The following is a 55227-nucleotide window of genomic DNA, read 5'->3' as shown; positions in this document are numbered from 1 at the left end:
CGGGCGCGCGCTTGTTGCCCGCAATGAGGCCGCCGCCATGGATGTAGATCAGCACGGGTCGTGCGGGCGCCGCCGTCTCCGGCGTGAACACGTCGAGCAGATGGCGGTCGGCGGGGCCGTATTTGAGGTCGCGCTCGACCTTGACGCCCTGATAGGGCTCCTTCTGTTGCAGCGGCGCGTAGAGTGCGGCGGTCTTGGGCGGGTCGATGACGCGGCCGAGTTCCAAGAGCTTCCAGGCCAGATCTTCCGGCATCGCGGCTTCGGGCATCGGGCTTTGCTGGGCGAGCGCAGGGTCCGTGAGCATCAGGGCCGCCGCCAAAGCCGATATCGCCAGCCTCATTCCAGGGTCCCCGTCGATTGCCGTATGCGGCCGAACATGGCCGATCTTGCATCGGATTCACACCGATTTCGCCGTGACAATTCGCGGCATTTGCGCTAGGCACAATGCAGGTCTGGAGCCGAAAAATCACCATGAGCCGCCGTATCAAGAGAACCACATCGCCGGGCGACCGCGCCAAAGGGCGCGACAAGGGCCGCGACCGGGACCGCGTCGGCGATCGTGGCAAGGATCGTGGTGAGGATCGTGGCAAGAGCGGATCGGCGCAGCGCGGCCGCAAGCCGGACGATCGCAAGCTCGGTGAGCGCAAGTCTAGTGAGCGTAAGTCCGGTGAGCGTCCGTTCGCGCATCGTGCGGCCGGAAAGCCGCCGCGCTTTGCCGAGCCGCGCCGCGACCGGCAGGAGCGGGCTGAGCCCGTCATGTCGAAGACTGCCGCGGCCGAACAGCCATTGCCGACCAAGGTTCAGACTGTTGTCGTCACCGCGGACGAGAACAACATGCGTGTCGACCGTTTCCTCGAAGCGCGCTTTCCCGGCCTGTCGTTCTCCCACATCCAGCGCGTGGTCCGCAAAGGCGAACTCAGGGTCAACGGCAAGCGCGCCGATTCCAAGGACCGGCTCGAGGAGGGCCAGAGCGTCCGGATCCCGCCGTTGCGGCTTGATACGCCGAAGACGGCCGGCACGCTCTCCGAGGCCGAGGCGAAGACACTGCAGGCGCTGAAGGAGATGACGATCTACGAGGACGACGACGTCCTCGTCCTGAACAAGCCGGCCGGCCTTGCCGTGCAGGGCGGGTCGGGCATGACGCGGCACATCGACCAGATGTTGGAGGTGATGCGCGACGCCAAGGGCCAGAAGCCGCGGCTCGTGCACCGCATCGACAGGGAGACGTCGGGCTGTCTCCTGATCGCCAAGACGCGCTTCGCCGCCTCGCACCTGACAGGCGCATTCCGCCATCGCTCCGCGCGCAAGATCTACTGGGCGCTGGTCGCCGGTGTACCGAAGCCGAAGCAGGGGCGCATCTCGACCTATCTCGCCAAGGAGGAGAGCGAGGAGGACAGCATCATGCGGATCGCCGAGCATGGTGACGAGGGCGCGAGCCACGCCGTGACATATTATGCCGTGGTCGAGACCTCGGCGACCAAGCTCGCCTGGGTGTCGCTGAAGCCGGTGACGGGCCGCACCCACCAGCTGCGCGCCCACATGGCCCATATCGGCCATCCGATCGTCGGTGATCCCAAATATTTCAACATCGAGAACTGGCAGCTGCCGGGCGGCTTGCAGAACCGGCTGCATCTCTTGGCACGCCGCATCGTCATCCCGCATCCGCGCGGCGGCGTGATCGACGCCACCGCGCCGCTGCCGCCACACATGCAGCAGTCGTGGAACCTGCTCGGGCTGGAGGCCGACCGCTTCGACCCGATCGAGAACGCGCCCGAGGAGTGACGGGCGGGGCGCGGCCTCCAATATCCGTCGCGGACAGCAACAACGATCAAGCGGCTCCGCGCCTTGCGGCTATCTTCGCGCGCCGGCCTTTGCCGGCCTGCAACGGAGACTCTCCATGGTCGGCACCTGGCTGCGCGTCACGCTTTTCCTGATTGGCTCAGCTATCGCCTCGGTGACGGCGCAGGCCGAGACCATCGTGCTCCGCGGCGGCACGCTTTACGCATCGGCCGATGCGGAAGCGCTGCCGGATGCGGTGATCGTGATGACCGACGGCGTCATCAGCGCGGTCGGCAAGTCCGGCGACATCCAGGCGCCGCCGGATGCCCGCGTGATCGATTGCAGCGGCAAGACCATCGTCGCCGGCTTCTGGAACAGCCATGTCCATTTCACGCAGAAAGTCTGGCGCAACGCCGGCGCTGCGCCGCCCGCGGCGCTGACGCAGCACATGCAGGAGATGCTGACGCGCTGGGGTTTTACCACGGTCTGGGATCTCGGCTCCGATCCGAGCGACACGTTGCCGCTGCGCAAGCGCATCGCCGCGGGCGAAGTCGCCGGCCCCAACATCTTGCTCGCAGGCAACATCTTCCCGAAGGGCGGGCACCCCGTCTACATCCCGCGCGAAGTGCAGCTTCCTGAAGTCGCGACGCCGGAGGAGGCCACGCAATGGGCGCGCGATTGGCTCGGCATGGGTGAGGACGGTATCAAGCTGTTCACCGGCGCGTTCATGGGGGACAAGCCCGTCGTCAACATGGACCCTGCAATCGCCAAGGCCGCCGTCGACGTCGCGCATGCGCAGGGCAGACCGGTGTTCGCGCATCCGCAGAACAAGGTCGGTGTCGAGACGGTGATCGAGTCCGGCGTCGATGTGCTCGCGCACACCACACCCGGCGAACCCGGCTACACCGCGGATCAGCTGGCGCGGTTCAAGGCACAGGGGACTGCGCTCGTTCCCACACTGTCGCTATTCACCACCGTGGTGCTCGATCCGAACGTCACCAATCGTCTGGTGGCTTCGACCGTCAACCAGCTCAAGCAATTTTCGGAAAATGGCGGCACGGTGCTGTTCGGCACCGATGTCGGTTTCACCACGCTGTACGACACCACGCAGGAATTTCAGTTGATGCACCGCGTGTTGTCGGGGCGGCAGGTGCTGGCCTCGTTGACGACCAATCCGGCGCGGTTCTTCAAGGCCGCGAAGAAGGGACGGGTGGAGCAGGGCTTCGACGCCGATCTCGTGGTGCTCGACGGCGATCCGCTCGGCGACGTCGGCAATCTTGCGAAGGTGAGCAGCACCATCCGTGCCGGTCACGTGATCTACCAGAAGCCGTGACGAGGGCGGGGAACTCGCATCGCGGGGGCAGTATTGACGCATGGTGCGTTCACTTGAACCGTTGCTGCGGCGTCACGACATATAGGCTATGAAGCGATCCCTGATTGCTGCCGGCATTCTGCTCTGGGCCATGGGCGCGGCGAGCGCGCAAATCCTTGCGCCCGGCCGCTCGACGTGGGATCCGCCGGTCCCCCAACCGCCGCCGCCGCCGCGGATCGAGGTGCCGGCTATCCCCAGGATGGACGCGCCGACGCAGCCGAGCCTGCGTTCGCGGCCGCGCAGCTCGTTCGGCGACCGCGTCAGCCGGTGCCTCGACGAGGCCGCCGCCGCGGGCCTGAACCAGGCCGAGCGTGCCGCCTATTCGCGATCCTGCGCCAACCACCGCGATTAGGGCGGGGCGTGGTCTGCTAGACAAGCCTTGTTGACGCACGGACGGAATTGCCGCCGCGCCGGCGAGCACGTTGTCGAACGGACAAGCGGCATCGACCGGCGGAGGCGCGGCGATCCGGTTCGAGGCCGTCGACCGTGCGAATCTGTCTGGCTATCCAAACGGACCGCTTTGATTTCGTCTCATGATCTTGAGCGTGAGCAGGGCCGCACCGAGCACAAGAAGCAGGACACCGACGACAATCGTGCTTGTCGATTCGAATGTCACACCAACCGCTGTCAGCAAGCAGCCAACAACGATAGCAATAAGCCCACCAAGCTTCTTTACCAACAGAAGCTGTCCGTCGCTTGCGCGCGCCACCATGATCAACCTCACTCTGTAAGTGATGCGGTCATTCCACCGTCGCCGCGGGCCGGTGTTGCTTGGACAAGCGGCGGGCTCACATCCGCACACGACGATCGTACTCTCGCGTGCCAATGATGGAAATCGCTCGTTGCTGCCATGATGACTTCGCTTTTGATTCAATTGCGCCGCGGGCGATTGGGCAACCTTGCTTACCTAGCCGCGCCGAAACGTCGCATGACTCAATCGAGTGTCGTATCGCACAACGGCGCTGCAATTCCGCGACACGCAATGCGTTCAGCGCATTTGTCGTAAAGTGGTCTGCACCAACGCAAGTGTTGCAAAGGCTGTGCAGGTGGATCGTTGACTCCGTGGCTTTTTGGGAGCCTACTTCTGGTTGCCGACTAGAAGACCTGAAGCCATAGGGTCCAAATCCGGAAGGACAGCCAATGTGGCCGCCTTCGATCGCGGAACAAGCGGAGCGGCCCTACATCTCGACCGGGCACTTGCCCGAACCCGAGATGGTGCAGGAGCTCGTGTCTCAAGCGCATCAGCGCTTCAAGTCGAACAGCGAAGGGACCAATTCGCAGGTTTATCCGGCCCTGGCCAGGGTGCCGAGTGAACTGTTCGGCGTCTGCGTGGCCGGTACCAGCGGACGTGTCTACGGCGCGGGCGATATCGAATACGAATTCTCGATCATGAGTGTATCGAAGCCATTCGTATTCGCATTGGTGTGCGAGGCCATCGGCCCTGAAGAGGCTCGTGCAAAACTGGGCGCGAACGCGACCGGGCTGCCGTTCAATTCACTGGCGGCGATCGAGCATGGAGCCGGGCGCACCAACCCCATGGTGAACGCAGGCGCGATCGCGACCACAAGCCTCGTGCCGGGCTCGAGCGCTGACGAGCAATGGCGGTTCATTCATGACGGCTTGTCGCGCTTCGCGGGTCGCAAACTTTCGCTCAACGAGGAAGTCTACGCATCGGCATCCAAGACCAACTTTCGCAATCGAAGCATCGCGCGGTTGCTGGAAAGCTACGACCGGATCTACTGCGACGCCAGGCAGGCGACCGATCTCTACACCCGGCAGTGTTCGCTGAATGTGAGCGCCAGGGATCTGGCCGTGATGGGCGCGACGCTCGCCGATGGTGGCGTGAATCCGGTGACCCGGCAGCGGGTGGTCGATGCGGCCGTGTGCCACTATGCATTGGCCGTCATGGTTACGGCGGGGCTGTATGAAACGTCGGGGGATTGGCTGTATGACATCGGCCTGCCCGGCAAAAGCGGCATTGGTGGAGGCATCGTCGCGGTGTCTCCGGGAAAGGGTGGTTTCGGCACTTTCGGGCCGCCACTGGATGCGGCCGGCAACAGCGTGCGAGGGCAGCTCGCCGCGAAGTTCCTGTCGCAAAGACTGGGCATGGATCTGTTCGTGTCCCAACCGGACGAGTGAACAAGAGGCACTGAAGATCGGTCGAGCTGTGGCCCGATCGATCGCAACGTCGGGCAGGTTGGAGGACGCGATGGCAACGCAAGCAATCTCGATCGGCGACATTCATCAGGAGGAGCGCGCATCATGGGTGCCCATGGTCGCAATTGCGTTCGGTCAGATGATCATGTCGTTCAACGTCGCGTCGTTGCCGGTTGCGATGGGGGGAATGGTGGCCAGCTTCGGCGTGCCGCCGACCACCGTCGCGACCGGAATCGTGGCGTACTCGATGCTTGTCGCCGGGTTCGTGATGCTTGGCGCCAAGCTCGCCCAAAGGTTCGGGGCGGTGCAGGTATTTCGTGCTGCGGTCGTGCTTTTCCTGATAGCGCAGATTGCGATGACGTTCAGCCCCACGGCCTCCGTCATGATTTCCGCTCAGGCGCTTTGCGGCGCCGCGGGCGCGGTGATCGTGCCCTCGCTCGTCGCGCTGATTGCCGAGAATTATGGCGGACGCCAGCAGGCGACGGCCCTTGGCGCGTTGGGCTCGGCGCGGGCTGCCGCCGGCGTGCTGGCATTTGTCGTCGGCGGGTTGCTTGGCACCTATATCGGCTGGCGCCCCGCGTTTGGAATTCTCATCGTTGCCTCGGCGATCGCTTTCGCTCTGAGTTTCCGCCTGCGGCCGGACCGCGGTCGCCCGGATGTCCAGATCGACCTGATCGGCGTCGCTCTTGCCGCGAGCGCGATCATCTTCATCAGCTTCGGATTCAATAATCTGAACAGTTGGGGCGTGATCCTGGCGACCCCTAACGCGCCATTCGAATTGCTGGGCGTCTCGCCGGCACCGGTCCTGATCGTGCTTGGCATTGTGCTCGGGCAGGCATTCCTGATGTGGACTCATCGCCAGCAGGCCGCGGGGAGGACGCCTTTGCTGGCGTTGGAGGTGATCGATTTACCGGAGGAGAGGTGCGCCGTCTACGCGCTGTTCGCGGTCGTGGCGCTCGAGGCAGCGCTGAACTTCACGGTCCCGCTCTACATCCAGATTGTGCAGGGACGTTCGCCAATTGCGACGGCGATCGCGATGATGCCCTTCAATCTGACCGTTTTTCTCTCGGCGATGATGATCGTCAATCTCTACGACAAACTGACGCCCCGCCGGATCGGACGCTTCGGCTTTGGCCTCTGCACTGTCGCGTTGCTGTGGCTCGCGTTCGTCGTGCGCAACGACTGGAGCGAGATTCCCGTTCTCGTTGGACTGGTGCTGTTCGGTATCGGCCAGGGCTCGCTGGTGACATTGCTGTTCAACGTTCTGGTCACGGCCTCACCCAAGGCGTTGGCCGGGGACGTCGGATCGTTGCGCGGAACCACACAGAATCTGGCGGCTGCAGTCGGTACCGCGGTCGCCGGAGCTCTTCTGGTCGGTCTTCTGAGCACGATCGCGCTCGGCAGGATTGCGGCCAGTCCGGTGCTGACCAAGGAGCTTCAGAGCCAGGTTGATCTCGGCAACATCACCTTCGTCAGCAATGACCGGCTGCGCAGCGTGCTCGAAGGCACCAGCGGTACGCCGCAGCAGGTCGAGGAAGCCGTCCGGGTCAATACCGAAGCGCGCCTGCGCGCTTTGAAGATCGGATTGCTGATCATGGCCGGCCTCGCACTGCTTGCGATCATTCCCGCAGGACGGCTGCCGAATTATCGGCCAGGCGAAATACCGGACGACGGAGCGACCGGCGAGGGCCAGCGATCGGCCTGATCGTATGTTGGCCGCCGCCGGGCAAGAAGGTCTCTGCAATAACGAGGTGCCAGATATGGATGAACTCGATCGTCGGATCGTGCTCCGGAGAATGCTCGGCGGCGTCGCAGCCGTTGGTCTCGGAACCGGCTTGCTGACGCAGGCGGCCAAGGCGCTGCCACTCGTCCCCGAAGATGCCCTCGTCACGAAGACGGATGATCCGGAGCGGCCGCTTCATATGGCCGTCGCCCGACCACCACCGCGCCCGCGTCCTCCGCCACCGCGCCGCCGCCGGCATCGCCGGCGCCGCTGGGTCTGTTGGTGGCACAGAGGTCGCCGCCGTTGTGGATGGCGCTGGTGAGAGCAGGCACAAGCTCCGGCAGTTCGAGTGGCCCGGTTGCCGCGGCCGTCCATGGCTGCCTGGGATCAAGGAGGACGACATGGCTACCTATGAGAACAGTTCCACGATGCTCCGCGGCCTGCCTGGCCCGCCTTTATGGGTCTGCGTTCTGCTGGGCCTCGTCATGATCGCCGCGGGCCTTCTGGTCCTGGGAGATGTCGTGCTTTTCACCGTGATCAGCGCCATCTTTATCGGCTGGACGGCCATCGTTGCCGGCGGGTTCGAAATCCTGCACGCCTTCTGGACCAAGGGCTGGGGCGGGTTCGTGTGGCAGCTTCTGCTGGGGGTGCTCTACCTTGCCTGCGGAATCGTTCTGCTCAGCCAACCGGTGACGAGCGCGCTGCTCCTGACCTATGCCCTCGGTCTCATGCTTTTAGTCTCCGGGATTGTGCGCATGCTGATCGGCATCGGCCATTGGCAGCAGTCCGGCTGGATCATGCTGGCATCCGGGCTGTTTGGCGTTCTGGCCGGCCTCGTCATTCTGACGGGATTTCCGGCAACCGGGCTGTGGGTGCTCGGGCTGCTGCTGGGGATCGATCTGCTGTCTCATGGCATCGGATGGCTGAGCTATGCTTTGCAGCCTGCCGCCAGAGCGGCTCAATAGGCCATCGATTGTCAGGGAGCGGCAGAACTCTCATTAATCGTCTGAAATCAAGTCGGCTCCACGCGAGATCAGTGACGGTCTCGCGCGATGCGCCATCGGGGGAGAGTGGACATGTCAGGTTTGCGGAAGGGCGTCAGAGTTTCGGCGCTGGTTGCGTCGATTGTGATGAGCCTCGTCGCCTTGCTGCCGGCGCAAGCCCAGCAGGATGGCGGCGTGCTGTTCCAGAACGTGCGAATTTTCGATGGCAGGAATGGCGCGCTGTCCGGGCCGTCCAATGTGCTGATCCGGAACAACAAGATCGAGAAGATTTCGACTGCGGCGATCGCGGCCGAGGCTCAGCTGATTGCCGGCGACGGACGGGTGCTGATGCCCGGGCTGATCGACGCGCACTGGCATGCATTGCTGGTACGCCCGACGCCGGCGGCCGTGATGGCGAGCGACGTTGGTTACACCAATCTTCTTGCGGCCGCCGAGGCAACGGCCACGCTCATGCGCGGCTTCACCACCATTCGCGACATGGGCGGGCCGGCCTTTTCCCTCAAGCGCGCGATCGACGAAGGTCTCGTCGCCGGTCCCCGCATCTACCCATCCGGTGCCATGATCACCATCACCGGCGGCCATGGCGACTTCCGGCAGCTGTCCGATCTGCCGCGAACGATCGGCGGCATGCTCAGCCGCATGGAGCAGATTGGCGGCAGCGTGGTCGCCGACAGCCCCGACGAAGTCCGCGTCCGCGTCCGCGAGCAACTCATGCAAGGTGCTACACAGGTCAAGCTCACGGCGGGCGGCGGCGTGGCGTCGCCGTTCAGTCCGCTCGATGTGTCCACGTTCACTGAACCGGAGTTGCGTGCCGCGGTAGATGCTGCCGAGAACTGGGGTACCTATGTCGCCGTACACGCCTACACGCCGGTCGCGATCCAGCGATCGATCGCAGCGGGAGTCAAATGCATCGAGCATGGTCATTTGATGGACGACGCGTCGGCCCGCCTGATGGCCGAGAAGGGGATTTGGCTGAGCACCCAGCCCTTCCTCGATCTGTCGGGCGCGAGTGCTCTTGGACCTGCGGAGCAGGACAAGATGCGGCAGGTCGTTGCCGGCACCGACAGGGTCTACGGCTTTGCCAAGAAGTACAAGTTGAAGACGGCCTTCGGTACCGACGTCTTGTTCTCGAAAGCGCTCGCTGACCGGCAAGGCGCCATGCTGACAGCCCTCACGCGATGGTACACGCCGGCTGAAGCGCTCATCATGGCGACATCGACGAATGCCGAATTGCTCGCTTTGTCCGGGCTTCGCAATCCATATTCGGGCAAGCTGGGCGTGGTGGAGGAAGGTGCGCTCGCCGACCTTCTGCTGGTCGAAGGCAATCCGATCGACAACATCAAGCTGATCGAAGATCCGGCGAAGAACTTCCTGGTCATCATGAAAGATGGGAAGGTTTACAAGAATCTTCTTGGTGGTGACCGGAACAGGTAGGCGGACATGATCACAAGGCGGGCCAAGCGGCAGCGTTAAAGCCGATATGGCTGCCGACCTTGGCCGGTGGAGCAGCGGTCGCCGGAACGGCAAGGGCAGTCTCCTACCGCCGAAACTGCGTCAGAAACATCCGCAAGGAATCGTGCGGGCTCTCGACATCCGAAATCACCCAGCCGTCGGGACCGTTGACGACGATGAAGTTGAGCGTGACGGCGCGGCCTTCATTGTCGAATGTCACCGTTACGTCGGTCCTGTCGAACTGCCGGCGCGGGATTGCGATCGAGATCGGGCCGAGCCGCCAGGTCGGGCTCTGCACCAGAAAATCGTAGGGCGCATCGTGCAGCGCGGTCCAGGCACCGCGCAGGGTGGGATCGAAGAATCGGCGAGCGGTTTCCTCGTCACGCGGCAGGCCGTTGGAATATTCGGCGCTGCCTCGCCCATAATAGGCGTAGACGTTGCGGATCAGGGATTCCGGCGAACGGAACCCGGCACAGGCCGTGGCGGCGGCGAAAACCGCCGCAACCAGCGAAAAACCCGCAAGGAATTTGCCGCGTCCCATCAGCTTTATTTGCCGTTGCCCCTGACATATCTTGCAGGGAAATCCCTTTGAACGAAAGCTACCCGGCGCGATGCGCGACCTTTTCGACGATGTCCCAGAACAATCTCCGTTCGATCCGCAGGAGGCGGTGCGGCGCCACATTCGCACGCCCCAGCGCAAGCGGTTCTACACCAGCGCCGGCGTCGCCGAGGCCGACGGCGAATTTTCGATCACGCTCGACGGCAAGCCGATCCGCTCTCCGTCCGGCAAGCCGATCGCGGTGCCCACGCGGCCCATTGCGGACGCGGTGGCGGCGGAATGGAATGCGCAGGGCGAGACCATCGATCCCATGACCATGCCGCTGACGCGCCTTGCCAACAGCGTGATCGAGGGGGTGATTGATCGCGTCGACGAGGTCGCCGACGATGCGGCCAAGTTCCTCGGCAGCGACCTCTTGTTCTACCGCGCCGGCCATCCAGAGACGCTGGTGGCGCGCGAGGCCCAGCACTGGGATCCGATCCTGTTCTGGGCCGCCGACGCGCTCGGCGCCCATTTCGTGATGGCCGAGGGGGTGATGCATGTCGGCCAGCCCGAGCCTGCGATCAAGGCGGCGCGGGCGGCGTTCCCGACTGACCCATGGTCGGTCGCCGCTCTCCATGTGGTGACGACCCTGACCGGCTCGGCGTTGCTGGCGCTGGCGCTGGCCCATGGCGCGCGGGACGCCGGCCAGGTCTGGACCGCCGCCCATGTCGACGAGGACTGGAACGCCGAGCAATGGGGCGTGGACGAGGAGGTCGCCGCCCGCCGCGCCGCCCGCCAGCTCGATTTCAAGGCCGCCGCCGGCGTGCTCAGGGAGGTGGCGCCGGCGGCCGGTTAACGAGGGGTTTACGGCGCCGGGCTAGCCTGCGGCTCGTTCCTCGCGCCTGGCCGAGACCTCCGACATGGCAATCGCCATCAATCCCGTGCTGCCAGTGCTCGCCTCGAAGGAGGCGGACAGCGTTGCGCCGGACCTCACGCTGGAGGCCGGCAGCGTCGTCAATGCGCAGGTGCTGAAGGTGCTGTCCGCCGATCTGGTGCGGATCGCCATCGCGAGCCTGTCGATCGACGTCCAGACCGAAGTGCCGCTGCAGCAGGGCCAGAACCTGCAGCTTGCGGTGTCGCAGACCAATGACGGCATCCGCCTGCAGCTGGTCGGGCCGGGCCCGGACACCGGCGACGCCGTACGGCTGTCGCCGGCAGCGGCCAACGCTGCCGCTGCCGCCCAGCCGATCGCCACGGCACCGAAGCCTGTATTGACGCCGCTGGAGCGCGTCACCATCACCGCGGCGGCGCAGACTGCGGCGGCAGTGCAGGGCAGCCAGGCGCCGCTGTTCGCCAATCTTGCCGCGGTCGCTCCCACCAATCTGCCGCCGAAGCTGCAGGCCGCGATCGCGCAGGTGCTGGCGCAGCAGACCGGCCTCGACGAGAATTTGAGCGGCGATGCGGTCAAGGCCGGCTTGCAGAAGTCCGGCCTGCTGTTCGAGGCGATGCTGGCGGCGGGCATTACGCCCGCGAGCGGCAGCGCGCCCGATCTGAAGGCCGCACTGATCGTGCTGCGCCAGGCGCTGACCTCGCTCAGCGCCGGTGATGCCGGCAGGCCGCCGTCCACCACATCGCTCCAGCAACCGGCGCTGGCCAGCGCCGCGACGGCGCCGAGCCTCGTGCCATCAGGCACGCAAGACCTCGACGTTCAGGAGATCCTGCTGCCGCAGGCCCGCCTGCCGGTCGCCGAGGATGTCAGCCGCGGCGCCACAGGGCTCGCAGGCGCGCTCGCGGATGCGCTCGATGCCGGCCCGTCCTCCGGCGGCGCGATCAATCTCATTCAGGAAGCGCTGCACGAAGTCGGCAACCCCGCGCGGCAGGGCGCCGCGCCGAGGGAGATGCTGCCAAGCGAGGTGCCGGTACGCGGCAATACGCCGCCGCCGCCATTTCACGGCGCGTTGCCGTCGGCCCAGGCCGTCGCGGAGGCGTCGATCGCCCCAAACACGCCGCTCGCGACGGCCGCGCATCGCCTGCTGGAAAACACCGACGCCGCCCTGGCGCGGCAGACGCTGCTGCAGGTCGCCTCGCTGCCGGACCGCGGCGACGCGTCGCGCCCGCAGCTCGACGCCATGGTGCCGCGCTGGAATTTCGAGATTCCGTTCCTGACCCAGCAGGGCACGGCGATGGCGCAGTTCGAGATTTCCCGCGATGGCGGCGGCAGCGCGGTCGAAGCCGCCAAGCGGGTGTGGCGCGCGCGCTTCACGCTCGATGTCGAGCCCGCCGGGCCGGTGCACGCGCTGGTCTCGCTGAACGGCGAGCGCACTTCGGTGCGGATGTGGGCCGAGCGGCCCTCGACCGCCGCGCAACTGCGCGCCGGCGCCTCCGAGCTGAGCCAGGCGCTGACCAGGGCCGAGCTCACGCCCGGCGATATCGAGATCCGCGACGGCAGCCCGCCGCAACCTGCGCCCGCGCGCGCCGGCCATTTCCTGGACCGCGCATCATGAGCGAGGCCAACAACCAGCTCGCGATCGCGCTGCATTACGACCACGCCGGCGCGCCGCGCGTGGTGGCGAGAGGCAAGGGCACGATCGGCGAAAAGATCGTCGAGATCGCCAAGGCCCACGACATCCCGATCGAGGAGAACGAGATTCTGGCCGGCGCGCTGTCCAAGGTCGAGCTCGGCGACGAGATCCCACCGGATCTCTACAAGGCCGTCGCCGAGGTGCTGGTGTTCGTGCTGCGGCTGTCGGGCCGGGCACGGTAGCGATCGCGTTTTCGAGCGAAGCGGGCACCGGTTCGCGTGAAGAAAACGCGACAAACAAGTGAGTCTTCTTGCCATCCTTTTACCACGATGGCATCCACCATCGTCGTCAACGCGAACCTGCCCAGGACTTGTCGTGATCCATCGCCGTCATGCGCTCGGTCTGCTTGCTGCCGCCGCGATCCTGCCGTCGCGCAGCTTCGCCAACGTGTCCTATCAGCGCAGCGAGTTTCGCGAGGAGCTGCAAAAGCGCTTCTTCGAGCTCGGTACCGACGGCACCTTCGTCGGCTACAAGGTCGAGGACTATCTGATCGTCGCCAGCGACAAGGAGCGCTCGGGCGAGGGCAAGCTGCCGGCCTCGACCTTCAAGATTCCGAATGCGCTGATTGCGCTGGAGACCGGAGTGGTCGCGGACCCCGACAAGGACGTCTTCAAGTGGGACGGGACGACCCGCAGCATCGAAGCCTGGAACAAGGATCACACGCTGCGCTCCGCGCTCGCGGTGTCGGCCTTTCCGGTGTTTCAGGAGATTGCACGGCGCATCGGCCAGGAGCGCATGCAGAAATATGTCGACGAGTTCGACTACGGCAATCGCGACATCGGCGGCGGCATCGACCAGTTCTGGCTCACCGGCGCCCTGCGCATCGATCCGGTCGAGCAGGTCGATTTCGTCGACCGGCTGCGCCGCCGCGTACTGCCGATCTCAAAGCGCAGCCAGCAGCTGGTGTGCGACATTCTCCCGGTGACGAAGGTCGGCGCCGCCGTCATTCGCGCCAAGACCGGCTTGACCGACAAGGAGCACGGCTCGCTCGGCTGGATGGTCGGCTGGGCCGAGAAGGGCACCGACATCACCGTGTTCGCGATGAACATGGACTGCAAGACGCAGGCGCAGATCGATGCGCGGATGAGCGTCTCGCAGCAATGCCTCACCGATATCGTCGCGCTGTGACGAGCTGACCTGCGCGCACCGCGGCTGGTCGACGCTGTGCGGCTCGACTAGCATCCTCCGATAAATCAAAGCGGAGGAATCATGCATTCAGCAACAGTCTGGCTCTCGTCGCTCACGCTGGCTGCGGCCGGCGGCTGGCTCGCAGCAACCGTGTTTTCGGTGCCGGCCACCAGCAAGGAGCCGCGCTTCCCGCAGCTCACGATGGAGCAGCTCAGCGACCTGCAAAAACCGCTCGGCGAGCAGATCATGAAGGTCTCGAGCGTCGGCATCGGCGGTCCCTACAATCCGATGATCCGGAGCCCGGTGCTCGGCCAACGCCTCTACGATCTGTTCTACTATTTGCGCTGGCAGACCTCGGTGCCGACCAGGCTGAACGAGTTCGCGATCCTGATCATCGGCCGGCAGTGGCGCTCGCAGGTCGAGTGGTTCGCGCACGCGCCGCTCGCCGCCAAGGCCGGTCTGCCGCCCGACGTCATCGCCGAGCTGAAGGCCGGCAACCGCCCATCGAAGATGGCCGACGACGAGGCGGTGGTGTACGACTTCGTCACCGAACTGACCACGACCAAGAAGGTCTCCGACGAGACCTATGCGCGTGCCAGGAAGATTTTCAACGATCAGCAGATCGTCGACCTCACCGCGGTCGCCGGCAATTACGTGATGGTGGCGATGATCCTGGCGATGGCTGAGGAGACAGTGCCGCCGGGCAAGGAGGAGCCGTTCAAGGTGGGTGAGAAGTAGGGCGCCGCTGCTGGCTAGCGCGCGATGGTTTGGACTCAATCGGTTTGGTCGCGGGTTCGGTTCGCCTCTCCCAAGGGAGCGGTGAAGTACCGCCGCCGCCCCAGTTCGATCTCATCATGCCTCAGCGCCCGATCGCCCGCTGCAAGGTCGGCATCAGTTTCGGGTCGCGGCATTGCGCGACGTTGAAGCGCATGAAGGCGGCGGCCGTCTGCGAGGCGCTGAACACATTCCCCGGCGCCAGCACGACATTGTCCGCGAGCGCCAGCCGCGCCACGTCGGCCGAGTCGCACCCGTCGGGCAGATGGCACCACAGATAGAAGCCGCCGCGCGGCATCAGCCAGGGTGTGACGCCGATGCGCTGCAGCTTGTCGCCGATGTCGCGGCGGGCGCGGGCAAGGCGCCGGCGCAGCTCCTCGACATGCTTGCGATAGAAACCGCTCGACAGCACGCCGGCGATGATCTCGGTCGCGACCGCGCTGGGACCGCCGAAACCGGTCGCGACCTGGAGGTCGACGAGATCCTCGATCCAGTCCGCCCGCGCGGCGACGAAGCCGCAGCGCACCGATGCCGACAGCGTCTTGGAGAAGCTGCCGATCCGGATCACGCGGCTCAGGCCATCGAGTGCGGCGAGCCGCGCCGAAGGCTCCGGCTCGAAGTCCGCAAAGATGTCGTCCTCGACGATGGTGAGATCATGGGCTGTCGCGGCATTCAGCACGCGGTGCGCGGTCTGCGGCGACAGCGTTGCACCGGTCGGATTATGCAGCGCCGAATTGGTGACATAAAGCCGCGGCCGCTCGGCGGCAAGCGTCGCCTCGAAGCTCGCGATATCGGGGCCCGATGCCGTGTAGGGCACGCTGACGATGCGAACCTGATGCGCGCGCAGCAGCGCGCGAAAATTGAAGTAGCAGGGATCGTCGACCAGCACGGTGTCGCCCGGCCGCAGCAGGAAGCGGCAGACGAGATCGATCGCCTGCGTGCCGGACGCGGTCAGCAAGAGCTGCTCGGGCGGCACCTCGAGGCCCTCGTCGGCAAACCGTGCCATCAGGATCCGGCGCAGCGTGAGCGAGCCGCGCGTCGCGCCATAGTCGGAGAGCACGGCATCGTCGGCCCGCGCCAGGCCGCGCAACGCGCGCCGCAGCGCTTCGGTAGGCATCCACTCGGCGGGCAGCCAGCCGCAGCCGGGTTTGAGCGCGCCGGTCTCGGCATCGAGCGATTGCCGCGACACCCAGAACGGATCCACCGCGCGGTCGCGCTGCGGCTGGTCCTTGGCGAGCGCGAGCGGCGGCAGCGCCGCGGACGAGACATAGAAGCCGGAGCCGGGCCGGGCGCGGATCAGGCCCTCGGCCGCCAGCCGGTCATAGGCCTCGACGACGGTGGAGGGCGACACGCCCATGGTCGCGGCCAGGCCGCGGATCGAGGGCAGGCGGTCGTCGGCGACCAGCGCACGGCTCGCCACCTTGGCGCGGATCGCGTTCATCACGTCCGTGGTCCGCGTGGCCTTCGCTGCGTTGGATTGCGGCGCATCGGATTGCTGTTGCAAGTGTATGCCTACCTTTGTCCATACAGTTTTGCAGTATTGTACTGATCTGTAGCTGCCTTGGCGAGCCTCCGCCGGCTATGGTCGGCGTTCGGAAGTGAGGTACGATGGACAAGGCTTCGATCGACGGCTGGGGCAACGGGCTTCTCGGCGTCATCATCTTCAGCGGCTCGCTGCCGGCGACACGGGTGGCCGTGGCCGGGTTCTCGCCGCTGTTTTTGACTTCGGCGCGGGCGGCGATCGCGGCGCTGCTCGGCGCCGCGCTGCTGGCGGTGCTGCGGCAGCCCTGGCCGCAGCGCAAGGACCTGGTGTCGCTGACGATCGTCGCTGTCGGCGTCGTGATCGGCTTTCCCCTGCTGACGGCGCTCGCGCTCCAGCACATCACCTCCGCGCATTCGATCGTCTTCATCGGCCTCTTGCCGCTGTCGACGGCGATCTTCGGCGTGCTGCGCGGCGGTGAGCGGCCGCAACCGCTGTTCTGGCTGTTCGCCTGCGTCGGCAGCGCGACGGTCGGCGCGTTCGCCCTGTCGAGCGACGGATCGGCGTCCCTGACCGGCGACCTCCTGATGGTCGCGGCGATTATCGTCTGCGGCCTCGGCTATGCCGAAGGCGCCGCGCTGTCGCGCCGCCTCGGCGGCTGGCAGGTGATCTCCTGGGCGCTGTTGCTGTCGGCGCCGGTGGTGCTCCTGATGACGATCATGACGCTGCCGCCGAGCTGGCAGGGCATCGGTGCGCCGGCCTGGCTCGGGCTCGCCTATGTCTCGATCTTCAGCATGCTGGTCGGCTTCGTGTTCTGGTATCGCGGCCTTGCGATCGGCGGCATCGCCAGCGTCGGCCAATTGCAGCTGCTGCAGCCGTTCTTCGGCCTCGCGCTGGCCGGCCTGTTGCTGCACGAGCAGGTGCCGTGGTCGATGATCGCGGCGACCCTGGCGGTCGTGGTCTGCGTGGTGTTCGCGCGCCGCTTCGCTTAACTGTTCTTCAGAGGGGCACACATTGCTCCATCCACGTCATTGCGAGCGAAGCGAAGCAATCCATGCCTCTCCAAGTGGGGAGATGGATTGCTTCGTCGCTATCGCTCCTCGCAATGACGGCAGTGTAAAGCATCACTGGAACACCCGCGTCTGTCAGCTCAGCTTGAACAGCGCCTGCAGGAAATCGCTAACTGCCTTGCGGGCCTCGAGCGCGGTGGTCGGGTTGCCGCCGACATGCGGGCCGAGCTCGACGCAGGCGTCCTTGTAGCTGAACGGCGCCTGGGTCGATGCATTCATCAGCACGCCGCCTTCGCCTTCCCTGATGGTGCAATGGCGCACGGTCTGCGATCCCGTTGCCTCCACCACCGTGTTGTTGCCGATCAGGCCGGCATCGAAGCCGTGCGCGGAGTCAGGATATTCGGTCAGCACCACGTCGCGCCTGGCCTCCTGCAAGCGGGCGGCATAGGCCTTGCAGCTCGCCACCGGGTTATAGTCGTCGGGCGTGCCGTGAAAGATCCGGATCGGCCGCGCCGCGACCTCGGTGTCGGTCAGATAGCCGGTCGAGCAGTCCGGATAGAACGGGATGTAGGCCGCGAACTGCACGCCGGACTTGTTCCAGAGCTTGTTGAAGCGGTCGAGGCTGGCATAGAGCGTGGCCTGGCCGCCGCGCGAAAATCCCATCAGCACGATGCGCTCGGGGTCGACCCGCGGATGCTTCGCGAGGATCTCCAGCGAATGGTAGATGTCGACGATCAGGTTGAGCCGGCCGAGCAGGGCCTGGTTCGGCCCGGTCGCGGTGAGGCCGCGGCCGGAGAAGCCGTCGATCACGAAGGTCGAGATGCCCATGCCGTTGAAGTGGCGCACCCAGCCGTCCATCCCGGCGCCGACGCCGCTCGAGCCGTGCATCAGGACCACGACCGGCAGCCGGCCGCTGCCTTGCGCGATACGGAATTCGCCGCCGACGGTGACCGCCTTGCCGTTGCTGTCGCCGTTCAAAAATTGCTGGTCGGAGATCGTCAGCGAGGGGATGCCGTAGATCTCGGTGCGCGCCGCGATCTCCTTCGGAATCTGCTGCGCGCTGGTCTCGATGCAGGTGAACAGCACGGCGCAGCAGAACAGGATCGCGGTCGCGGCGAGGCGCCAGTCTGTCAGCATCGATTCCCCCGATGTTGTCTTGATTGGCCGCGACTACAGCAATGGACGCGCACGCTGTCAATTTGACCGGCCGTGCGTGACGCTCAGGAAGCGGGCGCTAGGCGAGCTCCCGCGCTTTCCCGATCCGCCCGAGATGGGTGAAGCCGAAGCCCTTGGAATATTTCAGCCCGTAGCCGAGCGCGCGGTCGATCCCGATATGGGCGAGCCAGATCATCGCGATCGACAGCACCAGCGGCGCCGCGGCGGCAAAGCCGAGCGTCAGCAGCGCCACCGGCGCCATGTAGCTGTGGGCGGCGTTGTAGACCATCGCGCCGAACCGCGGTCCGGCGAGATAGGCGGCAAAGCTCAAATCCGGCACCAGGAACAGCAGGACATAGACCAGCCACGAGCCCTCCCATTGGGCATAGAGCACGGTCATGCCGAGGAACAGCACCAGGCCCTCCAGCCGGAGCAGGGTGCGCACCCCGCCGGTCGGTGCGCCGGTCTCGACCGTGGCCGTGTTCGTGTCGGTCATCGCCATCTCCCCAGATATCGGAAAATCCTACCGTTTTTTGCGCCCGAACCCGGCCACAACCGCCTTTCCGGTTCCGAAATGGCCGTGCTAAGCCATTTCCGAACCTCGGCTCGCGCCGGGACGCGGACTGTAGCTAACACGGGCGGAAACAAATGAAACACATCCTGGACGCCCTCGAAGACCGTCGCGCTGCCGCAAAGCTCGGCGGCGGGGAAAAGCGCATCGAGGCGCAGCACGCTCGCGGCAAGCTGACGGCGCGCGAGCGCATCGAGCTCTTGCTCGACAAGGGGTCGTTCGAGGAGTTCGACATGTTCGTCGAGCACCGCTCCACCGAGTTCGGGATGGAGAAGACCAAGGTGCCCGGCGACGGCGTCGTCACCGGCTGGGGCACCGTCAACGGCCGCAAGACGTTCGTCTTCGCCAAGGATTTTACCGTGTTCGGCGGCTCGCTGTCCGAGACCCACGCGCTGAAGATCACCAAGCTCCAGGACATGGCGATGAAGGCAAGGGCGCCCATCATCGGCCTCTATGACGCGGGCGGCGCCCGCATCCAGGAGGGCGTCGCCGCGCTCGCCGGCTATTCCTACGTGTTCCGCCGCAACGTGCTGGCCTCGGGCGTGATCCCGCAGATCTCCGTCATCATGGGCCCCTGCGCCGGCGGCGACGTCTATTCGCCTGCGATGACCGACTTCATCTTCATGGTGAAGAACACCAGCTACATGTTCGTCACCGGCCCCGACGTGGTGAAGACCGTGACCAACGAGGTCGTCACGGCGGAAGAGCTCGGCGGCGCCTCGGTGCACGCCACGCGCTCCTCGATCGCCGACGGCGCCTTCGAGAACGACGTCGAGACGCTGCTGCAGATGCGCCGCCTGATCGACTTCCTGCCGTCCAACAACACCGACGGCGTGCCGGAATGGCCGAGCTTCGACGACATCGGCCGGGTCGACATGTCCCTGGACACGCTGATCCCCGACAATCCGAACAAGCCCTACGACATGAAGGAGCTGATCCTGAAGGTCGTGGACGAGGGCGACTTCTTCGAGATCGCGGAAGCCTTCGCCAAGAACATCGTCACCGGCTTCGGCCGCATCGCCGGCCGCACCGTCGGCTTCGTCGCCAACCAGCCGATGGTGCTGGCCGGCGTGCTCGACAGCGACGCCTCACGCAAGGCGGCACGCTTCGTCCGCTTCTGCGATGCCTTCAACATCCCGATCGTCACCTTCGTCGACGTGCCGGGCTTCCTGCCGGGCACGAGCCAAGAATATGGCGGCCTGATCAAGCACGGCGCGAAGCTGCTGTTTGCGTACTCGCAGTGCACCGTGCCGCTGGTCACCATCATCACCCGCAAGGCCTATGGCGGCGCCTTCGACGTCATGGCCTCCAAGGAGATCGGCGCCGACATGAACTACGCCTGGCCGACCGCCCAGATCGCCGTGATGGGCGCCAAGGGCGCGGTCGAGATCATCTTCCGCTCTGACATCGGCGACCCCGACAAGATCGCCGCGCGCACCAAGGAATACGAAGACCGCTTCCTGTCCCCCTTCATCGCCGCCGAGCGCGGCTACATCGACGACGTCATCATGCCGCACTCGACAAGGAAGCGGATCGCGCGGGCGCTGGCCATGCTGAAGGACAAGAAGATGGAAATCCCGGCGAAGAAGCACGACAACATGCCGTTGTGAGGGGAGCATAGGGTGGGTTAGCACAAGCGTAACCCACCATCTTCGCTCCGCACGATCCGTGGCGGGTTGCGGCTTCCGCCTGACCCGCCCTACAGGTTCGAACTTGATGACCGAAGACGAGCCGACCGACGAGATCTCCGAGATCGAGGCGCAGATCGAGGAGCTTGCCGAGAGCGCCGAGCGCTCCCGGCGGATCATTCTCGGGTCGAAGGTCGCGATCGCAGGCGGGTTCGCGTTGCTGGCCGTCGCGCTGCTCGGGCTGCTGGGCGCCGGTCAGACTGCGGCACTCGGATCGATCGCGCTGGTGCTCGGCGGGATCGTCTCGCTGGGCTCCAACGTCAGCACGCTGCGGCAGACGGAGGCCGCGATCAGCACCGCCGAGGCGCGCCGCGCGCGCCTGATCGGCAACATCGACCTGCGCCTGGTTCACGACGCGCCGCTGAAGCTGATGTGAGGCGCGGCGGGCGCGCAAAGCGGCGCCGCAAACTCAGTGTCGTCTCGGCGAAAGCCAGGACCCATTGCCCCAAATCTGAATTGTTGCGCGACGCTGGGGCTGCGATCCCGTTCATCATCAAATGCGGTGGTTATGGGTCCTGGCTTTCGCCAGGACGACGATCGTGTGTGAGGAACCCGCACCGTCATCGCCAGGTTCGCCGCCTCCGCTCAAGCTTCGGCGTGAAAGGGATGCATGGCCTCGTCGAAGCCTTGGCGAAGACGGGACCGGGCGATCCAGTACGCCGCGGTTTCTCGGCTCAAGCACCGGCGTCTCTGGAATACTGAATCACCCGCATGCGCATACGCGGGTGATGACACCGTACAGGCTGTTTGAGTTGTGAATCGGAATCTCACCGACGTCGTCCCGGGCAAGCGGAGCGCGACCCGGACCCATAACCACAGTTGGTCGTGATTGTACCGTGCTGGGGCTACAGCTTGCCGCAACAATGCAAAACTGTGGTTATGGGTCCCTGCTTTCGCAGGGACGACGAGCGGAGAGAGCACTGCACGCTCCTACTTCGACGCTAGCGGCACGTAGTCGTACTCCCCGACGCCTTGCAGGATCAGGAACGTCAGCGACGTCGTGCCGGCGTTGGTGACGAGGTGAGGGCGGGTCGGGCGGACGGCGTAGACTTCGCCGACCTTCAGGTTCACTTCCTCCTTCGGCTCCTGCAGGAACAGCCGCATCTGGCCCTCCAGCACGTAGAAGGTGTCGGAGATGTTGCTGTGGGTGTGCCACGGCACCTTCTGGGTCGGCGAGAGTTGCAGCTCCATGATGCGGAAGCCGGGGCGGGCGGCGTGCTCGGCGCGGCGCTCGACTTCGTAGAGATGGCTGGCGTCCTTGACCGGTTGTCCTGGCTTCATGGCGGCCTCCCTGGGATGTTGTTCAGCGATGCTAGTCCTGTTCGACGATCCATGAAACGGTCGGAATGGGCATGACGGGTGCGCGCGGCGGGCGCGAAGCGCGGGATACGGTCGCGCCCAACCCGCGCTACGGTGTGCTCACTTCATTCCCATGCAGTTCGCATAGAACGTTGTTGTCGCCGGCCAGTCGGAGAACATCGCGCGGACGCCGACCTGCCTTGCCAGCACGTCGAGCACGGTCAGCGTGTCGCCGTCCCGGTCGATCGCAGCCTTCACCGACTTGTGGTAGAACGCACCGCCTCGGTTGAGCGGCCCGTCGCGCTCCAGCGACCAGCCGATCAGATCGAGGCCGGCGGCCTTCGCCGCCCTGGCGTAAGCCGACGGGACGATCTCGCCCTTGTCGTTCAGCGCCAGCATCGCGAAGATCGGCGGCCCCAAAATCGCGACGCCGGAGGCCTTCAATTCCTGCATCGACGGCTTCCAGGTCTCCGGCCGGTTCGGATCGAGCCCTGCTTTCTCGTAGCGGTCCTCGAGATAGAGCGCCTGGCTGGCAAAATCGGGTTCGGTCTTCACCCAATAGAGGATGTCCTTGAGGCTGAAGCTCTGCGGGAACACGTCGCTCGGCGGAATGCCGGCGGCCTTGTAGGCGGCGAGCATCTGGGTCGCATATGTCTCCTGGGTGTAGTCGCCGTCGAACGGCATCGCCACTTCCGGTGCCTTCAGCTCGGGCGTGAATTTTGCGCCGAGAACTCCTGATCAAGGCGATGCTCTCGTCATGGCTCATCAGCGTGCCGGAACTGGCGTAGAGCTCCGTGCGCCAGCGCGGCGTGCCGTTCTGGTACTCCTCCGGCGTCCTCGCATCTGGATTGAAGCCGTCCATTTTCGCGGTGAGCCGCTTGAATTCGGCGAGCGTGATGTCGCTGGTGCAGCACTTCGCCGAGGCCCTCCTGCCGGCGGCCGGATCGGCCGGGCTGAAGGGTTGCGTGCATTTTGCCGCGAGGTCCGGCACCGTCAGGATGTTGGTCGTGGTGTGCAGGTCGCATTGCGAGTGCCGGCACACCAGCTGGCGATCCCGCGTGAAGGTGACGTCGCATTCGATCACGCCGGCGCCCATCCGCGCGGCGGCGAGATAGGATTCGCGGCTATGCTCGGGAAATTGCAGCGCTGCGCCGCGATGGCCGATCGAAAAATCCGTCTTGTGGAACGGCCCGGTGCATTGGCTGAGTTGCTGCTTCAGGGGCCCGTCCTTCATCTTGTCGACCAGATAGAACGGGCGCGGCCCGAGCTGCGCCTCGCGCAGCAGCGCGATCTCCCCGGCGGCAGCCGGCAGCGCGGCGCCGAGGGCGAGCAGGAACGAGAGCAGGGCGGTGCGGAGACGGGCAAGCATAGGTGATCCCCCTGATCAGGCATTGTCAGCAAGCCGACATATCACGGAGCATATGCCGGCCGCCTGTGCGAAATGAAACCATGGAGGAACCAATGCCCGCAGCCTATTTCGTCGTCCGCGCCACTGTCACGGATGCCGCCAGGCGTCCCGCCTTCGACGCCTGGTATTCGCGCGAGCATCTGCCGGACGCGATGAAATCGTTCGGCGCCGAGCGCGCCTGGCGATGCTGGAGCCTGAGCGATCCCTCGCTGCACCAGGCGACCTATCAGTTCGCCGACGAGAAGGCGCTCGAGCGCGCGGTGAACAGCGCGGACATGAAGCGGCTGGTCGCCGACTTCAACCGTGACTGGCCGGAGGTGACGCGCACGCGCGATCTCCTGGTGCTGGCGGAGGAGGCGACGGCGGCATGATGGCTGCGTGACGTCACGACCTCGAGAACCCTCGAGTTCCATGAACGTGAACGCGCAGTTCAGCGAGCGTTCAGCTCGCGAGGCAAAAACTCGCCGCTGCAGTTGGTCCAACCCAGCAACAAAGGGAAACGCTCATGGAACGCCGGGATTTTCTGAAGATGGCCTTCGGTGTCGCCGCCGGAGCCGTCACCTTCGCAGCGGCGGCGCAGGCGGCGCCGCTCGCGCCGCTTCCCCTCAACCAGGATGCACGCGCACCAGCGGCTGGCGATGCGCATCCCGCCGTCACCACGGGCGAGGAGGTCGGCCGCATGAAGCCCGAGCAAGTACGCTGGCATCATCGCCACTGGGGTTGGCGTCACCGGCACTGGCACCGCAGGCATTGGGGCTGGCGCCGCCACCATTGGCGCCGTCATCACTGGCGCCGCTGGTGATATCGACTCCATGATGAAAAGAAAAACCCCGCGCCAGGCGGGGTTTTGTTAGTTCGCAATCTGCCGCGATCAGATCGGGCGGCAACGGCCGTAGCGCCAGACAAAGCCGTAGGGGCAGGCGCGGACACGCGGCGCCACCACGACGGGGCGCTCGACCACGACCGGCGGGCGCACGACAACGGCGCCCGGTGCGACGACGACGCCGCGATTCCTGACGCAGCCGCCATAGGGGCCACGGTGCCAGCCGGGGCCGCAGCCACCGGCTGCATCAGCGGCGCTGATGCCGGCGAATGCGGTCGTCACCAGAACTGCTGCAGCAAAAAGATACTTCATGTCTTCTCCTTTTTTTATTTGGGCCGCGCTGCGGCACCGCAACAAACTTTCGTCTACCGATTCGCCCGGCCGGATCATTGCAGAAGGCGTGCCCGATGTCGCCGACCATAATGTTGCGGCCTGAATGCGACATGAATGTTGCAGCTCACAGCTGCGTCAGCGCGCCGCAAGCCGGCTCAGCATCACTTCGAAATATTTCGTGGACGCGGGCAGCCGCGCGCTGATGGCGAGCGTACGAAAATACATCGGAAGGCGAGGCAAGCGAGACCGGCGGTTCACCGACGCTTGCCCGAAGGCGCGCCGCTATTGGTCCGTGCCGAACAGCGCGGCGAACTGCTTCTCGCCGGTGCGGGTGAAATTCACCACGCGGCTGCCGGGCGTGGCATCGCGCGAGGCCCATTTCAGCTCGGCGAAACGCTGCATCAAGGCCGCGCCCAGCGTGCCGGCCAGATGGTGGCGCCGCTCGCTCCAGTCGAGACAGGCCTTGCACACCGGGCGACGCGGATGCGTCAGCGCATCGGCGTCGATCTGCAGCTCCTCGGCCATGAAGCGCCTGCCTTCGCCGGTGAGCTCGATCGCCTGCTTGCTCTGGCGGACCAGCTTCTGCCGCTTCATGGTGTCGAGCATCTGCACGCCGAGATCGCCGGCGAGATGGTCGTAACAGATCCGCGCCCGCCGCAGCGCCGGATCCTTCGGTCCGGTGCGCACGCGCATGTGGCCTGTCCGCGCGGCGAGGCCCGCGAGGCCCTCGAGCACGCCGGCGACGTCGTCATCGGTGAGGCGGTAATAGCGGTGGCGGCCCTGCTTCTCCGGCTCGACGAGGCCGCCGGCCTCGAGCTTCGAAAGATGCGAGCTTGCGGTCTGCGGCGTGATGCCGGCCTCCTGCGCCAGCTCGCTCGCGGTGAGCGCGCGGCCGTTCATAAGCGCCGTGAGCATGTTGGCGCGGGCGGGGTCGCCGACCAGGGAGGCGATCCGGGAGATGTCGGGTCCTGCTTTCATAGTTCGATGATAGCCGAAGCATCGAGGTCGGACAAGCCGCTATTATTCACCGTGCCGTCGTTGCGAGGATTGCTTCGCTGACGCTCGCAATAACGGAAACATGACCGGAGGCCATCAATGCCCGTCACCGTCTTCATCCGCTACCAGCTCGATCCGTTCAAGCGCGCGCAGTTCGAGGAATATTCGAAGCGCTGGCTCACCATCATCCCGAGATGTGGCGGCGAGTTGATCGGCTACTTCATGCCGCACGAGGGCACCAACAACATCGCGTTCGCGCTGATCTCGTTCGACAGCCTTGCCGCCTATGAGGCCTATCGCGCGCGGCTTCGCCAGGACAAGGAGGGCGTGGCGAACTTCAACTTCGCGGAAGAAAACCGCTTCATCCTCGCCGAGGAACGGACATTTCTCCGCAAGGTCGAGGTATAGTAGGGCCACAACGGCAATGTGCGGGAGGCGCCCATGATCGCCGTGATCTTCGAAGTCTGGCCCAAGCCGGAACACCGCCAGGACTATTTCGACCTCGCGGCCGACCTCAAGCCGTTGCTGCAGACCATCGACGGCTTCATCTCGGTCGAGCGCTTCGAGAGCCTGACCGAGAAGGGCAAGATCCTGTCGGTGTCGTTCTGGCGGGATGAGGCAGCCGTGCTGGCCTGGCGCAACACGATGGAGCATCGCCGTACCCAGGCCAAGGGCCGCGCGCGGATTTTCGAGAACTATCGCTTGCGGGTGGCGAGCGTGATCCGTGATTACGGCCTGAACGAACGCGATCAGGCCCCGAAGGACAGCCGCGCGGCGCATGAGCCGCACTAGCGGGCGGATGCGTGGGTGCCTATCTGTGCGCGGCCAATGACTCCAGGGAGCGACCAATGCCACTGCCAACTGCTGACAAACGCGCCGCCTTCGAGAAGATGCACGAGAGCGGCTGCTTCATCCTGCCCAATCCGGTCGATGTCGGCAGCGCGAAAGCCTTGCAACATCTCGGTTTCAAGGCGATCGCGTCCTCGAGCGCAGGCTTTGCCTGGACCATCGGCAAGGCCGACAACCACGTCAGCGTCGAGGACGTCTGCGACCACCTGACTGCGCTGTGTGCGGCGGTCGATATTCCCGTCAATGCGGATTTCGAGGGCGGCTTCGCGGTTGAGCCCGACAAGGTCGCCGCCAATGTCGCGCGCGGCGTCAAGACCGGCGTCGCCGGGCTTTCGATCGAGGATTCCACCGGAGACGCCGCCAACCCGCTGTTCGAGCACAAGCTTGCGGTCGAGCGCATCAAGGCGGCGCGCAAGGCCATCGATGCCGACAACAGCGGTGTGTTGCTCACCGGCCGCTGTGAGGCATTCTTGTGGGGCAAGAAGGACCTCAATCTGGTGATCGAACGGCTGCAGGCCTATTCGGAAGCAGGAGCGGACGTCCTTTATTCGCCGGGCATCGCGACCAAGGAGGAGATTTCCGCGGTCGTGAAGGCGGTGGCGCCAAAGCCGGTCAATCTGTTGATCGGCGGTGCGTCGGAGCTGACGCTGCAAGCGGTCGCCGATCTCGGCGTGCGACGGATCAGCGTCGGCGGAGCGCTGGCGCGGATGGCCTGGACCGGTGTGATGAAGGCGGCCAAGGAGATGGCCGAGAAGGGCACCTTCACCGAATTCGCCAACGGCTATCCCGGCGGCGAGCTCAACAAGATGTTCAAGTAAACTCACACGCAAAAAAAGCAGCGGGCCGCTGGGGCCCGCTGCTTCGTCGCTCACGATAGCGAGCGGATTACTTGCTCTTGTCGCCGGTCGAGTCGGACGGCGCCGCCGAGCGGTCGATTTCCTGTCCGGTCGGCTTGTTGGCCGACGGCGAGGCCGGCTGTGCCGGTGCCGCGCCCGTGGTCGTGCCGGGCTGGCTGTTCGGCTTCGGCGTCACGTCGCGCATGCCCGGAGGCGGCGCGGCCGGATTGGCCGGCTGCTGCTGTGCGGTCTGCGCTGACGGCGTGGTGCCCGCCTCATGCACCGACGTATTGTTCAAGCCGTAGAACAACGCACCGAGCACCACGGCCACCGCGACGGCGAACATCGCGATCTTGGTGGTGCTGGCCGGTCCCTCCTGGAGTTCCGGATCCGGCTGCAGCTCGTTGTCCAGGCTGTTGAAGCGCGCCTGACGGCGCATTTCGTCCTCGGTCAGGTTGGCGCGATACGGATCGTCAGGTTGATGGGCCATTGCAAAGTTCCTCCGTTAGCACCTCAAAGCTAAACGCAGGGGACAATGGCTGGCGCGCGAGGATGTTCCGCGCCAATGTTGCAACCTGTTCATGCAGGAACCGCCGATTCCTCGGGTTCCAACCTGTTTCTTGAGGCCTTTTCAATGTGGACCATGCCGCCCACCGATTCGGTGCTGCACGTGCTCTCCTTCATTGCGGTTGCGGCGCAGTCGATGACGGCGGCGCTGGCGGCCGGCAGGCGCAGCATGGATTGGGCCGGCGTCTGCATGCTCGGCGCGATCACCGCGCTCGGCGGCGGCACCATCCGCGACGTGCTGCTGGGGCATTATCCGCTGCTCTGGGTCGCGCATCCGATCTATCTTGCGGTCGCGGCGGCCGGCGCCTTCGCCACCATTCTGCTGGCGCGGCTGGTGCACCGGCTCAACCTCGCATTCCTGGTGCTCGATGCGATCGGACTCGTGGTGTTCACCATGGCCGGCTGCGATGTGGCCTCGCAAGTCGACGTCCCGCTGCCGATCGTGATCGTCTCCGGCATGGTGACGGGTTGCGCCGGCGGCGTGTTGCGCGACGTGCTCTGCAACGACGTGCCGCTGCTGTTTCGATCCGAGCTCTATGCCAGCGTCTCGGTGGTGACCGGACTGTTCTATGTGACCGGCTCCGGGCTGCAGGTGAACGCCCAGCTCTGGACCGCGCTGACCTTCGCACTCGGGCTGACGTTCCGCATGCTTGCGATCCGCTACCGATGGGAGATGCCGAAATTCGTGTTCAGCGACGAGGAACGCTGAACGATTATTTCGCCGTCCGCGCCTTAGCGACCTCGTCCGCGGTGACGGCCGGCGCCGCGTTGCCCCAGGCGTTGCGGATGTAGGTCGCAACGTCCGCGACCTCCTGGTCGGTGAGCTTGGGATAGGCCGGCATCGAGCCGCCGTTCGGGGCGCGCGGCGTGGTCACGGTCTGTGCGCCGTCGAGGATGATGCGCAGCGTGCTTGTCGGATTGGCCGATTGCAGATTGGCGTTGCCGGGCAGCGGCGGATAGATCCGCGGCGCGCCGGAGCCGTCGAGTTCATGGCAGGCGATGCAGGCCGCGCGGTAGATCCGTTCGCCATCGCTCATCTGCGCCGGCGAGGGCGGGGTGACCTCCGGCTCCGGCGCGCCGGCAGGCAGGCTCTTCAGATAGACCGCGATCGCGCGCACGTCGGCGTCGCGCATCTTCGAGGTCGAATTGAGCACCACCTCGGACATCAGGGGGCCGGCATGGCTGTGCCCGTTGCGGCCGCTCTGCAGATATTCGGTGATGTCAGCCACGCTCCATGATTTCAGCCCGCTGCGTGCGGCGCCGTCGAGCCTTGGCGCGAACATGCCTTGCACCCTGCCGCCACTGAGCGCCTGGTCGCGCCGGTCGGCGCCGAAGGCGTTCTTGGGCGTGTGGCAGGCGCCGCAATGGGCGAGGGCCTCGACGAGATAGCGTCCGCGATTCCATTCCGCACCCTTGCCCTGATCCGGCTGGATGATGCCCGGCGTGAGGAACAGTGCGTTCCACGCCCGCATCAGCACGCGGTAGTTCAACGGCCAAGGCAGCTCCGGCGGCGGCGCCTTGTTGCTGACCGGCGCCAGCGTCGCGAGATAGGCACGGATCGCCAGGATGTCGTCGCGGATCAGCTTCGTGAAATTGGGGTAGGGGAAGGCGGGATAATAATGCGCGCCGCTCGGCGCGACGCCGGTCCGCAGCGCGCGCAGGAAATCGTCGTCCCTCCAGGCGCCGATTCCGGTGTCGCGGTCAGGCGTCAGGTTCGGCGCAAAGATCGCGCCGAACGGCGTGTCGATCCGCTTGCCGCCTGCGAACGGCTTGGCCGGATCGGCAGTGTGGCAGCCCGCACAGTCGCCGGCCTCGACCAGCGCCTTGCCGTGGGCGATGACGTCGTCGGTCGGCGCGGCGGCACATTCTCGGGTCGCGAGCGCACCGCACAACAGCGCGGCGACCAGAATCGCACCCGTCGTTCGAAATCGTCGCCGCATCCGATCACCTTCCGGTCCACAAGACGCGTTACGCCATTTCGCCGCGGGCCTGTCCTGCGACAGAAACCGAAACGGCCCCGCAATATTCCCGGCACGAAATTGCGATTTTTGAGCGACGGGCCGGGTCGCCCAGAATTGTGCTGCGCGGGCCGGAAAATCCGACATAGACTGGTTCTAACAAGCTCGGATGACTAGCTAAAAAGCAGTCGTCGCGACCAGCGAAAAGAGGGCTAAATGGGAATCAACCAAGGGCCTATCAGCCTCGACCAGAAATACACCCAGGGCACCGGCCACGTCTTCATGACCGGCATCCAGGCCCTGGTTCGCCTGCCGATGGCCCAGATCCGGCGCGACCGCGCCAACGGCCTCAACACCGCGGGCTTCATCTCCGGCTATCGCGGCTCGCCGCTCGGCGGCTACGACCAGCAGCTTTTCGCAGCCCGCAAGCATCTCGAGCAGTACAACATCAAGTTCCAGCCCGGCGTGAACGAGGACCTGGCGGCCACCGCCGTCTGGGGCTCGCAGCAGCTCAACCTCTCGCCCGGTGCCAAATACGACGGCGTGGTCGGCATCTGGTACGGCAAGGGCCCGGGCGTCGACCGCTGCGGCGATGTGTTCCGCCACGGCAATGCCGCCGGCTCGGCCAAGAACGGCGGCGTGCTGTGCCTTGCCGGCGATGACCACGGCGCAAAATCCTCCACCGTTCCTCATCAGTCGGACCACGCCTTCATCTCGGCGCTGATGCCCTATCTCTATCCCTCCAGCATCCACGAGATGATCGAGATGGGCCTGCTCGGCATCGCGATGTCGCGCTATTCCGGCTGCTGGGTCGGCATGAAGGTGATCACCGAGACGGTGGAGACCACTGCCGAGATCGACCTCACCGACGAGATGAAGCCTTTCATCATTCCCACCGATTTCGAGCTGCCGCCCGGCGGCCTCAACATCCGCTGGCCCGACGACCGCTTCGAGCAGGATCGCCGCCTGCAGGACTACAAGGGCTTTGCCGCGATCGCCTTCGCGCGTGCCAACAAGGTCAACCGCGTCACCATGGATTCGCCGAACGCCCGCTTCGGCATTATGGCGTCGGGCAAGAGCTATGAGGACGTGCGCCAGGCGCTGCGCGAACTGGGGATCACCGAGGAGGTCGCCGCCAAGATCGGCCTTCGCCTCTACAAGATCGGCATGCCCTGGCCGCTGGAGCCCGAAGGCGTGCGGCAGTTCGCGGTCGGGCTCGAAGAGATATTCATCATCGAGGAGCGCCGCGAGATCGTCGAGAACCAGGTCAAGCAGGAGCTGTTCAACTGGCGCGACGACGTCCGCCCGCGCATCGTCGGCAAGATGGATGAGCACGACAAGCGCTTCCTGACCTTCGCCGCCGAGCTCAGCGTCGCCTCGCTTGCGACCTCGCTCACGGAACGCCTGCTTCGACTTGATCTCAACCCCGAAATCGCGGAGATGCTCCGCGTCAAGGCCGACTGGTTCAACGGCCGCCAGGCCACCCAGATGCAGGCGGTCGCGCCTGTCTCCCGCACGCCGTATTTCTGCTCGGGCTGCCCGCACAACACCTCGACCAAGGTCCCCGAAGGCAGCCGCGCGCTTGCCGGCATCGGCTGTCACTTCATGGCGCTGTGGATGGACCGCTCGACCGAGACCTTTACGCATATGGGCGGCGAGGGCGTGCCGTGGGTGGGCATCGCGCCCTTCACCAACGAGAACCACATCTTCGCCAATCTCGGCGACGGCACCTATTTCCACTCCGGCTTGCTCGCCATTCGCCAGGCGGTCGCCTCCAAGACCAACATCACCTACAAGATCCTCTACAACGACGCCGTCGCCATGACCGGCGGCCAGCGCCATGACGGCGATCTCTCGCCGCAGCAGATCACCTTCCAGCTCCACGCCGAGGGCATCCGCGAGATCTATCTGGTCTCGGAGGCGCCCGACGCCTATCCGGCCGACACCATCGCGCCCGGCGTGAAGAAGTATCACCGCGACGAGCTCGACAGCGTCATGAAGATGTGCCGCGAGTACAAGGGCACGTCGGCGATCGTCTTCGTGCAGACCTGCGCGGCCGAAAAGCGCCGGCGCCGCAAGCGCGGCCTGATGGAGGATCCGGCGCGCCGCGTCATGATCAACCCCGCCGTTTGCGAGGGCTGCGGCGACTGCTCGGTGCAGTCGAACTGCATCTCGGTCGAGCCGCTGGAGACCGAGTTCGGCCGCAAGCGCGCCATCAACCAGTCGTCCTGCAACAAGGACTATTCCTGCCTGAAGGGCTTCTGCCCGTCCTTCGTCACCGTCGACGGCGGCAAGCTCAGGCGGCGCGCGCCGCCCGAGCTCGGCAGCATCGATAATCTGCCGGAGCCGGCCTCCAAGCCCGCGCTCGACAAGCCCTACAACATCGCGGTCGGCGGCGTCGGCGGCACCGGCGTGCTCACGATCGGCGCGCTGCTCGGCATGGCCGCCCATATCGAGGGCAAGGCCTCGATGATCCTCGACATGTCGGGCCTTGCGCAGAAGGGCGGGGCGGTGCTCAGCCACGTTCGCCTGTCGGATCATCCGGCGGAGGTGACCTGCTCGCGCATCGTCACCGGCACGGCCGATCTCGTGCTCGCGGCCGACGAGGTGGTTGCGGTCGCCAAGGACACGATCTCGCTCTGCGATACCAGCCGCACCCGCGGCATCATCAACAGCCACGTGATCCCGACCGCCGACTTCGTCCTCAACCGCGACTTCAACTTCCAGACCCGCAAGCTGAATGCGGTGCTGGAGACGGCGCTGCACAAGGACTCCGTCTTCTTCGATTTCACCAGGCCGGCCGAGCAGCTCCTCGGCGATGCCATCGCCACCAACATGATGATGATGGGTTTTGCCTATCAGCGCGGGCTGCTGCCGCTGTCGGCGGAGGCGATCCTGCAGGCGATCGAGGTCAACGGCGTCTCGATCAAGATGAACACCCAGGCGTTCCAGCTCGGGCGCCTGGCCGCCGCCGATCCGGCGCGGCTGAGCGGGATGATGAAGGGCGACGACGAGATCGCGCCACCGAAATCGCTGGATGCGACGTCGCTGGACGAGATCATCACCCATCGCATGGCGTTCCTGACCGACTACCAGAATGCGCGTCTGGCAAGACGTTATCGCAAGCTGGTCGACCAGGTTCGCGATGCCGCGGCGAAGGGCGGCTATGGCGAGGCGCTGCCGCGCGCGGTCGCCGTGAACTACGCCAAGCTCCTCGCCTACAAGGACGAGTACGAGGTGGCGAGGCTGTTCACCGATGGCCGCTTCGAGAAGCAGCTGCGCGATCAGTTCGAGGGCGAGTTCAAGTTCAATTTCAATCTGGCGCCGCCGATCCTCGGCGGAGGGCTCGACGCACAGGGCCGTCCGAAGAAGCGCGCGTTCGGCTCGTGGATGATGTCGGCCTTCAGGGTGCTGGCGAGATTCCGCTTCCTGCGCGGCACGCCGCTCGACATCTTCGGCTACAACGCCGACCGCAAGCTGGAGCGCGATCTGATCGCGGGCTACGAGAAGGATGTCGCGACGGTGCTGAACCTGCTGTCGCCGCTCAATCACGACGTCGCGGTCGAACTGCTGGCGTTGCCTGACCGTATCCGCGGCTACGGCCCGGTGAAGGACAAGGCGATCAAGGAAGCGAAGGTTCGCTACGCGCAACTCGCCGCCGACCTCGCCAACCCGCCGCCCGCGCCGCGGCAGATGGCGGCGGAGTAGTGTAGCCACAAATTCGGTGTCGTCCCGGCGAAAGCCGGCAACTGTTATGTCGGCTTGGTCTGCAGGTAGGGCTTTCTGTCGCGCATCATGGCGTTGAGGACCGTTAGGAGCTTCCTGGCAACGGCAATGAGAGCGAGCTTGGCTGGTTTGCCGACCTGTCGCAGCCGCGCGTAGAAGGCCTTGAATGGATCGGCCCGACGAACCGCGTTCAGAGCCGCCATATAGAGGGCGTCACGAACGCGCTTTCGGCCGCCGGCGATCTTGCGTTTTCCACGGAAGGCGCCGCTGTCGACGTTGAAGGGGGCAAGGCCCGCGAGCGCGGCGATCTGCTTCGCTCCAACATGTCCAAGTTCCGGCATCTTCGCGATCAGCTGCATGCAAGCCACGGGACCCACGCCCGGCAGTGAGCGCATCAACCGCGCATCGTCCGCGATCTCCGGCTCGGCCTTGGTCAATGCGTTGATATCGGCCTCGATCTCGGCGATCTCGCCATCGAGAACCTCAATGAGCCGACTGATCCGTTCGGCCATGGCGCGGTCGTCGGCCTCGCTGCGCCGGTTCTTCTCCTGCGCGCGCATGAGAACCAGTTGGTCCCGCCGTTTTGCAAGCCCTGCCAAAGCGTTGCGGGCGGGATTGGCGGCCCGCTCGGTTGCCGGCTGCATGACCCGGCCAAAGGCCGCCAGCATCCGTGCATCGATCGGATCGGTTTTGGCAAGTTGGCCGCTGGCCCGCGCAAAATCGCGAACTCGAGCTGGATTGATCCGAGCGAAGCGGACACCGGCCTGGCTTAGGGCCTCGCGAAGCGCGAGGTCATAGGCGCCCGTGGCCTCGAAGACGACCAGCGCATCGCATCGCCAACGCGCCACCTGCTGTGTGATGGCCTGTGCCGCGTTGGCGATGCGCCTGGACACGCCGTCAGCTTCATCAAAGATATCGAGATGCTTCTTGGAGACGTCGATTCCGACATAACGAGGGGGTATGATCACGGTGCCTGTCCCTGTGATGCGAGGTCTGTTGGCGCAGCCTCGTGCAACTGTTCAGGTTGGTAATGGAACGGGCGGGAGGCCGAGCCGGCTCACGGCGTCAAGCGCCAAGGACCCAACGGCTTCCCGCCCAACCCATCCTGACAGACTTCCAAGACACAGGGACCCATAACCACCGCACTTCGTTGTAGCGCGACGCTGGGGCCACAGCTCACTCTCACCACACAACCGCGTGGTTATGGGTCCCGGCTTTCGCCGGACGACGATTGAGTTGCGGATGCAGTCTCGCCTGACGGAATATTTCCGCGCTTGCCAAGGTCGCGTCGTCGGTTCAGAAAAACGCTCGAGCGAAGAAACGCCAGCGGAGAGCGATTTGACCATCAAGGGCAAGGCCTACATTGCCGGGATCTACGAACACCCGACCCGGCATGCGCCGGACAAATCCACCGCCCAGCTCCACGCCGAGGTCGCCAAGGGCGCGATCGAGGATGCCGGGATCAGCAAGGACGACATCGACGCCTATTTCTGCGCGGGCGACGCGCCCGGCGGCGCCTGGCCGATGGTCGATTATCTCGGCCTGAACACCAGGAAGCTGCGTCACGTCGATTCCACCGAGACCGGCGGCTGTTCCTACATCATCCATCTCGGTCACGCCGCCGAGGCGATCGCGGCGGGCAAATGCTCGATCGCGCTGATCACGCTCGCCGGCAAGCCGCGCACCGGGGCGATGCCGCCGCGCGCGGCGGGCGCCGAGGTCGATTTCGAGACGGCCTACGGCGCGACCACCCACAATGCCTACGGCATGTGTGCCATGCGCCATATGCACGACTATGGCACCACTTCGGAGCAACTCGCCTGGATCAAGGTCGCGGCCTCGCACCACGCGCAGTACAATCCGCATGCGATGCTCAAGGACGTCGTCACCGTCGAGGACGTCCTGAACTCGCCGATGATCTCCGATCCCCTGCATCGCATGGATTGCTGCGTCGTCTCCGACGGCGGCGGCGCGATGATCGTGACGACACCCGAGATCGCCAAGAGCCTGAAGAAGCCGCTGGTGCGCCTGATCGGCCATGGCGAGGCGATGAAGGGCCCGCGCGGCGGCAAGGACCTCGATCTCACATACTCCGCCGGAATCTGGTCCGGCCCGCGCGCGTTCGAGGAAGCCGGCATCACGCCGAAGGACATCAAATACGCCTCGATCTATGACAGTTTCACCATCACTGTGTTGATGCAGCTGGAAGACCTCGGCTTCTGCAAGAAGGGCGAGGGCGGCAAGTTCGTCGCCGACGGCAACCTCATCTCGGGCGTCGGCAAGCTGCCGTTCAACACCGATGGCGGCGGCCTCTGCAGCAACCATCCGGTCAACCGCGGCGGCATGACCAAGATCCTCGAGGCGGTACGCCAGCTGCGCGGCGAGGCGCATCCGAAGGTGCAGGTTCCGAATTGCGATCTCGCCATCGCCCACGGCACTGGCGGCCTTTTGGGCGTGCGCCATGCCGCCTCGACCGCCATTCTGGAGCGCGTGTGATGTCTGAAGCGAAGAAGTACAATGCCCCGGTGACGAACCCGGAAACCGCAGCGTTCTGGGACGCGGCGAAGCAGGGCAAGTTCATGATCAAGCGCTGCACCGCCTGTGGTGAGGCGCACTACTTCCCGCGCTCGATCTGCCCGTTCTGCTACTCCGACAAGACGGTGTGGGAGGAGGCGTCGGGCGAGGGCACGATCTACACCTGGAGCCTGATGCGGAAGTCGCCGACCGGTCCTTACGCGATCGGCTATGTCACGCTGAAGGAAGGGCCGTCGGTGCAGACCAACTTCGTCGACTGCGATCTGGAGAAGCTGAAGATCGGCCAGAAGGTGAAAGTGGTGTTCAAGCCGACCGACGGCGCGCCGCTGCCGTTCTTCACGGTGGCCTAGCATCTTCCCTTCTCCCCTTGTGGGAGAAGGTGGCGCGAAGCGCCGGATGAGGGGTTCTATCCGCGATAGAGATGCATCTGCGGAAGCAACCCCTCACCCAAGCGAGTTTGCGGCTGACGCCCGCGTAGCCCTCTCCCACAAGGGGAGAGGGCGCAGTAATGGGCACCGTGCCGTTAAGAATACATTCGGGGAGAAAACAACAATGCCGATCGTGTACGAACAGCTGATGGCCCTGAAGAACATCGGCCAGAAATACGCCTACACCGATCGCGAAGTGATGCTTTACGCCTACGGCATCGGCCTCGGCGCCGATCCCATGGACGAGAAGGAACTCGCCTTCGTCAACGAGGGCACGCTGACGCCGCGGCCACTGAAGGTGGTGCCGAGCTTCGCCTCCGTCGCGGCCTGGGGTTCGGGTCCGGGCGAGATGAATCTCAACCGCGTGATGGTGGTGGATGGCGAGCGCGACATCACCTTCCACCAGCCGTTCGCGACCGCGGCCCACATCACGGCCGACTTAACGGTGCTCGAGGTCTACGACAAGGGCAAGGACAAGGGCGTCGTCATCGTTCACCAGACCGTGCTGAAGAACGAGAAGGGCGAGAAGCTGGCGACGCTGGTTGCCTCGCGCTTTGCGCGTGGCGATGGCGGCTTTGGCGGGCCGTCCGACGGCCAGCCCGAGCCGCACAAGGTGCCGGAGCGCGCGCCCGACAAGACCATCGACATCACGACGCGTCCGGACCAGGCGCTGGTCTACCGCCTTTGCGGCGACCGAAACCCGCTGCACTCAGATCCGGAATTCGCGAAGAAGGCCGGCTTCCCGCGCCCGATCCTGCACGGCATGTGCACCTACGGCATCACCTGCCGCGGCGTGCTCCAGACCTATGCCGACTACGACGCGAGCGCCTTCCGCCAGCACGTCGCGCGGTTCTCCTCGCCGGTCTATCCCGGCGAGACCGTGACCATGGACCTCTGGAGGGACGGCAACGTGATCTCGTTCGAAGCCAAGGTGAAGTCGCGCGGCGTCACCGTGATCAAGAACGGCAAGACGGTGCTGGCGTAGCTTTCCGTCATTCCGGGGCGATGCGAAGCATCGAACCCGGAATCTCGCGCCACATCTCCGGATTCCGGGTTCGGCCCTGCAGGCTGCCCCGGAATGACAGGACAACGACAAGGGAGAAAACAACCATGGGATTACTCGACGGCAAGGTGGCGCTGATCACGGGCGCCGGCGGCGGGCTTGGTGAAGCCTATGCGAAGCTGTTTGCGCGCGAGGGCGCGGCCGTGGTGGTCAACGATCTCGGCGGGCCACGCGACGGCTCCGGCGCCGACAAGTCGATGGCGCAGCAGGTGGTGGACGCGATCAAGGCCGAGGGCGGCAAGGCGGTCGCCAACGGCGCCGACATCTCCACCATGGGGGGCGGCCAGTCGGTATTCGACGACGCCATCAAGCATTTCGGCCGTGCCGACATCCTCGTCAACAATGCCGGCATTTTGCGCGACCAGACCTTCGCCAAGGCCTCCGAGGCCGACTGGGACAAGGTCATCAAGGTGCACCTGAAGGGCACCTTTTGTTGCACCCTGCCGGTGTTTCGCTGGATGCGGGAAAACGGCGGCGGCGTGATCGTCAACACCTCCTCGACATCAGGGCTGATCGGCAATTTCGGCCAAAGCAACTACGGTGCGGCCAAGGGCGGCATCTGGGGCCTGTCCAACGTGCTCGCGATCGAGGGCCGCAAGTACAACATCCGGGTCTGGACGCTGGCCCCGGGCGCCCTGACCCGCATGACCGCAGACCTGCCCCGCTATAAGGAGAACCCCGGCGCCGCGCTGGGGCCGGACGGCATCGCGCCGGCCGTGCTATACATGGTCAGCGATTTGTCGGGCGACCAGACCGGCAAGGTGCTGGGCGTGTCCGGGCCCCGCGGCGTGCGCGAAATGCGGATGATGGAAATGGAAGGCTGGAAACCGCAGCACACGGGCTGGAAAGCCCAGGACATCGTCGATCACGCCAAGGAGATCTTCTTCTCCGAGGAGCAGATCAAGATGGGGGCGCGGCGGTTTTGATGCTACCTGTCGTTCCGGGGCGCCCGAAGGGCGAACCCGGAACCTCGAGATTCCGGGTTCGATGCTGACGCATCGCCCCGGAATGACGGATAAGAGGATAGCCATGACCAAACTCACCGCTCAGGCCGCAGGAACCTTTGCGATCGCGCCGACGCCGTTCCATGACGATGGCCGGATTGATGAGCGCTCGATCGACCGCCTGACCGACTTCTACGAGGAGGTCGGCTGCGATGGCGTCACGGTGCTCGGCATCATGGGCGAGGCCCCCAAGCTCGACGCCGCCGAGGCCGAGCAGGTGGCGGTGCGCTTCGTCAAGCGCGCCAGGAAGATGCAGGTGATCGTCGGCGTCTCCGCGCCGGGCTTTGCCACCATGCGCTCGCTGGCGAAGGCCTCGATGGATGCGGGCGCGGCCGGCGTGATGATCGCGCCGCCGCCGCATCTGCGTACCGACGACCAGATCATCAGCTATTTCAAGCAGGCGGCCGAGGCGATCGGCCCCGACGTGCCCTGGGTGCTCCAGGATTATCCGCTGACGTTGTCGGTGGTGTTCACGCCTGCGGTGATCCGCAAGATCGTCATGGACAATCCGAACTGCGTGATGCTCAAGCACGAGGACTGGCCGGGGCTGGAGAAGATCTCGGCGCTGCGCAATTTCCAGAAGGACGGTTCGCTGCGGCCGCTCTCGATCCTCTGCGGCAATGGCGGGCTCTTCCTGGATTTCGAGATGGAGCGCGGCGCCGATGGCGCCATGACCGGTTACGCCTTCCCCGAGCTTCTGATCGATGTCGTGCGCCTGTCGAAGCAAGGCAAGCGCGACGCCGCGCACGATCTGTTCGACGCGCATCTGCCGCTGATCCGCTACGAGCAGCAACCGGGCGCCGGCCTTGCCGTGCGCAAATACGTGCTGCAGAAGCGTGGCGTCATCGCTTCCAGCGCCCAGCGCAAGCCCGGTGCGGTCATCACGCCACAGGCGAGGGCGGAGGTCGACTATCTCTTGTCCCGTGTGGCGCGCGTCGATCGCCGCGCCAATCTGCAACCGCAATCCAGTGCAGCAGGCTAATCATGACCGAGATCGTTGCCCCCCGTCTTGCCTCGACCGTGCTGCTGCTGCGGGATGGAGCGTCGTCTGAAGTCGAGGTCTTCATGATGGTCCGCCATCATCAGATCGAGTTCAACTCGGGCGCGCTGGTGTTTCCCGGCGGCAGCGTCGACAAGAACGACAAGGAGATCGCCGCCGATCCTGCGCTCTTTTCCGGCGGGGAAGGGCTCGACGGCGACGCGCTCGGCTTCCGCATCGCGGCGATCCGCGAGACCTTCGAGGAGAGCGGCATCCTGCTGGCGCGGCCGGTAGGCTCGAAGGATCTGGTCGATGCCAAGCGTGCGAACGAGATCGCGACCGCGCATCGCGCGGCGCTGAACGAAGGCAAGATCAGCTTCCTCAAGGTGCTGACCGACAACGGCATGGTGCTCGCGCTCGATGAGCTCGTGCCTTACGCGCACTGGATCACGCCGGAGGGCATGCCCAAGCGCTTCGACACCTGGTTCTTCCTCGCGGCAGCTCCGCCCGACCAGCTCGGCGCCCACGACGGCCGCGAGTCCACGGATTCGATCTGGGTCTCGCCGCGCGAAGCGGTGGAGGGTGGTGAGAGCGGCCGCTTCAAGCTGCCGTTCCCGACCACGCGCAACCTGATCCGGCTCGCCAGGCAGCCAAACGTCAGCGCGGCGCTCGCCGACAGCGAGGGCAAGTCGATTGTCGCCGTAATGCCCGTGATGACCAAGACCGCCACCGGTCGCCAGCTCCGCATTCCCAAGGAAGCGGGGTACGACGGCGAGGTGTTCGACGTCGGAGCGCTGGGGTAGGTCCGTCGTCCTGAGAGATGGCGTGTGCGTGACTCACGGGCGGCGCAACACATTCAATGTCGTCCCGGCCTAAAGCGCGATACGATTAGGATGAATCGTCATCGCGCCTTAGGTTGTTGTTTAAGCATGATCTTTTCGGAAAACCGCTGCACACTTTTCCGGATCATGCTTTAGTGCGCAATTGCGCACGGGAGCCGGGACCCATAACCACCGACGTTCATTGTTGAGCGACGCTGGGGCCGCACCTTTTTCTTACAGCACAACCCTGTGGTAATGGGTCCTGGCTTTCGCCGGGACGACGATGGGAAAGCGAGGCGCTTTCTAACCACACTTCGGTCTGTAGCGAAGGATCACACACTCACATCGATGTAGCTTCCGTCTCAACCATCGAGACGGAATCCCGCCAATGACCACCACTCCACGACAGCCGAGCATTGCCATCGAGCTGGCCCTGCTGGTTGCGCTCGCAACCCTCTGGGGCGGCTCCTACACCTTCATCAAGCTCGGCGTTGCCACCATCCCGCCGATCACACTGATCGCGGCGCGCACCGCGATTGCCGGGCTGTTACTGCTCGTCATCATGCGGATGCGCGGCGTGACGATGCCGACCGATCGCGCGACCTGGCGCCGCTTCATCTTCCAGGCCTGCCTCAACAGCGTTATCCCATGGACGCTGATCGCCTGGGGCGAGCGCCATGTCGATGCCGCGCTCGCCACCATCCTCAACTCGGCCGGGACGATCTTCACCTTCCTGCTCACCACCGCGATCACCCGCCACGAGGCCGCGAGCCCGCGCAAGCTGTTCGGGGTGATATCAGGCATGGCCGGCATCTGCCTGATCGTCGGCGTCGATGCGTTCCGCGATCTCGGGCAGGGGATCGTAGCCGAGGTCACCATCGTCGCCGCCACCATCTGCTACGCCTGCGCCGCGATCTTCGGCCGCAGCTTCAAGGGCCTCGATCCCATGGCGCCGGCGGCGGGTTCGCTGATCGCGGGCGCTGCGATCCTCGTTCCGCTCAGCGTTGCCGTCGAGCGGCCCTGGACGCTGTCGCCGTCGACGACGTCGCTCGCCGCATTGCTCGCGCTCGCGGTGTTCTCGACCGCGGCAGCGTTCGCGATCTATTTCCGCCTGATCCAGACTCTCGGATCGGTCGGCACCACCGCGCAAGCTTACTTGCGGGTGCCGATCGGGGTTGCGCTCAGCGTCATGTTGCTGGGCGAACGGCTGAGCCCGACGGCATGGATCGGGCTCGCCTGCGTCGTGATCGGTGTCGCCGCGATGACGATTCCCGCACGAAGAGTCGCCACGGCCTGAGGTCATCGCCGCGATGACAATTCCGGCGCGAAGGGCCGCCACCGCCTGAAGTTTCGCCCGCTGAAACCGGCGCCTTGCTGCCGCCGGCCAATGCCTGCATGCTGCCCGCAACGAGATCACTGGGCGGGAAACGAGACGATGTTGCAGCGGGTCAGCCTCATTGCCGGTGCGTGCCTGGCGTTGCTGGCGATGGCGGGCACGGTGCGCGCGCAGGACTTCCCGAACCGGCCGATCCGCATCGTCATTCCCTACGCACCGGGCAGCGTCGCCGACGTGTTCGCGCGCATCATGGCGCAGGACATGCAGGAGCAGTGGAAGGGGACGATCGTCGTCGAGGCTAAATCCGGCGCCAATGGCTCGATCGCGGCCGAGGAGGTCGCACGCGCCGCTCCCGACGGCTACACATGGCTATTGGTGACGACCTTCTTTACCGCAAGCCCGGCGCTGAACACGCAGCTGCGCTGGGATCCGGTCAGGGATTTCGTGCCGGTCGGGCAGATCTGTCTCGCCCCGAACTTCTTCATCGTGCCGACCTCGTTGCCGGTGAAGACCGTCGCCGACTATGTCGCGCTGGCCAAGGCCAAGCCGGGGACGCTGAACTACAGCCATCCCGGCAAGGGCTCGACCGGCCATCTCGGCTTCGAGCTGTTCAAGCGGCTCGCCGGCATCGACGTCACCGCGATCGGCTATCGCGGCTATCCGCAGATGGTGCCCGATATCGCGAGCGGCCTGATCAACTCGAGCTTCCTGTCGGCCAACCAGGCGCTGGCCCAGGTGCAGTCCGGCGGCATCCGGATCATCGGCGCGATCAGCGACGGCCGTTCGAAATACTTTCCCGACGTGCCGACCATGGCCGAACAGGGGTTTGCCGAGGCCCAGGTGACGCCGTGGTTCGGCTTCGTGGTGCCGGCGGGCACGCCGCAGCCGGTGGTCGAACGCATCAGCGCGGCGCTGGAAACTGCGCTGGCCTCCGCCGAGGTGCGGAAGAAGCTGGATGTTGCCGGTTGCGACGCCCGGAGCGCGCCACTGAAGCGCTTTGCGGACGTCATCGCGGCGGACGTCGCCCTCTGGGCACGGGTGGTCAAGGAGGCTGGCATCCCGCCGGACTAGGCCGACGCTGCCTGTGCCGGAATTGACCACCGGCACCCGCCCGGGGTGACGCCGGTCACACCGCCGGCGGGTTGGGCCGTGCAGCATGTTTCCCCAAAGCCCGTAATTTCCCGTATATTAGGGCGCATTGGACCCCGGCCTTGATGACATGACCGCTGAATTGCCGCCGAATTCGCAAGCGCCGCGTGCGTTCTCCCTCTCCATTGGCCAGCTCACGTTCGGCAGCTTCCTGCTGGTCCTGGCGGTGATCATCGTCACCTCGACCGCGAGCGTGATCGCGATCCGGCACATCGACACGACATTCGCCGAGTTGCAGCGGCTCCAGAGCGTCGGAGATCTCGCCGAGGACATCGATCGCCGCATGAACGAGCTGCGCGTCGCGGCGCGGGACTTCGTCACCGAGCCGGGCAGCCAGTCGGTCCAGGTCGCGGAGGCGGCCCAGTCGCTGAGCGAGATTCTGAAGAAGACCCGCATCGAGCTTGCGCCCGAACAGCAGGACATGATCGACGGGGTCACCGAGCGGCTTGCGACCTATCGCAACGGTCTGGAGCGGATATCGACCCTGATCGACCGCCGCGCCCAGCTGCTCGCCGGCCTGCCGCCGCTGCGCGATGCCTTCGACAAGGCGGTCGCCGCGAGCAACGATGCGGCGCTGGCCAATGCGCTGTCGCAATCCCAGAGCCGGATTGCCACCGCGCTGCTGGCGCACAACACGTCGGCCGCCGAGCAGGCCGCGCAGAGCATGCGGGCTATGACCATCTCCGATCCCGCGCTGCGCGGCGCCGTCGACAATTATGCCGAGGCGATCATCGCGGTCTCGGTGCGTGAGGGCCAGATCGCCGACATTGACAAGGAGGTGCTCGGCGCCGAAGGACGGCTGATCCAGAAGGTCACCGAGCTGCTGCGCGAGCTCAGCTCTCGCCGCGGCCATGTGCTGTCGCGCGATTTTGCCCGGACGCTGGCTGAAGCGAAATGGCAGAGCATCGTGCTCGGCACGGCGGGCGTGCTGATCGGCCTGTTCGCGTCGGTGCTGGTGGTTCGCCGCACCGTCCGCCCGCTTGCCAGGATCGCGGGCTCGATCCGCAAGGTCGCCGGCGGCGAGAAGAGCGCGTTCATTCCCGGCGCCGAGCTCGACAATGAGATCGGCGACATCGCGCGGGCGGCCGAAGTGTTCCGCCAGACCCTGGTCGACGCCGACAGCGCGCGCGAAGCGGCGCTGCGCGCGCTCGCCGAGCAGCGGCTTGCCGAAGAGAGCTACCACAAGCTGTTCGAGGCGTCGGTGGAGGGTATCTACGTCACGACGCCGGGCGGCGCGCTGCTCAACGCCAATCCGGCGCTGGCACGGATGATGGGCTATGCCACGCCGCAGGACCTGATCAAGGGCATCGACGACATCGCCACCACCGTCTACCTCGATCCGGCGGCGCGCGAGCAGTACCAGCAGCTGATGCAGCGCGACGGCACGGTGCGTGACTACGAGTACCAGGTGCGCGCGAGCGACGGCACCGTGCTGTGGCTGTCCGATTCGGCGACCGTCGTCCGCAACGACGCGGGCGAAGTGATCCGCTACGAGGGTACGCTGCGCGACATCACCGACCAGAAGCGCGCGGAGGACGCCATCGCCGAAGGCCGGCGCCTGCTCCAGCAGGTTATCGATACCGTGCCCGCGGTGATCAACGTCAAGGACCGCGAGCTGCGCTACGTGCTGATGAACCGCTACATGGCGGGCATCTTCGGCATCGAGCCCGGCGATGCGCTCGGCCGCACCACGGCCGATCTGATGTCGCGCTATGGCGCGGCCAAGTCCGACGAGAGCGACAAGCGCGTCCTGTCGGCGCGGCGCGAGCTCGGCTTCTACGAGGAGGAGTACAAGGACGCGGCAGGCAACATGCGGCAATGGCTGGTCAACAAGCTGCCGCTGCTCGATGCCGAGGGCGAGATCGAGCGGATCGTGACCGTCGCGCTCGACATCGGCGAGCGCAAGCGCGGCGAGCAGGAAATGCGCAAGGCCAAGGAAGCCGCCGAAACCGCGCTGCGCAATCTGCGCGAAACCCAGGCCTCGTTGATCGAGGCGGAGAAGCTCGCCGCGCTCGGGCGCCTGGTCGCCGGTGTCGCCCACGAGGTCAACAATCCCGTCGGCATCAGCCTTACGGTCGCCTCCGCGCTGGAGCGCAAGACCGCGATGTTCACCGCCGAAGTCGAGCGCGGCGAGCTGCGCCGCTCCACCCTCAACGACTTCCTCAACACCAGCCGCGATGCGTCCTCGCAGCTCGTCTCCAATCTCAACCGTGCCGCCGAGCTGATCCAGTCGTTCAAGCAGGTCGCAGCGGACCGCAACTATTCGGACCAGCGTACTTTCGATCTCGGCGACCTCACCGAGCAGGTGGTGATGAGCCTGCGGCCGGGTCTGCGCAAGCACAACCTGACGCTCAACGTCGAGTGCCAGCCGGACCTGACCATGAACAGCTATCCCGGCCCGTACGGGCAGGTGCTGACCAACCTGTTTCTCAACGCGGTCGCGCATGCGTTCCCGGACGGCAAGGCCGGCGAGGTCGAGATCCAGGTCCACGCCGCAGGCGGGGACAATGTCGAGATCATCTTCTCCGACAATGGCTGCGGCATGTCACTCGACGTCCGCCGCCGTGCCTTCGATCCGTTCTTCACGACGCGGCGCGACCAGGGCGGCACCGGCCTTGGGCTGCACATCGTCTACAGCATCGTTACGAACCGGCTCGGCGGACGGCTCGATCTCGATTCGGAGCCGGGCGGCGGCACGCGTATCCAGATCATCCTGCCGCGCGTGGCGCCGCTCGAGCAGGCTGCGGAATAGGCACGAAGCGAAATGGCCAGCCGCGCGCTCGCTCTCGTTCCGTCATCCCCGCGCAAAGCCTTTGCGCGGGGATGACGGATCTCGCAGCGAGTTTCAAACCGCTAATTGATATCCGCGAGCTTGTGCAGCGTGGCGCCGAAGATCAGGCTCGCCTTGCCGACCAGCGCGGTCCCACTCATGGTGCCGCGGGTGTCGGTGAAGGTGCCGGAGACGCCGATGCCGACGGGCGCGGGCCCGCCGAACAGCGGGTTGTCGGTGTCGCGCGGCGTCGTGTGGCGTTGCACAAGGACTTCGCCCTTGAAGGCATCGCTCTTCACCGTGTAGCTGCCGGTGTAATAGAGGTAGGCATCGCCGCCAAGAATCTTGCCGTCGCGGAAAAGAATCACGCCGCTGCCCTTGCCGACTCGACCATCGAGCAGGGTCACGTGAATTGAATAGAGGCCGTTCTTCATAACGTCCCGATTGCTGGCCGCCGCGCCCACGGCAAGCCAGTTGGTTTTTTATGCCAAAGCGAGCAACCTCGTGCAATGCGGCAGGTTGATTCCCGGGTGTTCCGCGTTCGGGTGACACCCTCGGTTCCTGCCAGGCAGTGTGACGGCGCGATGACAGCGGACCGTACGCGCGAATCAAAGTGGCCCGCGAAATGCATAGCTCTGGTTGCACTGGCCGGTGAGTGCTGGAGCAAACACATGTCTGACTGGATTGAATCCGGCGGCCATTGGGCACGCCCTCGCAGGCTCAATGGAACTCCGGCCCGCTATGCGGGCCACATGATCGTATCCCTCGTGCTGATAACGCTGGTGTTGGTCGCGGCCATGCGAATCGCGCAGGCGCGCGATCCCGACGGCCGCTACGCCAATTCGCCGCTGAAGGAATGGTTCGACGGCCTGCGCAGCGGCAAAGGGCCGTGCTGTTCGGATGCCGACGGTACAGCGGTCAGCGATGTCGACTGGGAATCCAAGGACGGGCACTATCGTGTGCGCCTCGACGGGGCGTGGATCGATGTCCCCGACGAGGCCGTGGTCACCGAGCCCAACCGGGTCGGCCGCGCCATGGTCTGGCCGATTCCCAGCTACATGGGCGTGACGATCCGCTGCTTCATGCCCGGCAGCATGACTTAGCGCCGCACGCGTGGCTCAGACGTATTTCTGGTCGCGCTCAAGCAGCTCGATGGAGATGCCTTCGGGGCCGCGGATGAAGCAGATGCGCACGCCGGGCCGAATGGTCGTCGGCTCGCGCGTGAAGGTGACGCCCTTGGCCTTGATCTCGGCGGCAACGGCGTCAATGTCCTTCACCGTCAGGCCAAAATGGTCGAGTCCCTGATAGGGCGTCACCGGCGCGGCGTTGACGCCGTCGCCCTGGGTCACCTCCGCAATGAACACCTTGGCACCGCCGAGTTGGACGTCGATGCGGCCGGGGCCGCGGATGATCTCGCCGCCGAGAATGTCGCGCAGCCAGGTCGCAGTGGCCTCGGGATCGGGACTGCGCAGGTGGACGTGGTCCCAGGTGACGACAGGCATTGCGATCTCCTTGCTGTTCTCGCGCCGCTTCGGCGCGCGGCACTCGCTCTCGGGCGGCGCGAACTTAGCGAGCGGCCGGCCGTGAGGCCATCCCTCCGTGCTGCCGGCCGCAAGATTGTCGTCCCGGAATGAAACCATTGCGGCCGTCAGCGATTGTCTTCGCGTGGCCGCTCGACCTGCGGCCGTCCCGGAAGCCGCGCGGTGCGGCTTCCTCTCTGTGTGGGGGGCGGCCCGATCAGGCTGCCAGGGTGAGGGCACGACGATGCGGATCGGCTTGGCGTCGTTTCGGAGGTTGGCCGCCGGACGTCTCGGTGAAGGGGGCTTCTACGCCAGCCTGCTGCTGCCGCTGATTGCGCTCGCCGGGATCGCCGCATGGTTCATGCTCCCCGAGCCGAGCGACGCCGGAGACCAGGATATCTGGCCGGTGTCCTCCATGATCCGTACCGCCCAGAATGCCCCGACCGCTGTGCAACCCGCCCAAATCACAAATCAGACCGCGAGGGATGCGCTGGCCGCACCGGCGGACGAGCCGACTACTGTCGGCGTTGCCGCCGCCCCACAGGGAGCAGAGGAGGCCAAGCCGTCCGGGCCTGGCGCTGAAAGGTCGCCGCTGGACAAGCTGCGGATCGCCTCGCAATCGTGGCGGCGCGGCGGGCTGGGTTCGAAGGCGCTGGTCACCCTGACGCTGCGCAATGCCAATGATTTCGCCGTCAAGGATATCGAGATCGCCTGCGCCTTCATCCGCCGGGACGGTCGGCCGCTGACCGAGCGCAAGCGGCTGATCTCCGACACCATCGCCATGAAAAGCCGCAAGACCTACTCGCAGATGTTGGTCGGGTTCGTCAACGTTAACGCAAACAAGGCGAAATGCTCGGTCGTGACGGCCAGCCGCCTTTAATTCCCGGCATCTCGAAAAAGTGACCGCAAATTGACCTGCCGGGTGAACCGTAACGGCCGGGCCGGAACTAACTAATAAACCAGCCGTTAGTGACCGACCCGGGAGCGCGGATAGCGTCCGGGTGATCATGCGCAGACGATGAAATCGCCCGCGCGATGACTGATGTCGTCGCGCCGAGATGAACCGCGCCCTGCTGCGCGGGGGGAGCTACCAAAATGCCTGTGGCGCGTTATTTCCTGTTCGTTGGTGGAGTGCTGCTCGCGCTGCTCTTCGTCGTCAATGCCATCGTGCCGCAGGAGGCCGTGGTCGCCGGCCAGGCCCAGGGACTGTCGTCGTCGGGTGTCGACAAGACCATGGTGCGCATCAAGTCGACCCAGAAATTGCCCGAGCGGGTGGTCTACGACACCAATTTGCCGACCATTGTTCCAGCGCAGGTCAACGCGGTCGCCGCGGCCGTCCCGTCGGCTACGGGCGATGCGTCGGCGCAAGCCCGCGTCCGCAATACGTTCGCCCAGTTCATTCCGCCGGAGAAGGCTGATGCGCAGAAGGTCGCGGCTGAGGCAAAATCGGCTGAACAACCGGCGCAGGCCCAGCCTCAGGCGCCGAAGAAGCGCAAGGTCGCGCGCTACCATGCCCATCCCCAGCAGCCGATGCGGCTGGCGCAGCCCGGCATGTATCAGCCTTACCGCGTCGCGCAGCAGCAGCAGCGCATGGGCTTCTTCGGCGGCTTCGGGACTTGGTAAGAAAAGGCTGCCGCAGTCGGCAATCGATCCGCCGCCGCAAACACTTGCGGCGGCATTTTCACGTCCGCGATCAGGCACCTCGCCGGATGCGGGAAGGCGTCCGAGTGCCGCCCGCTACCTTTAGCGCGGCAGGCGCGGAATCTTGTCCGCGAAGCCGTTGTAGCAGGTCAGCCGCTCGTCCTCTTCCTTCACGAAGCGGCAATCGTTAACGCCCTTGGCCGGGGCGGCTTTCGGCTTCGGCTGCGGCTTGAAGATCTCGTCGTAGCAGATCAGCCGCTCCTTGGTGGCGTCGTCGATGTCCTGACAGGCTTGAAGCTTCTGGGCGACCGATTGCGGCTTGCCGGGCGCAGCAGGCTTCTCGCCCTTCTTGGCGGCCGACTTCTTGCCGACCTGGACCAGCGGCTTGTCGCCGACCATCGGCTGCGAGGTCGCCGCCGGCTTGTCGGCGTCGGCGGGGGCCGGCGTGATGCCTTGGGCAAGCGCGGCAGCCGGGCAGAAGAGCGCCAGCGCGAGGATGATATGTCTCATGTCGAAAATGTCCGAAATGGCGTGATGACCGGAAGGATGGCGCCGGGGATCGGAAAAGCCCGGCAAGCGCCGAGACTTAACGCAAGTCTTGCCCGAATCCTACCCCCAGAGGTGACCCGCCCGGCACCGATCCACCGGCAAAAGTGAGGGCAATTCGTCGCCGCTCGACCCGCGGGAGAGCGTGAATTGCCTTTGCCCGGCGGGGCGGCTATGACGACGCCATCTGCGCGACTGGCGCTTGGATGGACCACCATCGGGGAGCGCAGAGACTGAACGCCGCGCGCCTGGGCACCGCTTCGAAACGGAGGTGCCATGACGGCGAACATTCTCGATGGGCATGCACATGCCCAAATTGTCATCGACAAGATTGCTGGCGAACTCGACCGGCTGCCCCGCGCGCCGGGGCTTGCGGTCGTGCTGGTCGGCTGTGATCCGGCGAGCCAGATCTATGTGCAGAGCAAGGTCAGGATGGCCGGACGGCTCGGCCTGCGCGGCGAGGTCGCACGCCTGCCGGATGATGCCAGCGAGGCCGATCTGCTTGCCGGAGTAGAGGCGCTCAATGCGCGCGACGATATCGACGGCATCCTCGTGCAGCTGCCGTTGCCGGCGCATATCGACGCCTTGCGCGTGATGGCGGCGGTCGATCCCGCCAAGGACGTCGACGGCCTGCACGCCCTGAACGCCGGCCGGCTGTTTCACGGCGACGATGCGCTGGTGCCGTGCACGCCGCTCGGCTGTCTCCGGCTGATCAAATCGACCCTGCCGGACCTCACCGGCGCCCATGCCGTGGTGATCGGCAGCTCCAACATCGTCGGCAAGCCGATGGCCGCGCTGCTGCTGCAGGAGCACGCGACCGTGACCCAGACCCATATCCACACCCGCGGCATCAGCAGGATCTGCCGCGAGGCCGACATCCTGGTGAGCGCGGTGGGCAAGGCGGGCCTCGTGCGCGGCGACTGGATCAAGCCGCAGGCCATCGTCATCGATGTCGGCACCACGCGTGTCGAGAAGCCGGACGGCGGCTATGCGGTGTGCGGCGACGTCTCGTTCGACGAGGCGGTACAGGTCGCCGGTGCGATCACGCCGGTGCCGCGCGGCGTCGGCCCGATGACGATCGCCTGCCTGATGGAAAACACGCTGAAGGCCGCAAAGGCGAGGGCGGCCCGGCTGCAATGGCGCGGGATACCTGCGGCGATATGCGAGGGGCGGGTGTCGCTCGCGTATCGCGCGCGAAGTTCATGACGTCCGGGGTAATGGAAAGCCCGCACCATTCGTCTATCGTCGCGCGACAGATGGAGGCGCCCGATGCTGTATGCGGAAGATCTCACCGAGGGCCAGACGTTCAAGCTTGGCAGCTATACGATCGGCGAGGCCGAGATCCTGGAGTTCGCCGGCAAATATGATCCGGTGCCGATCCATGCCGATCCCGTCGCGGCTGCGGCCGGCCCGTTCGGCGGACTGATCGCAAGCGGCTTCAACACCATTGCGATCTATCAGCGGCTCGTCGTGGAGGCGATCTGGACCAAGGTGGCGGGGATCGTCGGGCGGAGCTTCGAGATTCGCCTGCCGAGCCCGGTTCGGCCCGGCGCCACGCTCACCGGCCAATCCCAGATCCAGAAGATCACCATCAGGCCGGAGCGGCGCGACGCTGTCGTGATCTTCAAGACGGAGCTGGTCAACGACGAGCAGCGCCCGGTTCTTGTCCTCGTGCTCGACGCGCTGATCCGCATGCGGCCGGCGGAGCAGGGGCGGGCATAGGCGCGGCCTGAGGGGCATCCCGAAGTCATCCGCCTCGGACGGCCGTCAGCGCCTCTACGTGTTCCCCGCACGCGACCTTGTCGTCGCGCAATGTTGCGGCAATTATGACAAGCCGGCGGCAGAACAGCAGCGCATCAATGACGTCATCATCGACGAGGTCGTGCTGCCCGGTAGTTGGTTCAGCTACGCGCTGTGGGGCATCGGCCTGGACGGATGTGGGCGTGAAGATGGGCGTGAAGAGCAACAAGCGGAAGCGCGGGGAGATCGAAGCCAAGCGGCGCAAGGCCGAGGAGTGGCGCCGCATGCAGGCGCAGCGCGCCGCCGAACAGCGCCGTCTCCATGAGTACAAGATTGCGCTGGCGCGCGGCGAGGTTGCCGTGGTGACGAGCGCGCTGGCGCCTTCGAACAGCTATTCGACCCCCGACTTCGTCCTGCGCGGAACCTATCGACCCGAGCCTTTCGTCTGCAAGGACTGCGGCGTTGCCGAGGTCTGGACGCCGTTGCAGCAGAAGTGGTGGTACGAGACCGCCAAGGGCGACGTGTTCACCAAGGCGGCGCGCTGCCGGGCCTGCCGCAGCAAGGAGCGTGCGCGCAAATCCGCCGCGCGCCGTGTGCATCTGGAAGGGCTCGCAAGGAAGAAGCCTCCCGTCTCGTAGCGATGGGCGTGACTTCAGAGTCGCACTTCACGTCCGATACGCGGGGAACCGCTGCGCAGGCGGTCAATGCGTCGCGCGTGCGGAACGTTTCGGTGCCTGATCGGTTCGAGACCTTGAAGCCCCCGATGTGGGGTGCGGGCGGGGAGGAACCAGCCAAGGAAAACTTGTCAAGGAAACCTGTCAAGGAAGCCATCGCGGCCGGAACCAACGAGAAGGAGCAGCGGATGAAACTCAATTCCACGCAAGTCAAGCAGACCATGACGCAACTGAATGCCCAGGTGCTTCCGGACGATCACCCGGCCGTGGCGCAACTGAACAGCGTGTTCGGTGAGCACACATTCTTCGTCGACACCAGCGGGCTCAAGGTGCTCGAACCTGCCCAGACCTCCGACATGTCGGGGCAGACCGGCGAAGTCGTCAGTCTCGCCGAATGGAGCGATCCGGAGCTGACGTCGCTTCGGCCGCACGAGCCGGAGCCGACCGGCGTGCTCATCGCGCTTGAACCCAGCAAGCACTGAAGCGTTTTCGCGCGCAAGCAAACGCAACCAAGCAAGGGGATTGAGAGCATGATCCGATTCAATCGGATCATGCTCTTTGTGCTGCATCGCGCGGCAGCCGCGATCGGCCGTCCTGGTGGCGACAGCCCCGACGTCACATCAAGAGGTGCCGAAAGTCACATGGCAAATCAGCGCCGCCTGCGTATGCATCGGTTTGAGATGGGTATCCAGGCGGTGAGGGGCAGATGGGGATCGTGCGGCGCTGGAGCCCTGACGAGGACGAGAAGCTCAGAGAACTCGCCAGGGCCGGCAAGAACGCTCTCGAGATCAGCAACGAACTGACCCGCAGCGCTTCGGCCGTGCGCCGGCGCGCCGAGGTCCTGTCGGTCCTGATCATGGCAAAGGCGTTTCGCGCGCGCCCCTCGCATGTCGCCACCCATCTCGAGCGGGTCGCGATCGACGCAATCCGCAACCGCCGTCCGTTTCCCGCGGGCGTCGGCCCGAGCACCATTGCCGGAATGATCGAGAAGGGCTGGATCGTCCCGGAGATGGGGCGCAGATACAACGTGACCGATGCCGGCGTGGAGGCCGTGCGGCGGAAGATTCCGAGCGGCTGAAAGGAATGCCGGCTGCACGCCGGGCGCGCCATGCCGAAGCGGCTTGCGCATCCGGCGGGGAAGGCGGACCATTCGCGACCGAATGTAAGATTTCGCGCCCGAGACGGACGCCCCGTCCGTTCAATCATCGGGGGGCACGACGACCTGCGGCCTCTCTGTGTCCTCTTCAGCCCACCGATCCGATTGCGCCGATGCTCAACGCCCAGCTAGCCCAAGCCGACCGATACCAAGCCGACCGATACCAGCGTTTCGCCGATCTCGCTGTCACCGTCGGTGACGCGATCAATGCGATCGCCGGGTTGAATCCGGCTCAGCGTACCGACGTGGACTTCCTCGAACGCGAATTCATCCCGGCACTGGGGCTCAATGACGAACTGCTTCATGAGCAGCCGCCGGAACTGGCGCCGAACTTCGGCAAGGGCCTCCACCTTTGGCAATACCCGAACCAGCTTGCGCCATACCTCGCCTGGCTTGCCCGCAATTCGTCCGGCGTCTCCTCGTACATGGAAATCGGCTGCCGCTGGGGCGGCATGTTCATCCTTGTTACTGAGTGGCTCAGGAACAGCGGCGCCGACCTGAAGACCGTGATTGCACTCGATCCGATCGCGCCGACGCCCTTTATCTCGACCTATTTCGATCTGCTGCAGCAGCAGGCCGCTATCGAACCGATCTACATGCAGGATTTTTCGACCTCCCCGCTGGTCGGTGCGCATGTCGACCGGCTGAAGCCGGACTTCGTCTTTATCGACGGCGATCACAGCCTGCGCGGTGCGCTACAGGATCATCTGCTGGTGCGTTCCCACGCCCGCATCATCGTGCATCATGACATCCATTCCCAGGCCTGTCCCGATACCACGCTGCTCTGGAAGGCGCTGAAGCAGTTGGAAGCGCCAAGCTTCGATACGTTCGAATTCACCAGCCAGTATCCGTCGGTGAATGGCTCATTCCTCGGCATCGGCGCCATGAAGCGGCGATCGGCGCAGATGTAGGACCGGGAGCCGGGCAATCGCCGCGATCACGAGCTCGCGGGCCGATCGCGGAGGTTCAGCTTGCTCTTGTCGCCGCCGGCCCAGGCCAGGGTCTTTGGGTCCATCACGCGGAACCAGAGCGGCGGGATCGCCGCCAGCCCGAACATGCCGGTGTAGCCGTTCGGCAGCCGCGGGATGTCGTCGAAATCGCGCAGCGACTGGTAGGGGCGCATCGGGTTGGCGTGGTGGTCGGAGTGACGTTGCAGGTGGAACGTCATCAGGTTCGAGACGATGTGGTTGGTATTCCAGGAGTGGCGCGGCTCGACGGCCTGGTAGCGGCCGTTCGGCAGCTTCTCGCGCAGCAGCCCGTAGTGCTCGACATAGTTGGCCTGGGTCAGCGCGTACCAGCCGAGGAAATGGTGCGCGACGATGAAGGGCGCGACCTTCCAGCCGAACAGCGCGATCAGGACGGCCGCGACGACGAGCGTCAGCGCAAAGCCTTGCAGGATCTCGTTGTTGACCGACCAGACCGGCTCGCCGCGCCGGGTCAGCCGTTCGGCTTCATTGCGCCAGCCGCGCTTGAAGGCGCCGGGCAGCTCGCGCGTTGCGAACGCATAGATCGATTCACCGAAGCGCGCGCTGGCGGGATCCTCGGGGGTTGCGACCCAGGTGTGATGGCCGCGATTGTGCTCGACGCGGAAATGCGCGTAGCCGACCGCGCAGTTGGCGAGCATGCCGAACAGGATGTTGAGCCTGTCCGGCTTGTGGCCGAGTTCGTGCCCGATCAACAGCGCGCCGCCATTGATGGTGCCGACGCCGAGCAGCAAGGCGACATAGGACCACCACGGCAGATCCTGGGTGCCGAAGAACGCAATCAGCGCGACGTAGTTGATCCAGGGAAACACCACGGTGATGCGCGCGAGCCGCAGGTAATAGGGATCGGCCTCCATCGCGGCGACCACTTCCGCCGGCGGATTGTGGGTGTCTTCGCCGAACACGACGTCGAGCAGCGGGATCAGGATGAAGATGAAGACGAAGGGGATCAGCGTCACCAGCGCATTGTGCGTCCGCAGGAACAGCCAGTAAGACAACAGTGGGATCAGCGGCGGAATGAACGAGAGCATCCAGAGATAGCGTTTGCCGTCCCGGTAGGTGATCGTTTCGCCAGCAGCATTGGTGCCCGTGAAGATCATCGCATTCCCTCCAGCGTCTCTTGCGAGGCGGCGTTTTATTGGGCCGAGCATGCCGCGAGGCGGGCCTGCGCCGCCAGTTCACAACAGGCCAATCTTGTGGCATTTTGCGCCAAGCCTGTTCGGCCGGACGCTCGCGAGGGGGAGGTCGCCGACGCCATGCACGGATCGGAATCCGATACCCTTCGCACGCCGGTGTCCGCGGCCTATGCGCGGGCCCTGGTGCGGGCATTTGGCCAGACGCGAAGCGATCGCGACGATCTGCTGAAGGGCACCGGAATTCGGCTCGACGCGCTCGACCAGCCCGGCGCTCACATGCCGGTATCCTCGCTGGTGGTGCTGGCGGCCAACATCACCCGCCGGCATGGCGAACTGTGGCCGTTGTCGGCCGCGACGGTGTGGTCGACATCGCTGCAAGGCGCGCTCGACGTCGCGACCAGGACGGCTCCGACCATCGCGGATGCGTTGGCGACCGGCGTGCGTTTCGGGTCGACCCGCGCGCCCTTCGTCCGCAACCGGCTCCGCAAGACCGCGCGCGCGATCCAGATCGAAATCTCTCCCGCCGTCGCGATGG

At 65.4% G+C, this 55227-nt stretch carries 58 protein-coding genes, 1 pseudogene and 1 riboswitch (2 of these 60 running past the window's edge); of the genes and pseudogenes, 42 read left to right on the top strand and 17 right to left on the bottom strand.

Annotated features, from left to right (window positions below; all coding sequences use genetic code 11):
• Positions 1-304, bottom strand: partial view of an alpha/beta hydrolase gene (locus RX327_RS23610; RefSeq protein ID WP_244481994.1) — the start only. The gene continues 614 nt to the left of window position 1, outside the view; 304 of the gene's 918 nt are visible here — the first part of the coding sequence; its start codon is at positions 302-304; its stop codon lies beyond the left edge, outside the window.
• A 167-nt stretch (positions 305-471) separates the two neighbouring features.
• On the opposite strand from RX327_RS23610, the gene RX327_RS23605 reads away from it, so the two are divergent.
• From RX327_RS23605 to RX327_RS23595, 3 genes are all read left to right on the top strand, one after another.
• Positions 472-1782, top strand: coding sequence for an RluA family pseudouridine synthase (locus RX327_RS23605; protein ID WP_317247260.1), 1311 nt, complete (start codon positions 472-474; stop codon positions 1780-1782).
• Positions 1783-1897: 115 nt separating this feature from the next.
• A complete protein-coding gene (locus tag RX327_RS23600) occupies positions 1898-3112 on the top strand; it encodes an amidohydrolase family protein (RefSeq protein ID WP_050384493.1) in 1215 nt (404 codons plus the stop codon).
• Between the two features lie 88 nt (positions 3113-3200).
• Positions 3201-3503: a hypothetical protein gene (locus RX327_RS23595; protein WP_028335478.1), complete on the top strand. Its 303-nt coding sequence runs from the start codon at positions 3201-3203 to the stop codon at positions 3501-3503.
• A 150-nt stretch (positions 3504-3653) separates the two neighbouring features.
• Here the strand turns inward: RX327_RS23595 and RX327_RS23590 are convergent, their stop codons facing one another.
• Entirely contained in the window at positions 3654-3863 is a 210-nt protein-coding gene (locus RX327_RS23590) for a hypothetical protein (protein ID WP_028335479.1), read from the bottom strand.
• Between the two features lie 428 nt (positions 3864-4291).
• On the opposite strand from RX327_RS23590, the gene glsA reads away from it, so the two are divergent.
• The 4 genes from glsA (at position 4292) to RX327_RS23570 (ending at position 9469) form a co-directional block, all read left to right on the top strand.
• On the top strand, positions 4292-5290 hold the full coding sequence (gene glsA, locus RX327_RS23585; RefSeq protein ID WP_050384494.1) for a glutaminase A: 999 nt from the start codon (positions 4292-4294) through the stop codon (positions 5288-5290).
• Complete coding sequence (locus RX327_RS23580; protein ID WP_317251309.1) at positions 5196-7013, top strand: MFS transporter; 1818 nt, start codon at positions 5196-5198, stop codon at positions 7011-7013. The genes glsA and RX327_RS23580 overlap by 95 nt, the downstream gene beginning before the upstream one ends.
• Positions 7014-7432: 419 nt before the next feature.
• Positions 7433-7996, top strand: a complete 564-nt coding sequence (locus RX327_RS23575; protein WP_050384510.1) for an HdeD family acid-resistance protein — start codon at positions 7433-7435, stop codon at positions 7994-7996.
• Between the two features lie 165 nt (positions 7997-8161).
• Entirely contained in the window at positions 8162-9469 is a 1308-nt protein-coding gene (locus RX327_RS23570) for an amidohydrolase family protein (protein ID WP_317251308.1), read from the top strand.
• A 103-nt stretch (positions 9470-9572) separates the two neighbouring features.
• Here the strand turns inward: RX327_RS23570 and RX327_RS23565 are convergent, their stop codons facing one another.
• Positions 9573-10028 carry a hypothetical protein gene (locus RX327_RS23565; protein WP_038377669.1) on the bottom strand — a complete coding sequence of 152 codons (456 nt, stop codon included), beginning with the start codon at positions 10026-10028 and terminating at the stop codon, positions 9573-9575.
• A gap of 70 nt (positions 10029-10098) precedes the next feature.
• Here RX327_RS23565 and RX327_RS23560 point away from each other — a divergent pair, with 70 nt between their 5' ends.
• The 5 genes from RX327_RS23560 (at position 10099) to RX327_RS23540 (ending at position 14476) form a co-directional block, all read left to right on the top strand.
• Positions 10099-10884 (top strand): ATP12 family chaperone protein, encoded by a 786-nt coding sequence (locus RX327_RS23560; RefSeq protein ID WP_317247259.1) that lies wholly within the window; start codon positions 10099-10101, stop codon positions 10882-10884.
• Positions 10885-10948: 64 nt separating this feature from the next.
• Entirely contained in the window at positions 10949-12532 is a 1584-nt protein-coding gene (locus RX327_RS23555) for a flagellar hook-length control protein FliK (RefSeq protein ID WP_050384497.1), read from the top strand.
• A complete protein-coding gene (locus RX327_RS23550) occupies positions 12529-12792 on the top strand; it encodes an EscU/YscU/HrcU family type III secretion system export apparatus switch protein (protein ID WP_317247258.1) in 264 nt (87 codons plus the stop codon). The genes RX327_RS23555 and RX327_RS23550 overlap by 4 nt, the downstream gene beginning before the upstream one ends.
• Before the next feature lie 133 nt (positions 12793-12925).
• Complete coding sequence (gene blaOXA / locus RX327_RS23545) at positions 12926-13738, top strand: class D beta-lactamase (RefSeq protein WP_317247257.1); 813 nt, start codon at positions 12926-12928, stop codon at positions 13736-13738.
• An 81-nt stretch (positions 13739-13819) separates the two neighbouring features.
• Positions 13820-14476: a carboxymuconolactone decarboxylase family protein gene (locus tag RX327_RS23540; RefSeq protein ID WP_050384500.1), complete on the top strand. Its 657-nt coding sequence runs from the start codon at positions 13820-13822 to the stop codon at positions 14474-14476.
• Between the two features lie 121 nt (positions 14477-14597).
• Here the strand turns inward: RX327_RS23540 and RX327_RS23535 are convergent, their stop codons facing one another.
• The gene (locus RX327_RS23535; RefSeq protein WP_317251307.1) at positions 14598-15953 is read right to left on the bottom strand and encodes a PLP-dependent aminotransferase family protein; all 1356 of its coding nucleotides are present in this window, start codon (positions 15951-15953) and stop codon (positions 14598-14600) included.
• Between the two features lie 167 nt (positions 15954-16120).
• Between RX327_RS23535 and RX327_RS23530 the strand changes: the two genes are divergently transcribed.
• Positions 16121-16984, top strand: coding sequence for a DMT family transporter (locus RX327_RS23530; protein WP_317247256.1), 864 nt, complete (start codon positions 16121-16123; stop codon positions 16982-16984).
• Positions 16985-17137: 153 nt separating this feature from the next.
• Here the strand turns inward: RX327_RS23530 and RX327_RS23525 are convergent, their stop codons facing one another.
• Both RX327_RS23525 and RX327_RS23520 read right to left on the bottom strand, forming a co-directional pair.
• Positions 17138-18139 carry a dienelactone hydrolase family protein gene (locus tag RX327_RS23525; RefSeq protein WP_050384502.1) on the bottom strand — a complete coding sequence of 334 codons (1002 nt, stop codon included), beginning with the start codon at positions 18137-18139 and terminating at the stop codon, positions 17138-17140.
• Between the two features lie 97 nt (positions 18140-18236).
• Positions 18237-18659, bottom strand: a complete 423-nt coding sequence (locus tag RX327_RS23520) for a DUF4260 domain-containing protein (protein ID WP_410712073.1) — start codon at positions 18657-18659, stop codon at positions 18237-18239.
• 146 nt (positions 18660-18805) lie between these two features.
• Between RX327_RS23520 and RX327_RS23515 the strand changes: the two genes are divergently transcribed.
• Positions 18806-20338, top strand: a complete 1533-nt coding sequence (locus RX327_RS23515) for an acyl-CoA carboxylase subunit beta (protein WP_317247254.1) — start codon at positions 18806-18808, stop codon at positions 20336-20338.
• A 106-nt stretch (positions 20339-20444) separates the two neighbouring features.
• Complete coding sequence (locus RX327_RS23510; protein ID WP_028338231.1) at positions 20445-20792, top strand: hypothetical protein; 348 nt, start codon at positions 20445-20447, stop codon at positions 20790-20792.
• A gap of 554 nt (positions 20793-21346) precedes the next feature.
• On the opposite strand, the gene RX327_RS23505 is transcribed toward RX327_RS23510, so the two are convergent.
• Positions 21347-21697, bottom strand: coding sequence for a cupin domain-containing protein (locus RX327_RS23505; protein WP_050384504.1), 351 nt, complete (start codon positions 21695-21697; stop codon positions 21347-21349).
• A gap of 138 nt (positions 21698-21835) precedes the next feature.
• Positions 21836-23084: pseudogene (locus RX327_RS23500) on the bottom strand (glycerophosphodiester phosphodiesterase family protein).
• Between the two features lie 92 nt (positions 23085-23176).
• Between RX327_RS23500 and RX327_RS23495 the strand changes: the two are divergent.
• Both RX327_RS23495 and RX327_RS23490 read left to right on the top strand, forming a co-directional pair.
• Complete coding sequence (locus RX327_RS23495; RefSeq protein WP_050384506.1) at positions 23177-23494, top strand: hypothetical protein; 318 nt, start codon at positions 23177-23179, stop codon at positions 23492-23494.
• Positions 23495-23628: 134 nt separating this feature from the next.
• Positions 23629-23925 carry a twin-arginine translocation signal domain-containing protein gene (locus RX327_RS23490; RefSeq protein WP_028338227.1) on the top strand — a complete coding sequence of 99 codons (297 nt, stop codon included), beginning with the start codon at positions 23629-23631 and terminating at the stop codon, positions 23923-23925.
• A 69-nt stretch (positions 23926-23994) separates the two neighbouring features.
• Here RX327_RS23490 and RX327_RS23485 read toward each other — a convergent pair whose 3' ends face one another.
• Complete coding sequence (locus RX327_RS23485) at positions 23995-24258, bottom strand: GCG_CRPN prefix-to-repeats domain-containing protein (protein ID WP_028338226.1); 264 nt, start codon at positions 24256-24258, stop codon at positions 23995-23997.
• Between RX327_RS23485 and RX327_RS23480 the strand changes: the two genes are divergently transcribed.
• A complete protein-coding gene (locus tag RX327_RS23480) occupies positions 24257-24382 on the top strand; it encodes a hypothetical protein (protein WP_283809401.1) in 126 nt (41 codons plus the stop codon). The genes RX327_RS23485 and RX327_RS23480 overlap by 2 nt on opposite strands.
• 179 nt (positions 24383-24561) lie before the next feature.
• On the opposite strand, the gene RX327_RS23475 is transcribed toward RX327_RS23480, so the two are convergent.
• Positions 24562-25257: a metalloregulator ArsR/SmtB family transcription factor gene (locus RX327_RS23475; protein WP_317247253.1), complete on the bottom strand. Its 696-nt coding sequence runs from the start codon at positions 25255-25257 to the stop codon at positions 24562-24564.
• A 117-nt stretch (positions 25258-25374) separates the two neighbouring features.
• Between RX327_RS23475 and RX327_RS23470 the strand changes: the two genes are divergently transcribed.
• From RX327_RS23470 to RX327_RS23460, 3 genes are read left to right on the top strand one after another with little or no spacing between them, the layout of a single operon-like run.
• Positions 25375-25683, top strand: coding sequence for an NIPSNAP family protein (locus RX327_RS23470; protein ID WP_317247252.1), 309 nt, complete (start codon positions 25375-25377; stop codon positions 25681-25683).
• Between the two features lie 33 nt (positions 25684-25716).
• Positions 25717-26067, top strand: a complete 351-nt coding sequence (locus tag RX327_RS23465; RefSeq protein ID WP_317247251.1) for an antibiotic biosynthesis monooxygenase — start codon at positions 25717-25719, stop codon at positions 26065-26067.
• Positions 26068-26123: 56 nt separating this feature from the next.
• On the top strand, positions 26124-26942 hold the full coding sequence (locus RX327_RS23460; RefSeq protein WP_317247250.1) for an isocitrate lyase/phosphoenolpyruvate mutase family protein: 819 nt from the start codon (positions 26124-26126) through the stop codon (positions 26940-26942).
• A gap of 67 nt (positions 26943-27009) precedes the next feature.
• Here RX327_RS23460 and RX327_RS23455 read toward each other — a convergent pair whose 3' ends face one another.
• Complete coding sequence (locus RX327_RS23455) at positions 27010-27450, bottom strand: hypothetical protein (RefSeq protein ID WP_028338220.1); 441 nt, start codon at positions 27448-27450, stop codon at positions 27010-27012.
• A 144-nt stretch (positions 27451-27594) separates the two neighbouring features.
• Between RX327_RS23455 and RX327_RS23450 the strand changes: the two genes are divergently transcribed.
• The gene (locus RX327_RS23450) at positions 27595-28236 is read left to right on the top strand and encodes a trimeric intracellular cation channel family protein (protein WP_317247249.1); all 642 of its coding nucleotides are present in this window, start codon (positions 27595-27597) and stop codon (positions 28234-28236) included.
• A 4-nt stretch (positions 28237-28240) separates the two neighbouring features.
• Here RX327_RS23450 and RX327_RS23445 read toward each other — a convergent pair whose 3' ends face one another.
• Positions 28241-29467: a c-type cytochrome gene (locus tag RX327_RS23445; protein WP_317247248.1), complete on the bottom strand. Its 1227-nt coding sequence runs from the start codon at positions 29465-29467 to the stop codon at positions 28241-28243.
• 234 nt (positions 29468-29701) lie between these two features.
• On the opposite strand from RX327_RS23445, the gene RX327_RS23440 reads away from it, so the two are divergent.
• Entirely contained in the window at positions 29702-33193 is a 3492-nt protein-coding gene (locus RX327_RS23440; protein WP_317247247.1) for an indolepyruvate ferredoxin oxidoreductase family protein, read from the top strand.
• 44 nt (positions 33194-33237) lie between these two features.
• Here RX327_RS23440 and RX327_RS23435 read toward each other — a convergent pair whose 3' ends face one another.
• On the bottom strand, positions 33238-34179 hold the full coding sequence (locus tag RX327_RS23435; RefSeq protein ID WP_317247246.1) for an IS110 family transposase: 942 nt from the start codon (positions 34177-34179) through the stop codon (positions 33238-33240).
• A 370-nt stretch (positions 34180-34549) separates the two neighbouring features.
• On the opposite strand from RX327_RS23435, the gene RX327_RS23430 reads away from it, so the two are divergent.
• The 9 genes from RX327_RS23430 to RX327_RS23390 all read left to right on the top strand — a co-directional run bounded on the left by RX327_RS23430 (position 34550) and on the right by RX327_RS23390 (position 45278).
• Positions 34550-35707: a thiolase domain-containing protein gene (locus RX327_RS23430; protein WP_317247245.1), complete on the top strand. Its 1158-nt coding sequence runs from the start codon at positions 34550-34552 to the stop codon at positions 35705-35707.
• The gene (locus RX327_RS23425; protein ID WP_317247244.1) at positions 35707-36096 is read left to right on the top strand and encodes a Zn-ribbon domain-containing OB-fold protein; all 390 of its coding nucleotides are present in this window, start codon (positions 35707-35709) and stop codon (positions 36094-36096) included. Before RX327_RS23430 ends, RX327_RS23425 begins: the two co-directional genes overlap by 1 nt.
• A 202-nt stretch (positions 36097-36298) precedes the next feature.
• On the top strand, positions 36299-37159 hold the full coding sequence (locus RX327_RS23420; RefSeq protein WP_317247243.1) for a MaoC family dehydratase: 861 nt from the start codon (positions 36299-36301) through the stop codon (positions 37157-37159).
• 125 nt (positions 37160-37284) lie between these two features.
• On the top strand, positions 37285-38163 hold the full coding sequence (locus tag RX327_RS23415) for an SDR family oxidoreductase (protein ID WP_317247242.1): 879 nt from the start codon (positions 37285-37287) through the stop codon (positions 38161-38163).
• 103 nt (positions 38164-38266) lie between these two features.
• Positions 38267-39223 (top strand): dihydrodipicolinate synthase family protein, encoded by a 957-nt coding sequence (locus RX327_RS23410; protein ID WP_317247241.1) that lies wholly within the window; start codon positions 38267-38269, stop codon positions 39221-39223.
• Between the two features lie 2 nt (positions 39224-39225).
• A complete protein-coding gene (locus RX327_RS23405) occupies positions 39226-40023 on the top strand; it encodes an NUDIX hydrolase (RefSeq protein WP_317247240.1) in 798 nt (265 codons plus the stop codon).
• Between the two features lie 406 nt (positions 40024-40429).
• A complete protein-coding gene (locus tag RX327_RS23400; RefSeq protein ID WP_317247239.1) occupies positions 40430-41338 on the top strand; it encodes a DMT family transporter in 909 nt (302 codons plus the stop codon).
• 138 nt (positions 41339-41476) lie between these two features.
• Positions 41477-42448: a Bug family tripartite tricarboxylate transporter substrate binding protein gene (locus RX327_RS23395; protein ID WP_050385687.1), complete on the top strand. Its 972-nt coding sequence runs from the start codon at positions 41477-41479 to the stop codon at positions 42446-42448.
• A gap of 148 nt (positions 42449-42596) precedes the next feature.
• A complete protein-coding gene (locus tag RX327_RS23390) occupies positions 42597-45278 on the top strand; it encodes a PAS domain S-box protein (RefSeq protein WP_317247238.1) in 2682 nt (893 codons plus the stop codon).
• Positions 45279-45379: 101 nt separating this feature from the next.
• Here RX327_RS23390 and RX327_RS23385 read toward each other — a convergent pair whose 3' ends face one another.
• Entirely contained in the window at positions 45380-45730 is a 351-nt protein-coding gene (locus tag RX327_RS23385) for a GrlR family regulatory protein (RefSeq protein WP_317247237.1), read from the bottom strand.
• A 237-nt stretch (positions 45731-45967) separates the two neighbouring features.
• On the opposite strand from RX327_RS23385, the gene RX327_RS23380 reads away from it, so the two are divergent.
• Entirely contained in the window at positions 45968-46399 is a 432-nt protein-coding gene (locus RX327_RS23380) for a hypothetical protein (protein WP_410712072.1), read from the top strand.
• A gap of 15 nt (positions 46400-46414) precedes the next feature.
• Here the strand turns inward: RX327_RS23380 and RX327_RS23375 are convergent, their stop codons facing one another.
• Complete coding sequence (locus RX327_RS23375; protein ID WP_317251306.1) at positions 46415-46798, bottom strand: VOC family protein; 384 nt, start codon at positions 46796-46798, stop codon at positions 46415-46417.
• A 262-nt stretch (positions 46799-47060) separates the two neighbouring features.
• On the opposite strand from RX327_RS23375, the gene RX327_RS23370 reads away from it, so the two are divergent.
• The gene (locus tag RX327_RS23370) at positions 47061-47696 is read left to right on the top strand and encodes a hypothetical protein (RefSeq protein WP_193395241.1); all 636 of its coding nucleotides are present in this window, start codon (positions 47061-47063) and stop codon (positions 47694-47696) included.
• A gap of 215 nt (positions 47697-47911) precedes the next feature.
• Positions 47912-48439, top strand: coding sequence for a hypothetical protein (locus RX327_RS23365; protein ID WP_051376370.1), 528 nt, complete (start codon positions 47912-47914; stop codon positions 48437-48439).
• A 120-nt stretch (positions 48440-48559) separates the two neighbouring features.
• Here the strand turns inward: RX327_RS23365 and RX327_RS23360 are convergent, their stop codons facing one another.
• Positions 48560-48967 carry a hypothetical protein gene (locus RX327_RS23360; RefSeq protein ID WP_050385691.1) on the bottom strand — a complete coding sequence of 136 codons (408 nt, stop codon included), beginning with the start codon at positions 48965-48967 and terminating at the stop codon, positions 48560-48562.
• A 217-nt stretch (positions 48968-49184) separates the two neighbouring features.
• Positions 49185-49264: riboswitch (ZMP/ZTP riboswitch) on the top strand.
• A gap of 15 nt (positions 49265-49279) precedes the next feature.
• On the opposite strand from RX327_RS23360, the gene RX327_RS23355 reads away from it, so the two are divergent.
• The 6 genes from RX327_RS23355 (at position 49280) to RX327_RS23330 (ending at position 53484) form a co-directional block, all read left to right on the top strand.
• Positions 49280-50209 (top strand): bifunctional 5,10-methylenetetrahydrofolate dehydrogenase/5,10-methenyltetrahydrofolate cyclohydrolase, encoded by a 930-nt coding sequence (locus RX327_RS23355; protein WP_050385692.1) that lies wholly within the window; start codon positions 49280-49282, stop codon positions 50207-50209.
• A 63-nt stretch (positions 50210-50272) separates the two neighbouring features.
• Entirely contained in the window at positions 50273-50725 is a 453-nt protein-coding gene (locus RX327_RS23350) for a MaoC/PaaZ C-terminal domain-containing protein (RefSeq protein ID WP_050385693.1), read from the top strand.
• Positions 50726-50952: 227 nt separating this feature from the next.
• On the top strand, positions 50953-51381 hold the full coding sequence (locus tag RX327_RS23345) for a zinc-ribbon domain containing protein (RefSeq protein ID WP_193395243.1): 429 nt from the start codon (positions 50953-50955) through the stop codon (positions 51379-51381).
• A 224-nt stretch (positions 51382-51605) separates the two neighbouring features.
• Entirely contained in the window at positions 51606-51899 is a 294-nt protein-coding gene (locus RX327_RS23340) for a hypothetical protein (protein WP_028337629.1), read from the top strand.
• Between the two features lie 224 nt (positions 51900-52123).
• On the top strand, positions 52124-52495 hold the full coding sequence (locus RX327_RS23335; protein WP_016846479.1) for a hypothetical protein: 372 nt from the start codon (positions 52124-52126) through the stop codon (positions 52493-52495).
• A gap of 5 nt (positions 52496-52500) precedes the next feature.
• Positions 52501-53484 carry a hypothetical protein gene (locus tag RX327_RS23330; RefSeq protein ID WP_152977720.1) on the top strand — a complete coding sequence of 328 codons (984 nt, stop codon included), beginning with the start codon at positions 52501-52503 and terminating at the stop codon, positions 53482-53484.
• 26 nt (positions 53485-53510) lie between these two features.
• Here the strand turns inward: RX327_RS23330 and RX327_RS23325 are convergent, their stop codons facing one another.
• The gene (locus RX327_RS23325) at positions 53511-54656 is read right to left on the bottom strand and encodes an alkane 1-monooxygenase (RefSeq protein WP_050385695.1); all 1146 of its coding nucleotides are present in this window, start codon (positions 54654-54656) and stop codon (positions 53511-53513) included.
• Between the two features lie 156 nt (positions 54657-54812).
• On the opposite strand from RX327_RS23325, the gene RX327_RS23320 reads away from it, so the two are divergent.
• On the top strand, positions 54813-55227 hold the 5' end (the start) of the coding sequence (locus RX327_RS23320; protein ID WP_317247236.1) for a helix-turn-helix domain-containing protein. It continues 596 nt past the right edge of the window; 415 of the gene's 1011 nt are visible here — the first part of the coding sequence; the start codon lies at positions 54813-54815; the stop codon falls past the right edge of the window.

Source organism: Bradyrhizobium sp. BEA-2-5 (assembly GCF_032918025.1).
GTDB lineage: Bacteria > Pseudomonadota > Alphaproteobacteria > Rhizobiales > Xanthobacteraceae > Bradyrhizobium > Bradyrhizobium pachyrhizi.
Note: the sequence above shows the minus strand (reverse complement) of the source record. Positions and strands in the feature narration are given on the sequence as shown.

Coding starts and splice junctions, on each gene's coding strand:
- RX327_RS23485 (WP_028338226.1), bottom strand. CDS start 24,258: ATGAAGTATCTTTTTGCTGCAGCAGTTCTGGTGACGACCGCATTCGCC.
- RX327_RS23375 (WP_317251306.1), bottom strand. CDS start 46,798: ATGCCTGTCGTCACCTGGGACCACGTCCACCTGCGCAGTCCCGATCCC.
- RX327_RS23550 (WP_317247258.1), top strand. CDS start 12,529: ATGAGCGAGGCCAACAACCAGCTCGCGATCGCGCTGCATTACGACCAC.
- RX327_RS23355 (WP_050385692.1), top strand. CDS start 49,280: ATGACGGCGAACATTCTCGATGGGCATGCACATGCCCAAATTGTCATC.
- RX327_RS23385 (WP_317247237.1), bottom strand. CDS start 45,730: ATGAAGAACGGCCTCTATTCAATTCACGTGACCCTGCTCGATGGTCGA.
- RX327_RS23440 (WP_317247247.1), top strand. CDS start 29,702: ATGGGAATCAACCAAGGGCCTATCAGCCTCGACCAGAAATACACCCAG.
- glsA (WP_050384494.1), top strand. CDS start 4,292: ATGTGGCCGCCTTCGATCGCGGAACAAGCGGAGCGGCCCTACATCTCG.
- RX327_RS23580 (WP_317251309.1), top strand. CDS start 5,196: ATGCGGCCGGCAACAGCGTGCGAGGGCAGCTCGCCGCGAAGTTCCTGT.
- RX327_RS23595 (WP_028335478.1), top strand. CDS start 3,201: ATGAAGCGATCCCTGATTGCTGCCGGCATTCTGCTCTGGGCCATGGGC.
- RX327_RS23495 (WP_050384506.1), top strand. CDS start 23,177: ATGCCCGCAGCCTATTTCGTCGTCCGCGCCACTGTCACGGATGCCGCC.
- RX327_RS23380 (WP_410712072.1), top strand. CDS start 45,968: ATGTCTGACTGGATTGAATCCGGCGGCCATTGGGCACGCCCTCGCAGG.
- RX327_RS23345 (WP_193395243.1), top strand. CDS start 50,953: ATGGGCGTGAAGAGCAACAAGCGGAAGCGCGGGGAGATCGAAGCCAAG.
- RX327_RS23505 (WP_050384504.1), bottom strand. CDS start 21,697: ATGAAGCCAGGACAACCGGTCAAGGACGCCAGCCATCTCTACGAAGTC.
- RX327_RS23365 (WP_051376370.1), top strand. CDS start 47,912: ATGCCTGTGGCGCGTTATTTCCTGTTCGTTGGTGGAGTGCTGCTCGCG.
- RX327_RS23565 (WP_038377669.1), bottom strand. CDS start 10,028: ATGGGACGCGGCAAATTCCTTGCGGGTTTTTCGCTGGTTGCGGCGGTT.
- RX327_RS23510 (WP_028338231.1), top strand. CDS start 20,445: ATGACCGAAGACGAGCCGACCGACGAGATCTCCGAGATCGAGGCGCAG.
- RX327_RS23405 (WP_317247240.1), top strand. CDS start 39,226: ATGACCGAGATCGTTGCCCCCCGTCTTGCCTCGACCGTGCTGCTGCTG.
- RX327_RS23340 (WP_028337629.1), top strand. CDS start 51,606: ATGAAACTCAATTCCACGCAAGTCAAGCAGACCATGACGCAACTGAAT.
- RX327_RS23575 (WP_050384510.1), top strand. CDS start 7,433: ATGGCTACCTATGAGAACAGTTCCACGATGCTCCGCGGCCTGCCTGGC.
- RX327_RS23350 (WP_050385693.1), top strand. CDS start 50,273: ATGCTGTATGCGGAAGATCTCACCGAGGGCCAGACGTTCAAGCTTGGC.
- RX327_RS23555 (WP_050384497.1), top strand. CDS start 10,949: ATGGCAATCGCCATCAATCCCGTGCTGCCAGTGCTCGCCTCGAAGGAG.
- RX327_RS23480 (WP_283809401.1), top strand. CDS start 24,257: ATGTCTTCTCCTTTTTTTATTTGGGCCGCGCTGCGGCACCGCAACAAA.
- RX327_RS23515 (WP_317247254.1), top strand. CDS start 18,806: ATGAAACACATCCTGGACGCCCTCGAAGACCGTCGCGCTGCCGCAAAG.
- RX327_RS23470 (WP_317247252.1), top strand. CDS start 25,375: ATGCCCGTCACCGTCTTCATCCGCTACCAGCTCGATCCGTTCAAGCGC.
- RX327_RS23605 (WP_317247260.1), top strand. CDS start 472: ATGAGCCGCCGTATCAAGAGAACCACATCGCCGGGCGACCGCGCCAAA.
- RX327_RS23525 (WP_050384502.1), bottom strand. CDS start 18,139: ATGCTGACAGACTGGCGCCTCGCCGCGACCGCGATCCTGTTCTGCTGC.
- RX327_RS23395 (WP_050385687.1), top strand. CDS start 41,477: ATGTTGCAGCGGGTCAGCCTCATTGCCGGTGCGTGCCTGGCGTTGCTG.
- RX327_RS23360 (WP_050385691.1), bottom strand. CDS start 48,967: ATGAGACATATCATCCTCGCGCTGGCGCTCTTCTGCCCGGCTGCCGCG.
- RX327_RS23450 (WP_317247249.1), top strand. CDS start 27,595: ATGTGGACCATGCCGCCCACCGATTCGGTGCTGCACGTGCTCTCCTTC.
- RX327_RS23490 (WP_028338227.1), top strand. CDS start 23,629: ATGGAACGCCGGGATTTTCTGAAGATGGCCTTCGGTGTCGCCGCCGGA.
- RX327_RS23400 (WP_317247239.1), top strand. CDS start 40,430: ATGACCACCACTCCACGACAGCCGAGCATTGCCATCGAGCTGGCCCTG.
- RX327_RS23460 (WP_317247250.1), top strand. CDS start 26,124: ATGCCACTGCCAACTGCTGACAAACGCGCCGCCTTCGAGAAGATGCAC.
- RX327_RS23475 (WP_317247253.1), bottom strand. CDS start 25,257: ATGAAAGCAGGACCCGACATCTCCCGGATCGCCTCCCTGGTCGGCGAC.
- RX327_RS23520 (WP_410712073.1), bottom strand. CDS start 18,659: ATGGCGATGACCGACACGAACACGGCCACGGTCGAGACCGGCGCACCG.
- RX327_RS23535 (WP_317251307.1), bottom strand. CDS start 15,953: ATGAACGCGATCCGCGCCAAGGTGGCGAGCCGTGCGCTGGTCGCCGAC.
- RX327_RS23325 (WP_050385695.1), bottom strand. CDS start 54,656: ATGATCTTCACGGGCACCAATGCTGCTGGCGAAACGATCACCTACCGG.
- RX327_RS23425 (WP_317247244.1), top strand. CDS start 35,707: ATGTCTGAAGCGAAGAAGTACAATGCCCCGGTGACGAACCCGGAAACC.
- RX327_RS23570 (WP_317251308.1), top strand. CDS start 8,162: ATGAGCCTCGTCGCCTTGCTGCCGGCGCAAGCCCAGCAGGATGGCGGC.
- RX327_RS23600 (WP_050384493.1), top strand. CDS start 1,898: ATGGTCGGCACCTGGCTGCGCGTCACGCTTTTCCTGATTGGCTCAGCT.
- RX327_RS23530 (WP_317247256.1), top strand. CDS start 16,121: ATGGACAAGGCTTCGATCGACGGCTGGGGCAACGGGCTTCTCGGCGTC.
- RX327_RS23420 (WP_317247243.1), top strand. CDS start 36,299: ATGCCGATCGTGTACGAACAGCTGATGGCCCTGAAGAACATCGGCCAG.
- RX327_RS23410 (WP_317247241.1), top strand. CDS start 38,267: ATGACCAAACTCACCGCTCAGGCCGCAGGAACCTTTGCGATCGCGCCG.
- RX327_RS23330 (WP_152977720.1), top strand. CDS start 52,501: ATGCCGGCTGCACGCCGGGCGCGCCATGCCGAAGCGGCTTGCGCATCC.
- RX327_RS23370 (WP_193395241.1), top strand. CDS start 47,061: ATGCGGATCGGCTTGGCGTCGTTTCGGAGGTTGGCCGCCGGACGTCTC.
- RX327_RS23590 (WP_028335479.1), bottom strand. CDS start 3,863: ATGGTGGCGCGCGCAAGCGACGGACAGCTTCTGTTGGTAAAGAAGCTT.
- RX327_RS23445 (WP_317247248.1), bottom strand. CDS start 29,467: ATGCGGCGACGATTTCGAACGACGGGTGCGATTCTGGTCGCCGCGCTG.
- RX327_RS23415 (WP_317247242.1), top strand. CDS start 37,285: ATGGGATTACTCGACGGCAAGGTGGCGCTGATCACGGGCGCCGGCGGC.
- RX327_RS23455 (WP_028338220.1), bottom strand. CDS start 27,450: ATGGCCCATCAACCTGACGATCCGTATCGCGCCAACCTGACCGAGGAC.
- RX327_RS23560 (WP_317247259.1), top strand. CDS start 10,099: ATGCGCGACCTTTTCGACGATGTCCCAGAACAATCTCCGTTCGATCCG.
- RX327_RS23335 (WP_016846479.1), top strand. CDS start 52,124: ATGGGGATCGTGCGGCGCTGGAGCCCTGACGAGGACGAGAAGCTCAGA.
- RX327_RS23465 (WP_317247251.1), top strand. CDS start 25,717: ATGATCGCCGTGATCTTCGAAGTCTGGCCCAAGCCGGAACACCGCCAG.
- RX327_RS23540 (WP_050384500.1), top strand. CDS start 13,820: ATGCATTCAGCAACAGTCTGGCTCTCGTCGCTCACGCTGGCTGCGGCC.
- RX327_RS23390 (WP_317247238.1), top strand. CDS start 42,597: ATGACCGCTGAATTGCCGCCGAATTCGCAAGCGCCGCGTGCGTTCTCC.